This is a genomic window from Cryobacterium sp. TMT2-14, assembly GCF_004402465.1.
Lineage (GTDB): Bacteria > Actinomycetota > Actinomycetes > Actinomycetales > Microbacteriaceae > Cryobacterium > Cryobacterium sandaracinum.
Window position 1 is genome coordinate 1 of record NZ_SOFV01000022.1, and the last position, 56919, is coordinate 56919.

Here is a 56919-nt window from a genome sequence, read left to right on the forward strand (position 1 = left end):
CCGCGCCGGCGGCGGCCCCGGCCGCGGTGCGCGCGGCATTGCCGGCGGCGGTGCCGGCCTTGCGTGCGCTGCGGGCATCCCCCGCCTGGCGCTTGGCGGAGGCCAGGTCGAGGCGCAGACTGCGCATCGCCTCGCTGACTCCCGACCGCACGTCGTCGGCCAGTCGCCTCACGGAGTCGGCGACCTCGGTCTCGAGGTCGTGCAGGTCACCCTGGCGGGCCTGGAGTTCGGCGCGGCCGGCGTCGGTGATCTCGTAGACGGTCTTGCGGCCATCCGTCGATTTGGTCACGAGTCCTTCCTCTTCAAGCTTGGCCAGGCGCGGGTAGATCGTGCCGGCGCTCGGGATGTACGTTCCGCCGAAGCGGTCGCTGAGCGCCTGGATCAGTTCGTAACCGTGCCGCGGCTGCTCGGCGAGCAGGCTGAGCAGGTAGAGGCGGAGGCTGCCGTGGGCGAAGACGGGGGTCATTCTCAGACCTCCCCGTTGGCGCGGGCGTCGCCCGGTTCGGTGTTTGTTCGTTCGCCGGCCGGGCCCGCGGACGCAGGCTCGGTGCTGCGACGCACCACCGTGATGTCGCCCGACACCGAGTTGGCCTGCAGCTCGAGCCAGCTGCCCTCGAGTGTGCCGGTGCTGGACTCGAAGCCCTTTCCGAAGGTGCCGCGAATCGTCTGGTCGTCCAGCTGCAGCGTGCCCGAGACGGTGTTCAGCCGGTAGCGCGTCGCCACATCGGCGCCGAGGCGCACGGTGAGGCTGCCGCTGATCGTGTTCGTGTTGATGGAATCGGGCGTGCCCTCGATGTCGAGGAAAACCTCACTGTTAACCCCGTCGAGACTGAAGCGACGGATGGCCCCGCTCGCCGTGCAATCGCCGGAGACCGTGTGGGCGATGATACTGCCCTCGAGGCCGCGCACCGACAGCTCGCCGTTCACGGCGTTGAGCTCCAGGTCCCCGGTGACGCCGTCAACCACGATGTCGCCCGACACAGTGCTCAGCCGGGCGCCGTTCGTGAGGCCCGAGATCAGGGCCTCGGCCGAGATCACGCCGAGCTTCAGGGCCACGCCGCGGGGGACCAGGATGCTGACGTCTGCCTTCGCGGTGCCGCGGAACGATGCGAAGACCTCGATGAAGTTGTCCCAGCGCAGCTGCGGGTGGTCGATCTCGAGCGTGTCGCCGTCGACCGAGATCTTGAGGTCCTTGCCGGTCACGCTGTGCACCTCGATGCGAGTGCCCGGCTCGTCGTGGCCGATCACGTCGATCTTTCCGCCGATCATGCCCACCTTGAGCGCCCGAACGACCTCGATGTCGATCACCGTGGTCTGCCCGGGGCTGACCAGCCATTTTTCCAAAGCCATGGAATTCTCCTTTTCGGGGGCGGCGTCCGCGCAACGGATGCTCACCACCTGTTCACGATATATCGCGTCTTGTTGAAATTCACGATATATCGCGAGTGGCGAGCGAACAAGCGCCGACGGGAACTCTCAGCCGGGGTTCAGCTCTCGGTTCAGCTTTCGGTTCAGGCTTCGATTCAGGCTTCCGTACGGCGGTCAACTCTCCGGCTCGATGGGCAGGCCGAGGCGGGCGGCGCGCTCGGCCGATTCGATCGATTCGACCGGGGCGGCTCGCACGGTCAGCAGCGGGATCGGGGCTTTGTTGGCGATCTCCCGCGCCACGCTGCCAAGGAAACGCGAGCGGCGCTGCCGGTGGGAGCCGAGCGCGAAGAGGTCGTAGGCGCCGGAGCCCGTCCGGCGCAGGATCTGCTCGGCGGCGCTCCCGGTGGCCCGGGTGCTGAACGGGTGCACCGCAAGGTCGGCCAGCTGACCGACGGCGGCGGACTGGATGCCGGCGGCGATGCGGTCGAGCCTGTCGGGGGAAACGTCGCGCGCGACGTCGTAGTCGAGCACCGTCAGCAGCGTCACGGTCTGCAGCCTCGCCCCAAGGAGCAGCACCACCGTGACGGCGGCGTGGTCCGCGGCCTCGGAGCCGTCGATGCAGACGAGCACCCGCACGTCTCCCTCGAGGGATTCCCCGGGAATCACGGCCGCCTCGGCCAATTCCTCCCGCTCGAGGTAGACGGCCAGGCCGGCCAGCGCGATGGCGAAGGGGCCGGCAGCCAGACCGAGAACCACCCAGAGCAGGGCGTCGTGGCCGCGGCGGATCATCACGAACGCCGACGCAAGTCCCACCAGGACCCAGCCGACCGCCACCAGAAGCGGTGTCACCCAGACGCCTTCTGCCCACATGCCCTCAGCATTGGCGGCCCGCGCCGAACTTGCAAGGGGGCGAGGTCCGGCGGCCGGGGCATCCGTCGACCGGCTCGCCGCCTGAGCGCCGCCTGAGCTTCAGTACAGGAAGATCGGCAGCCAGTCGCGGGTGTGGGCGTGCACGATCACGAGGAAGACGACCGCGTCGAAGAGCAGGTGCACGATCACCACGTAGGTCAGTGATTTGGTGAGCGCGAAGGTGTAGCCCTGCAACAGCGCGAAGGGGAACGTCATCAGCGGCCCCCAGCTCTGGTAGCCCAGTTCCCACAGGAACGAGGTGAAGATCACGGCCTGCAGGAGATTGGCCTGCCAGTCGGGGAAATGACGCCTGAGCAGGGCGAACGCCGTGCAGATAAAGAAGAGTTCGTCCCAGATGCCGACGAAGCCGACGCCCACGAACAGGCGGGCGATCTCGTCGGGGGCGGTCACGGCCGGCCAGTTCTGGTAGGCGCCGGAACGGATGAAATAGGTCGGCAGAATCAGATAGCCCAGCAGCAGCACGAGCGGCAGGTACCAGCGTTCCAGGGAGGTCCAGCGCTGGCCGGTGCGGATCGGGAACCGGATCGCGTGGTCGCCGAACGCGTAGCGGGAGAGCAGGTAGGGCACGAGCACGGCGACGGTCAGCACGGTCCCCATCAGCGCCATATTCGGGTAGCTGATGTCGGCCTCGACCGAGATGGTGCTGATGATCAGCAGCCCGATCGCGATCAGGAGCAGATCCTTGAACAGGGCCCGGTCGATGGCGAAGGCGAGCCCGATGGCCGCGGCGAGTAGCGCGTAGCCGGGCAGCGGCTCGCGCGCCCCGAACAGCAGCACGGCGGAGGCGGAGAGCAGCGCGGCGGGGACGAGTCCCCAGGAGGCGCGCGGGCGCATCCGTTCGCTCGACGTTGCCGGTTTGGCGCCGCTGCCGGCGCTCGTGCCGCTCGTGAGTGGGCTGCCCGTGCTCCCACTCGTGCCCGCTGCCCGTTTCGCTGACCCTGCCGCGCCATCGCCCATGAGATATGGTACCCAACCCGGGCGGGGAACGGCCGGTGCGTCTCGCCTCGCGATCGGGCATCGAGGCCCGGCGATGAACCAATTCGACGGAGATTTTGGGAGCAAGGAAGGTTTTCCAGGGTTTAAGGACCGATTCGGACGAAATCTCCGTCGAATTCGTTCGGGGGGTGCGGGCGGAACGTGTCGCCGGCTGCCCGGCCGGCTACCTCGCCGGCTACCTCGCCGGCTACCCGGTCGCGAGATCGGGTGAATCGTCGCCGTGCAGCCCTGAAACCGACGTTTCACCCGCTTTCGCGGTCTGCGGCGCCGCTAGGTTGAGGGTGTGCATTCAGAGAGCGAACCGGTGGGCGTGGTGCGGAGGCTCATCGGCATCGATTCCGTCAACTCCGACCTGGTGCCGGAGGCTGCAGGCGAACGGATGATCGCAGCTTGGTGCGCAGACTGGCTCACCGCGCGGGGGTTCGAGGTGCACCGCCTCGAGGAGCATCCCGGGCGGCCTACGATCGTCGGCATCCGGCGCGGCACCGGGGGAGGGCGCTCCCTGATGCTCAACGGGCACCTCGACACCGTCGGCGTCGGCGGTTACGCCGGGGATCCGTTCGCGGGCGAGCTCCGGGACGGTCGCGTCATCGGCCGGGGAGCCTTCGATATGAAGGGCGGCGTCGCGGCGATCCTGGTCGCGGCGGCGCGGGCGACGGGAGTCGGGGGAACCGGGGCCCACGCGGCCGGGCCGGCCGGGGCATCCGTTCTCGCCGGAGACGTCATCGTCACCCTCGTGGCGGACGAGGAGTTCGGCAGCCTCGGCACCATGGAGGTGCTGCGCAGCTTCCGCGCCGACGCGGCGATCGTCGCCGAGCCGAGCGGGCTGTGCCTCACGCTCGCCCATCGCGGTTTCGCCTGGTTCGAGGTGGAGCTCACCGGGCTCGCCGCCCACGGATCCCAGCCGGAGCGCGGCATCGACGCCATCGTGCACGCCGGGCTGGTGCTGCGCGCCCTCGATGAGCTCCGGGCCGACATCGAGGCGGCGCCGGCGCATCCGCTGCTCGGCCACGGGACCGTGCGCGTGTCGACCATCGCCGGGGGTTCGGATGCCGCCACCGTCGCCGCCGCCTGCACGCTCACGATCGAGCGGCGCATGTTGCCCGGCCAGAGCCCCGACCGGGTCGAGGCCGAGCTCCGGGCGCTGCTGGAGCGGCTCGCCGACGTCGTCGCCGGGTTCCGCTTCCGGCTGACGCGGCTCGTGGCGCGTGCGGCGTTCGAGGCCGATCCGGAGTGGCCGATCGTGCGTCTGGTGACCGAACGGGCGACGGAGGTGCTCGGACGCCGGCCGGATGTCCGCGGCGAGCCGTTCTGGACCGACGCCGGGCTGCTGCACGAGGCCGGCATCCCCTGCCTCGTCGTGGGCGTGGACGGTGGCGGAGCGCACGCCGACGCGGAGTGGGCGGACGCGGCATCCGTCGACGCGCTCACCGAGATTCTGACCCGCACGATCGCCGATTTCTGCGGGTAGTCCGCGCGCCCGGCGATCCCGCCCGAACCCTGCCTCGGCCCCATCGCCGTCCCTGCCCCGCTGCACCCCGCCGGCCGGGGGAGTCCATGTGGGCCTCATGGTTGTGCTGATTGTTGAACAATATGTAGGCTGGCTCGACATCAGTGACCGCCGGTGCTGACCTTCCGAGAAGTGAGCGCCCCATGGTTTTCAACGTCGTCCGCGCCAGGATTCGAGCGAAAACCGCAGGCGTGAAGAAGAAGCTGCGCGGCCCGCGCCGGGCGCAGCGTAGCGCGCTCCTCGGAGCCATGTTCCTGATGGCGACCAGCGCCGTCGGACCCGGCTTCATCGTGCAGACCACAAGCTTCACGGTGCAGCTCGGCGCAGCCTTCGCCTTCGCCATCCTGGTCTCGATCCTGGTCGACATCGCGGTGCAGCTGAACGTCTGGCGGGTAATCGGCGTCAGCGGTAAGCGAGCGCAGGAACTGGCCAACACCGTGCTGCCCGGCGCCGGCTGGTTCCTGGCCGCGCTGATCTGCCTCGGCGGGCTCGTGTTCAACATCGGCAACATCGCCGGTTCCGGCCTGGGTGTCAACGTGCTCTTCGGCCTGGACGCCAAGCTCGGCGGCATCCTCTCGGCGGCCGTCGCGATCGCGATCTTCCTCAGCAAACGGGCCGGGCTCGCGCTGGACAAGGTCGTCGTCGTACTCGGGGCCGTGATGATCGTGCTGATCGCCTACGTGGCGATCGTGTCGAATCCGCCCCTCGGCCTCGCGGTCAAGAACGCGGTGCTGCCCGACGACATCGACGTCCTCATCATCACCACCCTGATCGGCGGCACGATCGGCGGCTACATCACCTACGCCGGCGCGCACCGGATGATTGACGCCGGCGTGACCGGACGGGCCCAGATCACCGAGATCACCCGCAGTTCGGTGCTGGGCATCATCATCACCGGCGTGATCCGGGTGCTCCTGTTCCTCGCCATCCTCGGCGTGGTCGCCGGGGGCGTGGACCTGACCAGCGACAATCAACCCGCGGAGGCCTTCCAGGCCGCAGCCGGCGAGATCGGGTTCAAACTTTTCGGCATCGTGCTCTGGGCCGCGGCCATCACCTCGGTGATCGGGGCGGCGTACACCTCGATCTCGTTCGTGACCACTTCACAGACCTCGCCCCGCACCCGCAGCATCGCCACCGTCGTCTTCATCGCCGTGTCAACGTTGGTCTACACGCTGCTCGGCCAGGCCCCGGCCACGCTTCTGATCATGGCCGGCGCGGTCAACGGGCTGATCCTCCCGTTCGGCTTCGCTGTCATCCTCTGGGTGGCCTGGCGCCGCCGCGACCTGCTCGGCGGCTACGTCTACCCGAAGTGGCTGCTGGGCATCGGCGTGCTGGCCTGGCTGCTGACGCTGTTCCTCGGCTATCAGTCCCTCGGCGGACTCGCGACGCTTTGGGGCTGACGGATGTCCCCGACCCCCACCCTGCACGGCCCGCCGCGCGCCGCCGCTCCGACGGCCCCCGAAGACCCCCGAAGGCCTCCCGAAGGCCCCTTGAGACTCCCGAAGACCCCTTGAGACTCCCGACGGCCCCCGAAGGCCTCCATTTCTCGCTGCTGTCCGCCGACCCGGTGCCCCCTTTCTCCGTCGCCGACATCCACCCCGCTGCCTGCTTGATCGCCCGCCTCTGTGGCTAACTCAGGAGTTTTGTTTGCGTGGTCACCGGCTGGTGCTGGCCGCCGCACTGGTCCGCGGCTGCGGTGCGCGGCCCGGTGGGATCTCCTGAGTTAGCCACAAACCAGCGCAGCGCGGAGGAACAGCGCGGAGGCGCAGCGGAGGAACAGCGGAGGTGCAGCGGAGGAACAGCGCGGACGCGCAGCACAGCCGCATGCAGGCAGCTGAGGGGAGCGGGGCCGGGCAGCCGTGCCGGATACCGCCGGCTAGCGGACGGACTCGGCCACGATCGACAGCAGCTGGGCCTCGGCGCGCTGCAGGTAGCCGGTGAGCAGGGCCGCGGCATCCGTCGACCGGCCGGCCGCCAGCAGCTCGACGATGCGGGCGTTGTCGTCGACGTAGGGCGCGTGGAAGGTGGCCTCCTCGCCCATCGAATGGAAGACCAGGCGCATCTCGGCGAGCACCTGCGCCATCAGCAAATTGAGGCGGTCGCTGCCGGCCAGGGCCACGACACCGGCGTGGAACTCCTGGTTGGCACCGGCCATGCCCGGGACCGATCCGGCCTCGCGGGCCTTCCGCGCGCTCGCGACGGCCTGGCGCAGTCCGTCCAGCCTCGCCGGGGTGAGCTCCTCGGCCGGTGTGAATGCCAGGGCACCCGGCTCGAGGTAGCGCCGCACCCGGTAGATCTCCCGAATGTCGTCTGCGGTGGGCCGGGCGACGAAGACGCCCTTGTTCGGGATGCGGGTGACCACCCGTTCGGCGCTGAGCGTCGCGAAGGCCTCGCGGAGGGTGTTGCGCGAGACGCCGAGCGCGTCGCAGAGCGGCTCCTCGGGGAGCTTCGTGCCGGGCGGCAGGTGGCCGGCCGCGATCCGCTCGCGAAGCACCCCCGACACCCACTGGCCGGTCTCGGCATGACGCGCCGACGCGGTGCGGTGACGCAGGTCGGCGAGGGTCTCGGCGAGGGTCATGGTGCCCACGATACCGCCCGGTCGGAGCGGCGGCCCGAGGACGGGCGGGGTGTTCCGGCGGTTCCGGCGGGCAGCCGGAACCGGGCGACGGATACGCTCAGTCCCCGATCGAGGCGACCGCGCTGTCCACCGCCACCGTGTCGCCGGGCTGAACCAGCTGCTCCCGCAGGATTCCGCTGCGGTGCGCCACCACGATCGACTCCATCTTCATGGCCTCGAGTACGAGCACCGGGTCGCCTGCGGCCACGAGCGCACCGGATGGGGCCATCCACTTCACGACCGAGCCGCCCATGCTGGCCCGGAGGGTGGCCGGGTCTGCGGCGGGGGCCGAGTGGACCCCGGTGGGAAGGCCGTCGGCAGCGGTGACAGCGGCCGCACCGGCCGCGCCGCCCAGCCCGCGAAGGAGACTGTCGAGGAGGGCGGCAGGCAGGCCGAGCGCCATCCGTCGCCCGTCGACCTCGATGGTGATGGTGTGGCGGGCGGCCTCCGGCGGCACGGGATTGAACTGGGGGTCGCTGGGCAGTTCTTCGGAGAAGTCGGCCTGGATCCAGCCGGTGTGCACGTCGAGGTGGTCGGGCGCGGTGAATGCCGTCGAAGTGACCACGGCACGGTGGAACGGCAGCACGGTGGGCAGGCCGGTGATCTCGAACTCGGCAAGGGCTCGGCGGGCGCGGGCCAGGGCCTGCTGCCGGTCGGCGCCGGTGACGATCAGCTTGGCGAGCAGGGAGTCAAACCGGTCCGGCACGATGCCGCCTGCCCTGACCCCGGAATCGACCCGGATGCCCGGCCCGGTCGGCACGGTAAAGGTCGCCACGGTCCCGGGGCACGGCAGGAACCCGCGCCCCACGTCTTCGGCGTTGATTCGGAACTCGAACGAGTGCCCCCGCGGTTCGGGGTCGGTGAAGATGGGAACGGGCCCGCCGGCTGCGATCTGCAGCTGCGCCAGTACCAGGTCGATGCCGCTGGTCTCCTCGGTGATCGGATGCTCGACCTGCAGCCGGGTGTTCACCTCGAGGAACGAGATGGTGCCGTCCTGCGCGAGCAGGTACTCCACGGTGCCCGCGCCGGTGTAGCCGGCGGCCCGGCAGATGGCCTTGGCCGAGGAATAGATCTGGTTTTTCTGCGCAGGGGTGAGGAACGGCGCGGGCGCCTCTTCGACGAGCTTCTGGTTGCGGCGCTGCAGCGAGCAGTCGCGGGTGCCCACGACGATCACGTTGCCGTGGGTGTCGGCGAGGATCTGCGCCTCCACGTGGCGGGGTTTGTGCAGGAACCTCTCGACGAAGCACTCGCCGCGGCCGAAGGCGGCCGTCGACTCGCGCACGGCCGAATCAAAGGACTCCTCGATCGCATCCATGTCCCAGACGACCTTGAGGCCGCGGCCGCCGCCGCCGAACGCCGCCTTGATGGCCACCGGCAGGCCGTGCTCCATGGCGAAGGCGCGCACCTCGGCGGCGGTCTCCACGGTGCCCTCGGACCCGGCGACCAGGGGAGCTCCCACCCGGATGGCGATCTCACGGGCGGAGACTTTGTTGCCCAGCACCCGGATCGCGGCGGGCGTCGGACCGATCCAGAGGAGTCCCGCGTCAATCACGGCCTGAGCAAAATCGGCGTTCTCCGAGAGGAAGCCGTAGCCCGGGTGCACGGCGTCGGCGCCGGAATTCTGGGCGATGCGCAGCAGCTTGGCCACGTTGAGGTAGCTGTCGGTCGGGCTGTCGCCGCCAAGTGCCCAGGCCTCCGTGGCGGCCGAGACGTGCAGGCCGTCGGCGTCGACGTCCGCGTAGACGGCCACGGAGTCAAGGCCCGCGTCGTCGCAGGCGCGAGCGATGCGCACGGCGATCTCGCCGCGGTTGGCGATCAGAACTTTCTGCATGGTTCAGCTCTCATTCGGGGCGTGTGTTCGGGGGGTGTTTGGGGCACGCGCGGGGGCTGCGCCGCTCCGCGCGTGGCGTGCCGGCAGCGCAGCGGCGCAGCAACCGCGTAGCGCGTGAGGGCGGGTATCAGGGGGAGGCGGGGACGGGCTCGGCTGGAAGGGGCTCGGCAGGCACGGGCGTGAAACGGATGCGCGCACCCGTCGGCAACTGTGCCGCGAGGTCGAGGTCCTCGGTGAGCACGACGCCGATCACGGGGTAGCCGCCGGTGACCGGGTGGTCCGCGAGGAACAAAACCGGCAAGCCCGACGGCGGCACCTGGATGGCCCCGCGGGCCGTACCCTCGCTGGCCAGCTCGCCCGGCCGCGACCGGGCGAGCGGCTCACCGGCCAGCCGCAGGCCGATCCGGTTCGACTGATGGGTGACGGTCCACTCCGCGTCGCCGAACCGGTCGACGGATGCCGGCTCGAACCAGTCCGCGCGGGGTCCCGGCACGAAGCGCAGCACGGTGACCTCGGCCGGGGCCGGCGGCGGGGTCTCGGGGTGGTGCACGGCGCTGCCGGGGGCGGGCGGCAGCATCCGGAGCACGGTGCCCGAGGTCAGCGGGGCCGGACCGATGCCGCTGAGGGTGTCGGTGGACCGGCTGCCGAGCACCGGGTCCACGTCGATGCCGCCGCGAAAGGCCAGGTAGCTGCGCACGCCCGAGCGGGGGGCTCCGAGCGACAGGGTCTGCCCGGCGAAAAGGGAGACGGCGGAATCCATCGGCAGCTCGCGGTGGCGGCCGACGGCATCCGTCACCGTGAGCGGCAGAACGGCACCGGTGACGGCGAGCACCTGGTCTGCCAGCGCGGTCAGGGACAGGCCGCCGAGGGCGTTCTCGAGCACGGCGGCCGTGGCGGGATTTCCAACGACCCGGTTGGCGCGCCGCAGGGCGCCACGGTCGAGTGCGCCGGACGCGGTCACGCCCTGGTCGGCGTAGCCGGGGCGGCCGAGGTCCTGCACGGTCGTCTGCGCGCCGGGGGAGAGCACGCGGATGCCGGTGGCGGGGGTGGGGGCCGCGGTTGCCGCGACATCGGGAGTGGCCGCCGCTGCCGGAGTCCCAACCGCGACTGCGGTCTCCGGGACGAGGACCCCCGCGGCGGCGACCTGCTCGCGCACCGCGCGGAACCGCACCCGGTCACCCGGGCGGATCAGGGCCGGCTGCGAACGCTTCAGGTCCCAGAGCAGGGCGTCCGTGCGGCCGAGCAGCTGCCAGCCGCCGGGGGAGGCGCGGGGGTAGACGGCGGAGTAGTCGCCGGCCACGGCCACGGAGCCGGTGGGCACCGAGCTGCGCGGCGAGCTGCGCCGGGGCACGGTCAGCACGGCGCTCGCGCCGGTGAGGTAGAGGAAGCCGGGGGCGAAGCCGCCGAACGCGGCGGTCCAGTCCTGGCCGGTGTGCGCGGCGATGACGCCCTCGCTGCTGAGGCCGGTGTGCGCGGCGACGTCGGCGAGGTCTTCCCCGTCGTAGACGGTGTCGATCCGCACGAGCGCGGCGTTTGCGGGGGCGGCCGGCAGCACCTGCAGCTGCCGCAGGGCGTCGGCGAATCCCCGTGCGGCGGAGGCGGAGACGCCGGTGATCAGCACGGTTTCCGCGGCGGCGAGCACGTCGAGCTGCCCGGCCAACGGATGCCGCTGCAGGTGTGCCTGCAGGTCGAGCACGTCGGCCAGGCTGGGCAGTCCGACCAGCACGGCGCGGTCGCCGACGGCTCGGATGATGCGAACGGGATCGGACACGGGGCTAGACGAAGCTTCGAATGCGGATTCCGGCATCCTGCAGCGCGGAGCGCACCGCACCGACCAGCGCGACCGCGCCGGGGGTGTCGCCGTGCAGGCAGATGCTTTCGGCCGTCACCGTGAGGAGGCTGCCGTCGACCGTGCGCACCTGGCGGTCACCGGCCAGGCGGAGCGCCTGCTCGGTGACAGCGTCGGGGTGCAGCAGCACGGCGCCGGGCCGGGACCGCGAGACCAAAGAGCCGTCGGAGTTGTAGGCGCGGTCGGCGAAAGCCTCCACGACCGTGCGGAGCCCCGCCGCGTCGGCGAGGCGCTGGATCTCGGAATCGGGCAGCACCATCACGGGCAGGCTCGGGTCGACGGCGCGGATCGCGTCGACGACGGCCTGCGCCTGCACCTCGTCGTGCGCGATGGTGTTGTAGAGGGCGCCGTGCGGTTTGACGTAGCTGACCCGGGTTCCGGCGACCGCGGCCAGGGCCTGCAGCGCGCCGATCTGGTAGATCACCTCGTCGGTGAGGTGACCGGGCTCCATGTCGATGAACCGGCGGCCGAAGCCGGCCAGGTCCCGGTAGCCCGGGTGCGCGCCGACCGTCACGCCGGCTGCGGCGGCGGCGGTGCAGGTGGCGCGGATCGTGCTCGGATCCCCGGCGTGGAAGGCGCAGGCCACGTTCACGCTGGAGACGGAGGAGATGATCGCTGCGTCGTCGCCGAAGGACCAGTTGCCGAAGGATTCCCCGACATCACTGTTTAGATCGATGCTGTCTGAATCGATGCTGGACATCCGGGTCTCCGTCCGTGGAAGTTTGGTTAAGGATGCACCACTTCCACAGATTGTTCAACAATGTATTGGCGGGTGAAAGCCCGATTCGGCGCCGGAGTCAGTTCGCGGGGCTGTCGATCGAGGGCTCGGAGGGCGGCACGGAACCCTCGAGGGTCTCCTCGAGCCGGGCGTCGTCGTTCTGGGGCAGGGTGATCGCGAAGAACGGGATCGTCCAGTGGCAGAGCGGGCCGACGAGCACGGCGAAGAGCACCGTGCCGATGCCCACGTTGCCGCCGAGCGCCCAGCCGATGCTGAGCACGGTCACCTCGATGCCCGTGCGCACGATCCAGATGCGCCAGCCGGTGCGCTGGTGCAGGCCCGTCATCAGCCCGTCGCGCGGGCCGGGGCCGAAATGCGCGCCGATATAGAGGCCGGTAGCGATCGCCAGCACCAGAAGCCCGGCAGCGAACAGCAGGATGCGCACCCACAAATCCTGCCCCGTCGGGATCAGCCAGAGGCCGACATCCGCCGCCGGCCCGACGAGCAGGGCGTTCAGCACGGTGCCCACGCCCGGCTTCTGGCGCAGCGGGATCCAGAGCAGCAGCACGACGCCGCTGATCAGGATGGTGACCAACCCAAAACCGAGGCCGGTGCGGCCGGATATGCCCTGGGTGAGGACGTCCCACGGGGCCACGCCGATCTCGCCGCGCACAATCAGCGCGATCCCCAAGCCGTAGAGGAAGAGGCCGATGAGGAGCTGGACGAGGCGACGGGTCATGGAAGTCCATCCAATTGCACTATCGGCCCGTTATCAAGTTGCCAGGCCGACCCGGCCCGGCGTCGCGGATGCCGCCTTCCGCGCCGCCGGCGACCTGTCGGGCCGGCCGCTCGTGCGCAGACCGTGCCTAGTCGTCGAGAACGAAGGTGACTTCGATCACGACGTCGTACGAGGTAATCTCACCGTCTGTCACCTCCACCTTCTGTTCCTTGACCCAGGCGCCGGAGACCCCGCGCAGGGTCTTGCTCGCCCGGGCGATGCCGACGGCGACGGCATCCTCGAAGGATCTGTCGGACCGGATGCTGAGTGTTGTCACGCGTGCCACAGACATAATTGCTCCTTGTCGTTCGGGTTGATGGTGCGTCTTGCGGCCGAGGGTACGCCCCTCCGCCTGCCTCGGCCCGACGGATGCCCCGGGCAGGGAAGTCTGCACACCCTGCAATGAGATACTGAACGGGTGCATTTTCTCGCTGTCTTGAGCATGAAGAACCGTGCGCTGATCGCGCTGATCACCATCGTCGTCGCCGTTTTCGGCAGCCTCGCCCTGACCAGCCTCAAGCAGGAGCTGATCCCTTCCCTGCAGCTGCCGCAACTGGTGGTCTCGACGAGCTACCCGGGCGCCTCGCCCGAGGTCGTCAACGACGACGTGTCGACGCCGATCGAGACGGCGATCCAGGGCATCCCCGGGCTCGAATCCACCTCGACGACCAGCAGCACCAACGCGTCGCTGGTCAGCGCCACGTTCACCTACGGCACCGACCTGGTCAAGGCCGAATCGCGCATCAGCCAGGCCATCAACCGCATCAAGTCGACCATGCCTGAGAACCTCGACCCGCAGGTGCTCTCCGGCAGCATCGACGACTTCCCGGTGCTCTCCCTCGCCGTGTCCGGCGGCGACCGCGACACCCTCGCCGACGACCTCACGCGCAGCGTACTGGGCGACATCCGTGATGTGCAGGGCGTGCGCGAGGCAGCCCTGGTCGGCGACGTCGGCCGCCGCGTGACCATCACGCCGGATGCCGCGAAGCTGGCCGAACGCGGCCTGACCAGCCAGGGCATCCGCAGTGCGCTGGAACAGAACGGGTCGCTGATCCCGGCCGGTTCGCTGACCGAAGACGACACCACCCTCTCGGTGCAGACCGGCTCGAAGCTCGGCGAGGCCGAGGACATCGCGGCGCTTCCGATCCTCGCCCCGGTGCCCGGCGCGGGTCTGACCACCATCGGCGACGTCGCCAACGTCGCCCTCGGCGAGAACCCGGTCGCGAGCATCTCCCGTGTCGACGGGCAGCCGGCCCTGACCATCGCGGTCACCAAGGTGCCCGCAGCGAACACGGTCGACGTGTCCGAGGCCGTGCGCGCGATCCTGCCCCAGCTGGAGGCGGCGGTCCCCGGCGCGACCTTCACGGTCGTCTTCGACCAGGCTCCGTTCATCCAGGAATCGATCGACGCGCTCACCGAAGAGGGCCTGCTCGGACTGATCTTCGCCGTTCTCGTGATCCTCGTGTTCCTGCTCTCGGTGCGGGCGACCCTGGTCACGGCGATCTCGATCCCGACCTCGGTGCTGATCACCTTCATCGGCCTGCAGGGCGTGGGCTATTCGCTGAACATCCTCACCCTCGGTGCCCTCACCATCGCGATCGGGCGCGTCGTAGACGACTCCATCGTGGTGATCGAGAACATCACCCGCAACCTGGTCGAGGGCGCCGACCGCGCCGCGACCATCGTGCGCGCGGTGCGCGAGGTGGCCGGGGCGATCACGGCATCCACCATCACCACCGTCACCGTGTTCCTGCCGATCGCGTTCGTCGGCGGCTCGACCGGGGAACTGTTCCGGCCGTTCGCGCTAACCGTCTCGATCGCCCTGCTCGCGTCGCTGCTGGTGTCTCTGACCATCGTGCCCGTGCTCGCATACTGGTTCCTGCGGCCGGCCAGGGCGGTCGCGCCCGCCCCGGTGGTTGAGCTCGTCGAAACCCCCCTGGCCCTTACTGCGGAGGTTTCGACAGGCTCGCCCATCGTCAGCGTCGAGCCCACGACTTCGCGCCGCACCCGCCACAACGGCAGCGCGGACGCCCCGCCCGAGGAGCGCCCGAGCCGCCTTCAGACCGGCTACCTCCCGGTCATCCGCTGGACCCTGAACCACGCCGTCGCGACACTCCTGGTCGCGGTGCTCGTTCTGGGCGGCACGGTGGCCCTGGTTCCCTATATGAAGATCAACTTCCTCGGCTCGACCGGGCAGACCACCTTCCAAGTCACCCAGACACTGCCGGTGGGCACCAGCCTCGCAGCTCAGGACGACGCCTCCACTGCCGCCGAGAAGTCCCTTCGCGGCACCGACGGCGTCGAAATCGTGCAGGTCTCCATTGGTGGCGGCAACGCCCTGGCCGCATTCGGCGGCGGCGTGTCGTCAAACACCGTGACCTACTCGATCACCACCGACGGGGAGGCCAACCCCGACGAGGTTCAGGATGTCGTGCGAGACCAGCTCACGGCCCTGAACGGAAGCGGAGAATTCTCGATCTCGTCCGGCGGAGGGTTCGGCGGGACATCCGATATCGCCGTGGATGTGACCGCGGCCACGAACGCCGACCTGCAGAGGGCCACCGACGCGGTGCTCGCCTCCGTGGAGGACCTTGACGCGATCAAGGAGAGCTCAAGCAATCTGGCGGCCTCACGCCCCTACATCGCGGTGACCGTCGACCGGGATGCCGCGGGTGCCGTGGGCCTGAGCGAGCTCGCCCTGGGCGCACTGGTGTCGCAGGCCATGCAGCCGAGCGTGATCGGATCCATCGTGATCGACGAGACGACCCTGTCGGTCTACCTGCAGTCCGAGGCTCCGCCGACGACGACGGCCGAGCTCGCGGCCCTGAGTATCCCGACCCTGGCCGGACCGGTTGCCCTGGACACCCTGGCCACGGTCGAGCAGGTCGAGGGTCCGTCCACCCTCACCACGACGAAGGGGCTGCGCACGGCGACCGTGTCCGCCACCCCCAGCATCGACGACCTGGGTGCGGCCAACGCGCAGATGACGGCAGCCCTGGCCGACACCGCTTTGCCGGAGGGCGCGACGGCGACCCTCGGCGGGGTCACCGCCGACCAGACCGAGGCGTTCGCGCAGCTCGGGCTCGCGCTGCTGATCGCCATCCTGATCGTCTACATCGTGATGGTGGCGACCTTCCGGTCGCTGCTGCAGCCACTGCTGCTGCTGGTGTCGGTGCCGTTCGCGGCGACCGGCGCGATCGCCCTGCAGGTGATCACCGGCATCCCGCTGGGTGTGCCCTCGCTGATCGGCGTGCTGATGCTGATCGGCATCGTCGTGACCAACGCCATCGTGCTGATCGACCTGGTCAACCAGTACCGGCGTCGCGGGCAGTCGGTGCGGGAGGCGCTGGTCAACGGTGCGTCCCGTCGTCTGCGCCCGATCCTGATGACCGCGCTCGCCACGATATTCGCGCTGCTGCCGATGGCGGTCGGCCTCACCGGAACGGGTGGTTTCATCTCGCAGCCGCTGGCCCTCGTTGTCATCGGCGGGCTGGTCTCCTCGACCGTGCTGACCCTGGTGGTGCTGCCCGTGCTGTACTTCCTGGTCGAGGGCGGCCGGGAGCGCCGGGCCGAGCGGCGCGAGCTGCGCGCATCCGCCGGCGCCATCTCCGACGTGTCCCGTGCCTGACTTCTGCACAGTGTGAGCCGCGCGGCGAACGGCCGTATGTTTCCGCGCATCCGCCGGGCCGAGCGGCGCGCATTCGCCGGGGTTGTGCACGCAACGCTGCGGCTAACTCAGGAAAACCGGTGTCGGCTGCAGCCCCTGCCCCCGGAATCAGGCAACGGATGCCGCGGCCTGCCCCGGATCTCCTGAGTTGGCCACCGTGCGGCCGAAGCCGGCCCGGCTCTAGAAGCTGACCGGGGCCGGGGCCAGCGGGCCGGTGCGCACGAGCACGGTGCTGTCGTCGTCACAGCCCTCGATCGGGTTCGGAGTGGCCACCCGGCTCGCGGTGTCCCAGCCGGGCAGCGTCACGTCGAGGGCGCCGACCGGCACGAGGGGACAGCCGTACGCGCTGGCTTGGCCGAGGTGCAGCAGGCTGTACGCGGATGTCCCGGGCGCCAACGCGAGGACCGCCACCGGGTACCAGCGTCCCGGCTCGGTGTCGGAAGCGGACCCGACCGGCACATTCGGGGCCGCGCCGACCAGAGTCGTCACCGGGTAGCCCTCGACCGTGCACGCCGCCGGGCCGGTGTTCGTGAGGCGCAGGTCCCAGTAGAAGTTGCCCATGCCGCTGTCCTGAGGCCTCGACTGCAGCGACAGCGCCAGTTGGTTCGAACCGCAGGTGCCGGCGGAGGCCGAATCGGCGGGAGCGGGTGTCGAGGACTGCGTGGCTGGGGAGGTCGGGGTCGAAGCTGCCGTCGGGGTCGAACCGGGCGGCGAGACATCGCCGGTCGGGGGTGAACCCGGCCCCGCGCATCCGGCCAGCACCAACGCCGCCGCGCACCCCAGTCCGACTGCCATTGACCGCCCTAGACCCCGCATCACCGTCATAGCCCCAGTTTCGCACTGCCTGGGCGTTGTCGCCCAGGGACACGGGCGCGGGCCAAAGATATGTAACATCCCCCGCGAAGCTGACCTAGACTCATTTCCAAAGGGGGGGTCTGATGACCACGCAATTTCCGAAGTTCCTGGACGCACGCTACCGGGTTAAGGACCTGATCGGCCGCGGCGGAATGGCCTCGGTCTACCGGGCCACCGACGAGCGTCTGGGTCGGGACGTGGCGATCAAGATCTTCGAACTTCGCGCCACCGACGTGCCCAATATTCAGCGCCAGCAAGCCGAGATCAACGTGCTGGCAAGCCTGAACCACCACAGCATTGTCACCCTGTTCGACGTCGGTGTGGACCGGACCGAGGCGGACCACCCGCAGATCTTCCTCGTGATGGAGCTCGTGGACGGCGTCAACCTGCGTCAGCGACTCGACCGGGATCCGATGTCGACGCGGCACATCGCCCAGATCGGTTACGACCTGGCGGAGGGGCTCGACTACATCCACGGGCGCGGCGTCATCCACCGTGATATCAAACCGGCGAACATCCTCCTTGCGGAATACAGCTCGGATTCCCGAGCGCGCGCGCGGCTGACCGATTTCGGCATCGCCCTGTTCCCGGACAGCGCGCGGGTGACCACCCAGGGGATGACGACGGGCACGGCCGCCTATCTCAGTCCGGAGCAGGCCCGGGGAGAGAACCTCGGCCCGGCGAGCGACATCTATGCGTTGGGGCTCGTGCTCCTGGAATGCTTCACCGGTGAGACGGCGTTCCCCGGGGAGCCGATCCCGTCGGCCCTGGCCAGACTCCAGCGCGACCCTGCCATCCCGCAGGAACTCGCCCCGGAGTGGCGGCACCTTCTGTCGACCATGCTGGCCCGCAAGCCGGAGCAGCGCCCGCCGACCGCGGAGGTGGTGCTCGCTCTGCACCAGGCTGTTATCGCGGAAACCGGCCGCCATCGTAGTGCCGTGGATCACCTCGTCAGCGACGAACCCGCACGGCTGCACGAGGTCGCGCGCCTCGACATTCTCGACACTCCCGCCGACGGCGCCTTCGACCGGATTGCCGCGCTCGCCGCCCGGTTGTGCGATGTGCCGATCGCGATCGTCAGTATCGTCGACACCGACCGTATCTGGTTCAAATCGCATCACGGCCTCGACCTCGAGGAGATCCCCCGCGATCCGGGCCTCTGTGCCTCGGCCATCATGTCCGAGGGACCCTGGGTGGTAGAGGATGCCCGCACCGACCCGCGCGCGCTCGCAAACCCACTCGTGGCCGAGGAATTCAGCCTGCAGTTTTATGCCGGAGTACCCCTGACGACCCGGAACGGTTACAACCTCGGCACCCTGTGCGTTATCGACTTCCGACCGCGCGCCATCACCGCGCCCGAGCTCCGCACCCTCACCGACCTTGCCGCTCTGGTGATGAGCGAACTCGAACTGCGGCTGGAAAGCCGGCGCGCCGCTCTTTCCTGAAGGGAAGCGGCCCCATGAGCGGTCAGGCGGTGTGGCCAGGCGCAGTGGTCACGCGGAGTCCTCGCTCAGCCGGCACCGACCTCGATGACGCTGACGCGCAGCCCGTCGAGAGCGGCGACCCGCAACTGGTAGTCCCCGGCCGAGACGGTGTCGCCCACCTGGGGCATGCGTCCGAGCCGGTAGGTCACGAAGCCGGCCGCGGTCTCATAGGGGCCGTCCTCGAGTTCGACTCCTGTGGCATCCGTGAAGTCTTCGATATTCAGGCCGCCATCCGCCAGCCGGGCCTGGCCGTTCTCGTCGGAGTGTCCCTCGGGCACAGGCAGGTCGTATTCGTCGTGGATCTCACCCACGAGCTCCTCAACGAGATCCTCGAGAGTCACGATACCGTCGGTGCCGCCGTATTCGTCGACGACGATCGCGATGTGCACGCCGGCACGGCGCAGCTGGGTCATGGCCGGCAGGATGCGATTGGTGCCGGGAAGGAAGACGATGGCCCGCACCACCTCGGCTACGGTCGTCGCGCCGGGGTGGGCGTCGGGGTCCAGGAGATCGCGCACGTGTACGAAGCCCAGCACCTCGTCGATTGAGCGGCCGATCACCGGGTAGCGCGAGTGCGGCAGCGACCGGATCTCCTCCAGGGCGGCGGGAATCGTCTGCGTGCCGACCAGGAAGTCGACGTCTCCGCGATGGCGCATCACCTCCTTGACCAGCCGGTTGGTGGCGTCGAGCACTTCACTCAGGATGTGCCGTTCCTCGACCTCGAGGCCCTCGTGTGCGTCGACGAGGTCGCGCAACTCCTCATCAGACACGAGCTCGCTCCGGGCGTGCGGGTCTCCGCCCAGGAGCCGCACAACGGCGTTCGTCGAGACGGACAGCAGCCAGATCACGGGGCGCATCAGGGTCGCGAAGACCTGGAGCGGTGGCGCGAGCGCGAGCGCGAAGCTGCTGGCCTTCTGCAGCGCGAATCGCTTCGGCACGAGTTCCCCCAACACCAGGGAGAGGTAGGCGACGAGGAGCGTCAGACCGACCAGGGCAAGCGTGTCCGCGGCGCCTTTCGACAGCCCGAGTACCACCAGCAGTGGAGCGAGGTCGGGCGCCAGCGTGGAGGCACCGTAGGCGGCGGACAGGAATCCGGCGACGGTGACGCCGATCTGCACGGCCGCCAGAAACCGGTTCGGGTCCCGGGCCAGGTGGGCGACCGTTTTGCCACGGGTGCTTTCGCGTTCCAGCGCGCGCAGCTGGCTCTCGCGCAGGGACACCAACGCCAACTCGGTCGCTGCGAACACGCCGCCGATGAGCACGAACAGCAGCACGAGCGCCAGGTTGAGCCAGGTATAAACGTCCATGCCGGTCATTCTAAAGCCGTTCGAGGACTCCACCCGGGCCGCGCCGCTGCGTCGGCTCCTCCGGCGTGTGGCTAACTCAGGAGATCCGGCGAGTCGGCTGCTCATCGGGTCGCGGTGCCGCGGAATTGCAAGGGGCGTGGTGACGAAGCCAGCCATTCTCCTGAGTTGGCCACGGGCGGGTGGGCTCCTGGCCGGCCGGCGAGCTGCCTGGACGTCGGCTGGCTGGCTGTCCGGCGACGGAGTGTCCTGGCCCGGGAGGTGGTCTTCGATGCCTCGCGTGCATAACTCCTGCGATTTCTCGGGACCGGCGCCGGACATCCGCGGAATTCCGGGGGTGCCCGATGAGTGATTGAGCAATGTGCAGGAGTCATGCACGACGGGGTGGGTTGGAGGATGACGGCGAGGGAGAGGGGACAGTGAGGGCGCGAGGCGGGAATCCCTCGGTCAGGCCGGGAGCGGTGATGGGCCGCGGCGGCCGGCCCGCACACCCTGCCGCCAGACCGCCCAGGTCAGCGGCACGCCGGGGCGGTAGGCGAGATGAGCGACGGATGGCGCGTCAAGCACCTGCAGGTCGGCCCGCCCGCCCACGCGCAGGGCTCCGACCGCGTCCGTTCCCGTGTCGCGGCCGAGAGCCCGGGCTCCGCCGCGGGTCGCCGCCCACACCGCCTCCTCGATCGTCAGACCCATTTGCAGCACCGCGGTGGCCACGCAGAACGCCATCGACGTCGTGTAGGAGCTGCCCGGATTGCAGTTGGTGGCCAGGGCGATGCTCGCGCCGGCGTCGAGCAGCCGCCGGGCCGGCGGGAACGGCTGCCGCGTGGAGAGGTCGCAGGCGGGCAGGAGGGTGGCCACGGTGGCTGAGGCGGCGAGGGCGTCGAGGTCCGCCGGCTCGAGGTGGTTGCAGTGGTCGACGCTCGCCGCGCCGAGCTCCACCGCGAGGCGCACCCCGCCGCTGAATCCCAGCTGGTTGCCGTGTAGGCGCAGGCCGAGGCCGGCGGCGCGGCCGGCCAGCAGCACCTCCCGGCTCTCCGCCACATCGAACGCCCCGACCTCGCAGAACACGTCGACGAACTGTGCGTGCGGAGCCACCAGGGCGAGCATCGGCCCGGTGACCAGGTCCAGGTAGTCGCGCCGGTCGATGCCCGGCGGCACGATATGCGCGCCGAGGAATGTGACGACATCGGCGACGGATGCCGCCACCCGAGCCGACCGCGCCTCGCTCGCCAGGTCGAGGCCGTAGCCGGTCTTGCTCTCGAGGAACGTGGTGCCCTGCGCCTCCGCCTCTCGCCGCAGCCGGGCCGCCGTGGCCGTGAGCTGCGCCTCGGTTGCGGCGCGAGTGGCAGCCACGGTGGTCAGGATTCCCCCCGCCGCGTAGGGCTGCCCGCCCATCCGGGCCTCGAATTCCGCGGCCCGGTCGCCCGCGAACACCAGGTGGGTGTGGCTGTCGACCCAGCCGGGCAGAGCGGCCCGGCCGCCGGCATCCGTGCGGACATCGGCCGCCGGTGCCGCGGACGCCGGTCCGATCCACGCGATGCGGCCGCCCTCGATCACGAGGGCGGCGTCGGCGAGGCGCGGGGCGCCGTCCGCCTGCGTGGTCAGTTCCCGGATACCGGTGATCAGCTCGGTCGGTTCGGGGGTCATGATCGTTCTCCTGACGCGAGCGCGGCGGTGCCGTCGAGCGCGGCGAGGGCGTCGCGCAGCAGGAGCTCGGGTCGCAGCTCGGGTTGCAGCTCGGGTTGCAGCGTGCTCGACGGGCGCCCGCCAGGCCCGCCCGCGCCACCCACCAGCACCCCGGAGTCGGCGACGACGCGTCCGCCCACGATCACCCGGCGCACGTCGGCGGCCGTTGCGGTCAGCGGCAGCTGCTCCGGCAACGATCCGGCTGTGCGGATGCTGTCGCTCGCCACCTCCACGAGGTCGCACAGGTCACCGGGGATGAGGCGCTGCCGGCCGAGTCCGAGCACGGCATAGCCGTGGTCCGAAGCGGCCACGAGCAGTTCGGCGGGCGTGAACCGGCCGCGCCGGCCCGATGCCAGGCGCTCGCCGGCCTCCAGGCCGCGCATCTCGAGCAGCGGGTCGATGACGGCGTTCTGGTCCGAGCCGAGGGCTATCCGCGCGCCGGCCCGCTGCAACGCCAGGGCCGGCCCGATCCCGTCGCCGAGGTCGGCTTCCGTGGTCGGGCAGATCACAACCGAGGCCCCGGATGTCCCGATCAGCGCTACATCCTCGTCGGTGAGATGCGTGGCGTGCACGACGCTCAGCCGCGGAGCGAGCGCCCCGATCCAGGCCAGCACCTCGGTTGGGGTCCGGCCGTAGGCGGCCCGGCAGTCCGCGTTCTCCTGAGGCTGCTCCGACAGGTGGATGTGCAGTGGAACGGCATCGGGCAGCCCGGCGAGCGCCTCCCGGATCGCGGTCGGGGACACCGCCCGCACCGAATGGATCGCCGCGCCCAGGGTGACGCGGGCATCCGTGCCGGCCTGGATGTCGGCCTGGCTGTCAGCAGGGGAGCCGTCGCCGTCATCGGCCGTGGCAGCACGGCCGAGCGCCGCGCGCAGCGAGTGCCACCGGGCCAGCCAGGCGGCCGCCGATCCGTCGCCGAAGGCGCGCTGCGCGGGGGTGAGGGGCATCCCGATCCCGCCGTCGAGGTAGAGCGTGTCGAGCAGCACCAGACGGATGCCCACCTCCCGTGCCGCGGCCGCCAACGCCAGTTCCATGGCGTGTTCGGCGGGGTAGCGGGAGCCGCCCGGCCGGTGATGCAGATAGTGGAACTCGCCGACTGCCGTGAAACCGGAGGCCAGCATCTCGGCGAACACCGCCCGTGCCAGCAGGAAGTACCGCTTGGGGTCGAGGCCGGCGGCCACCTGGTACATGGCCTCCCGCCACTGCCAGAAGTCGCCGCCGGCGTCGTGGGTGCGGCCCCGCAATGCCCGGTGGAAGGCGTGCGAGTGCGCGTTGGCCAGCCCCGGCAGCACGGTGCCGAGCCGCACGTCGCCGGGCCGCGGCTCGGAGCGCGGTGTGACAGCCTGAAGGCGCCCGTCCGTGCCCACCTCCAGCCGCACGCCGGGCAGGGCAGCCCCGTCGACCAGCGCCAGCTCGCACCAGTAGGCGGCCACCGGTGTCCCCGACTGTCCAGCCCCAGCCTCGACCCCGCGCGCGCTCACAGCAGGCTCCGCAGCAGGGTCTCCAGGGCGTCGATCCCGGCGACGCAGTCGCCCACCTCGGCGAATTCCTCGGGGGAGTGCGAGACGCCGGTGGGATTGCGCACGAAGAGCATGGCGCTCGGCACGCTCGCTGCGAGCACGCCTGCATCGTGCCCGGCACCCGTCGGCAGGGCCGGAACGAGGGCGTCACCGCCGAGCACCGACCGGAATCGTCCCACGAGCTCGGGGTCGAACGTCACCGTTCCGGTCCAGGACTCCTCGGTGACGGCCACGGAGCATCCGTTCACCAGGGCGGCCTCGCCGACGGCCGCCTCGATTGCGGCGACCAGGTCGCGGGTCTCGGCGTCGGTGGGCGCGCGGGCGTCGAGCCAGGCGTGCACGGATGACGCGATCACGTTGGTCCCGCCCGGCACCACCTCCAAACGGCCGACCGTGGCGCGCGCGCCGGGGTGGTTCCCGGCGGCATCCTGCACGGCGACGATCGCGCGGGCGGCGGCCACGAGCGGGTCGCGGCGGTCTTCCATCGGGGTGGCGCCGGCGTGGTTGCCCTGGCCGGTCACGGTGAGGCGCCAGCGCCCGTGCGCGAGGATCGACGACGCCACCGCCACGGGCCGGCCGAGGTCGACCAGGCCGCGGCCCTGCTCCACGTGCAGCTCGATGAAGAGGCCGATTCGGGCCAGGGCGTCCCGGTCGGCGCCGAGGTGCGCAGGGTCGAGCCCGGCGCGGCGGGCAGCCTGGGCCAGGGTGATCCCGTCGGCGTCGATGAGTGCGCGGGCCCGGTCGGCGTCGATGCCGCCGGTCAGCAGCCGGGAGCCCAGGCAGGCGATCCCGAATCGGGAGCCCTCCTCCTCGGCGCAGACGAGCACAGCGCAGGGGCGGGACGGCGTGAACCCGGATGCCCGCAGCCGCGCCACGGCCTCGAGCGCACTGACCACGCCGAGGGGGCCGTCGTAGGCGCCGCCGCCGGGAACGGAATCCAGGTGGCTGCCCGTGACCACGGCATCCGGCCCCGGCTCTCCCCACCAGGCCCAGAGGTTGCCGTTACGGTCGGTCTCGACGTTGAGCCCGAGGCGCTCGGCGCGCAGGGCGAACCAGGTCCGCAGCTCGAGGTCGGCACCCTGCCAGAGGTGCCGGGAGTAGCCGCCGCGGCGGGAGTCCCGCCCGGTGTCGGCGATCTCGGCGAGTCCGGCGAGCATTCCGTGGGCGAGCTCGCTCATGCGCACACCCCACTCACTCCGACTCCCACATCGGCACGCGCAGGCCGCGCTCCCGGGCCACCTCCTCGGCCCGCTGATACCCGGCGTCGACGTGCCGCATCACGCCGGTGCCGGGGTCGTTGGTGAGCACCCGGGCGATCTTCTCGGCGGCCAGGGGGGTGCCGTCGGCCACGATCACCTGGCCGGCGTGGATGCTGCGGCCGATCCCGACGCCGCCGCCATGGTGGATCGACACCCAGGTGGCGCCCGACGCCGTGTTCAGCAGCGCGTTCAGCAGCGGCCAGTCGGCGATCGCATCCGACCCGTCCAGCATGGCCTCGGTCTCCCGGTAGGGCGAGGCGACCGAGCCGGAGTCGAGGTGGTCGCGGCCGATCACGATCGGCGCGCTCAGCTCGCCCGACGCCACCATCTCGTTGAACTTCAGACCGGCCCGGTGCCGTTCCTGGTAGCCGAGCCAGCAGATCCGTGCGGGCAGGCCCTCGAAGTGCACGGTGTTCTGCGCCTTCGTGATCCAGCGGCGCAGGTGCTCGTCCTCGGGGAACAGCTCCACGATGGCCCGGTCGGTCGCCGCGATGTCGGCCGGGTCGCCCGAGAGCGCCACCCAGCGGAACGGGCCTTTGCCCTCGGCGAACAGCGGGCGGATGTATGCGGGCACGAACCCGGGAAAATCGAACGCCCGCGCGCAGCCGCCGAGCTCCGCCTCCGCCCGGATCGAGTTGCCGTAGTCGAAGACCTCGGCACCGGCATCCTGGAAGCCCACCATCGCGGTGACCTGTTTGGCCATGGATGCCCGGGCGCGCTCGGTGAACTCCTCGGGCTTCGCGGCCGCGTAGTCGTGCCACTCCTCCGCAGTGACACCCTCCGGCAGGTAGGCCAGCGGGTCGTGCGCGCTGGTCTGGTCGGTGACGATGTCGATCGGCACCCGCCGCTCCAGCAGCTCGGCGAACACGGTCGCCGCGTTGCCGACCACGCCCACGGAGAGGGCGCGCTTCTCGTTCTTCGCCGCGAGTACCCGGGCGATGGCGTCGTCGAGGGTGGGTGCCAGTTCGTCGAGATAGCCATGCTCGACCCGGCGCAGTAGCCGGGACTCGTCCACGTCGACGATCAGCACGGCGCCGCCGTTCATGGTCACGGCCAGTGGTTGCGCGCCGCCCATGCCGCCGGCCCCACCGGTGAGGGTGAGCGTGCCGGCCAGGGTGCCGCCACTGTGTTTGTGAGGCCCGCCCTCACGGGCGGCGATCTTTGCGGCCACGGCGGCGAAGGTCTCATACGTGCCCTGCAGGATGCCCTGGGTGCCGATGTAGATCCACGAACCCGCCGTCATCTGGCCGTACATCGTCAGGCCGAGGGCCTCGAGGCGGCGGAACTCCGGCCAGGTCGCCCAATCGCCGACCAGGTTGGAGTTGGCGATCAGCACCCGCGGCGCCCACTCATGCGTGCGGAACACGCCGACCGGCTTGCCGGACTGCACCAGCAGCGTCTCGTCCTTTTCCAGCGTGGTGAGCGTGCGAACGATGGCGTCATAGGCCTCCCAGTTGCGGGCGGCCTTGCCCGTGCCGCCGTAGACCACCAGGTTCTCCGGGTGCTCGGCCACCTCGGGGTCGAGATTGTTCATCAGCATCCGCAGCGGGCCCTCGGTCTGCCAGCTCTTCGCGGTCAACTTGGTGCCGCGGGCGGCGCGCACGGGGCGGGATTCGGACATCACTGTCTCCTAGGGGGTTCGGGGGTTCGGGCGATTCGGGGTCGATCAGTCCGTAGGGAGGTTGGGGACGGCACGGCTGAGACCGGCGGACACGTGCCCGGCAGCCTGGGCCAGCAGCGGGCCGTAGCGACGGATGTCCGCGGTCTCCACCCGGTAGCTCGGGATGACCAGGCTCAGGGCGGCGATTGTTCTGGCCTCCGAACGGATCGGCGCGGCCAGGGCCGTGACATCCGTTTCGACGCCGCGTTCGACGACCACGTAGCCGGTCTCCGGGGTATGCCCGGTGAGCACCTGCCCGGCCGCGGAGCGTTCGAGCGGCACGGTGCGGCCGACCCAGCTCGTGTGCCGCACCGAGTGGGTGCCCTCGACGATGGCGATGTAGAGCCCGGTGGCGTTGTGGCCCACGACGCTGAGGTAGACGGACTCGCCGGTCTCGGCGACGAGCCGCTCCATGGCCGGGAGGGAGAGGGTGACCAGCGACTCGCTGCTGAGCGACTGCGCGCCGAGCTGGATGATGCGGCTGCCCGGCAGGTAGGCGCCGTCGTCGGTCTTGTGCACGAAGCCGCGGGTCTCGAGCGTGCGCAGCAGGCGCAGGGCGGTGCTCGGTGCGAGGGCGACGGCGCGTGAGCTCTCCGAGAGCGTGAGCCCGTCGGCGTCGCAGATCACGGCGAGCAGGTCGAGGGCTCGTTCCACGGTTCGGGTGGACGACTCGGCCATGGGTGCTCTCCCGGTTCTCGTGCGGATGCTGATGTCATTCAGTAAAACTCAAGTGCCACTCTATGGCAAGAGGCGGATGGGAGACCCGTTCCCATTCACCGGGTCCAGGGCTCGACCGCGGACACCGCCCTCGTCCTCGCCGACTCCTCCACCTCTCGCGACCTTGTCTACGCCGCGGCGGGGAGTCGACGAGGGATGCTGCTCAGCCGGTGGGATCAGTGACCTCCGCCGAGGTTGCCGGCGAGGCGGGCGTGGATATTGGTGCTGGCATCGTTCATACCGACGATCACGGCGCGTTTGCCGAGACGTTCATATTTGTTCGTGATGGAGTCGAGGGCTGCGACGGTGGAGGCGTCCCAGATGTGGGAGGCGGCCATGTCGATGACGATGCGGTCCGGGTCTTCTGCGTACTCGAACTGGGTGGTGAGGTCGTTGCTTGACGCGAAAAAGAGCGCGCCGGTCACGGTGTAGTACGCAGTCGGGACAGACTCATCATTGGACAAGCTGCGTTCAACGTCTACGAGGTGCGCCACCCGGCGGGCGAAGGCGACCATTGCCACGAGAACCCCGACGACTACGCCGATGGCGAGGTTGTGGGTAATTACGACCACGGCGACTGTGGCGACCATGACCGTAGTTTCGCTTTTTGGCATCCTCTGAAGTGTGGACAGACGGATGCTGTGCCAGTCGAAGGTCAGCACCGAGACGATGATCATCACGGCCACCAGGGCGGCCATGGGGATGATGGCGACGACATCGCCGAGAGCGACGACCAGGATCAGCAGGAATACGCCGGCAAGGAACGTGGAGATGCGGGTTCGGGCGCCGGAGGCCTTCACATTGATCATGGTCTGGCCGATCATGGCGCACCCGCCCATGCCGCCGAAGAAGCCGGAGAGCATGTTGGAGACGCCTTGACCCCAGGTTTCGCGGGTCTTGTGGGAGTGGGTGTCGGTGACCTCGTCGACGAGTTTGGCCGTCATTAGGGACTCGAGGATGCCGACCATGGCCATGGCCAGCGCGTAGGGGGCGATGATCGTGAGCGTCTCTGCGTTGAGGGGAACGTTTGGGATGAAGAGTTCGGGGAGGCTCTTGGGCAGTTCGCCCTGGTCGCCGACGGTGGGCACGTTGATTGCGATGGTGACGGTTGCGATGGTCAGCACCACGATGGCGACCAACGGGGCGGGGATAATCTTGGTGAACCGGGGCATGACGACCATGATGATGATCCCGATCGCCACCAGCGGGTACACCATGAACGGCACCCCGAGCAAATGCGGCAACTGTGCGATGAAGATGAGGATGGCCAAGGAGTTCACGAATCCGACCATGACGCTGCGCGGGATGAAACGCATGAGCTTGGCCACACCCAGCACGCCCAGGATCACCTGCAGGAGCCCGGCCAGGATGACCGTGGCGATGAAATAATCCATGCCGTACTCGCGTGCTACCGGGGCGATCACTAGGGCGATGGCTCCCGTTGCGGCGGTGATCATCGCGGGGCGGCCGCCGAGGAACGCAATGGATACGGCCATCACGAAGGACGAAAACAGTCCAACCCGTGGGTCGACGCCAGCGATGATGGAGAACGAGATCGCTTCCGGGATCAGCGCCATCGCGACGACGAGGCCGGCGAGAACTTCTCGGGTGAGGAGCCGCGGAGTTCGAAGTGCTGTCATCACCGATGGCTCGGCTTTGTAACGGTCGGGCGAGGGGGATTTTTGAGCGAGTGCCATGGGGCCTCCAGGGACGGGGCTCGCGGTGGCGGGCCAGAATAGGGGAAGGGGAAGGGGAAGGGGTGCGCCCGGTGCGCACAATCATCCGCCGATACGGCGAGGATGGATGGTGGGCTGTCACACATTGTCAGCCGACGATCACAACTCTACCCTAACGTTAGGGTTATGTTCGAGTCCACGCATGAGAGGTCCCGCCATGTCACCGACTGAGCCAACGGCAACTATGCATATCGGCGAACTGGCCGAACGCACCGGACTGTCATTGCGAACCATCCGCCACTACGACGAAATCGGTTTGCTCAGGGCCTCAGGCCGGACCGATGGCGGCTTCCGTCTCTACACGGACGAAGATCTGGCCCGGTTGATCCTGATCCGGCGCATGAAGCCGCTGGGCTTCTCGCTTGAAGAAATGATGTCGCTCCTCAAGACCATCGACACACTGGACGGCGCCATCAAGGGCGCCGACATTGCCGCCGTGAGGTCAGACCTGGAATCCTTCATCGCACAGGCCGAGGAGCGGCGCCAGGGGCTGCGTGATCAGCTCGCAATGGCCGACGAATTCCTTGCTCTCCTGCGCCAGCAGTGAGCGAGTGCCCTGCGGTGGACTCAGGTGGCTGAAGGTTTAGAACAGCTCACTTCCGCGAATTCATGGGACTCTGAGTAGTGTGACCCGCTGTCGCCCTGACGACCGCCGCTCGACCGAAAACGGCATCGCTGACGGTGACGACAGCTTTTTCGAAGAATGTCCTTGCCGTCGAATCCGCTGCAACATTTGAAGCCCGCGGACTCGGCAAGGCCGTGCTGTCCGTGAGCCTAAGCGTCTCTGACGACGAGCGGCTCAATGAAGCGCCGGGCGAGCGAGCCCCGCCGATCGAGATCGATGCCCCTCTGGCGCTGGAGCCGGGCACACTCACGATCCCGTTCGACACGGCGGACCTGGCCAGGCATTGTTCTGTCCGGGCGCGAGGTGGAAGCTGACACGTTGTCTTCATGGGTACGGGAACAGTTAGCCGCATTGGTCTGAACTCAGGTGGGACACCATGAGCGCCAGCCGCGTGCGCAGCGTCATCTACGGCGAAGCGTTGAACGCTTTCCTCTATCGGCGCGAGGTCCCAGTCAAGCAATTCTCCGAACTCGTGCGGACGGCTCTGGCTGTCTGAAGAATTCAGCTGCGCGAGTCCGAGCGTTCGATCAGTCGACGTTGCCTGAACGAGCAGCCACACCCACGCCGAAACCCACGGCCTTGACCCAGCCAGTGTGCTGCGGGACTCGTGGAACGAACGAGAACGCGGCACCGCCGACGACGTCGGCCCCGTCTTCTCCCACCGAATGGAACGACGTATCGAAACGGCCCCCGCCAACCAGGTGCCAGCAGTGGCCGGGCGTCCGCCGAAGTCGACGTGTTCCGCGACCGGTACAATATGGACCCGGCACAGACCGAGGCCATTCCCGCGGCGTGCCGTGAGCACGCGGTTGGTGCCGAACTCGCGGCGCGCGTAGCTACCCTGCAGAAGAAGCAGGCTCAGAGCACCCCGCCGAACGCTCGCGAAACCGGCCGGCATAGGCCGGACACCGCACTCGACGTGATGCGCGCCGCGAACCGGACCACGGCAGGTAAGCAGCGTGAAGCGCAATGCGCCGCCGGCCTCACCGTAATGCCGCGGCAGGCCACGCGCGGAGACCAGACGACACATTCCGACGACCAGCGTACCCGCGATGACGGCCGCGAACGGTAGAAAATCCGACGCCTCAATGCCGTCGAGCAAGGAAGTCCCGAGCCTCATTTGATCGATTTTCGAAACGACGCGAATTTGAAACTGCTGATCCTTGAGCACCCGGGCGATCGGGCAATCGCGCGACTTTCAGACCGCCCCGCGGTCCGTTCGGAGACATCCCGACCGAGAGCACCCGCCGACAGGAGTGGGTGCGCCTTGCCGCCGAAGTCGACGTGTTCCGTGACCGGTACAAGGTTGAACCGACCCAAACCCAGGCCATCCCTGAGGCGTACCATGAGCGCAGCGTTGGCGCGGAGCTCGCGGTACGAGTGGCGGACCTGCAAGAGAAGCAGGCTCAGAGCGCGCCGCCGAGCAAGTGCGGGGCCGGCCAGCAGATGCCGGCTACCGCGCTCGACGAGGTGCGCGATGCGCGCTGCCGGCCTGACCGTAAAGGCCCGCCCGGCTACCCGCGGCGACGAGTCGAAATCGACCGACGACCCTCGTACCCGTGCCGCCGGCCTCGAACGGTAAGACCGGCGAAACCTCCGCCAAGCTGAGGCGGGAGTCCCGTGTTCGCCCCGGAGCTACAGTCCTTGCGCCAGCCGGTAGTATGCCTGGTTCCATCGCACCTCACGGCCGAAGTCACGCAGTGTCGTGGACTGGTCGATCAGGAGGAGTTCGGTGTGAGCCATCTCGGCGTAGTCCTGGAAGACCTCGATGCCGACGGCAGTCGACATGACCGTGTGGTGGGCGGCGCCGGCGGTGAGCCAGGCGGCGGCGGAGGTGGCGAAGTCGGGCGCGGGGCGCCAGACGGCGCGGCCGACCGGGAGCTTCGGGAGTGCCTCGGTGGGCTCGACGACCTCGACCACGTTGGCGATGAGTCGGAACCGCTCGCGCATGTCACTCATCGCGACCACGACGGCGGGGCCGGGGGCGGCGTTGAAGACCAGGCGCACGGGGTCTTCGCGGTCGCCGATTCCGAGCGGGTGGATTTCGAGTGTGGGCTTCTCGGTTGAGAGCGCCGGGTTTACTTCGAGCATGTGGGCACCGAGGATCAGTTCGTCCCCGGGGGTGAGGTCATAGGTGTAGTCCTCCATCAGGCTCGCACCGCCGGGCAGGCCGGCGCCCATCACGTTGGCCACGCGCACGAGGATGGCCGTCTTCCAGTCGCCCTCCCCGGCGAAGCCGTAGCCCTGTTCCATCAGCCGCTGCACGGCGAGGCCCGGCAGCTGGCGGAGCGCGCCGAGGTCTTCGAAGCTAGTGGTAAAGGCGCTGAAGCCGCCGGCCTCGAGGAAGGACTTGAGTCCGATCTCGATCGCGGCACCGTATCGGAGCGACTCGTGGCGTTCGCCGCCCACGCGCAATTCGGGGGCCACGTCGTAGAGGTCTTCGTACTCCGCGACCAGAGCGGTGATCTCGGCATCCGTCGCCGCGTGCACGGCCTCGGCGAGTTCGTTGACCGGCCAGGTGTTCACCTGCACCCCGAAGCGCAGTTCGGCCTCGGTCTTGTCGCCCTCGGTGACGGCGACGTAGCGCATGTTGTCGCCGAAGCGGGCGAGCTTCATGCTGCGGGACGCGGCCCAACCGGCGGCCGCGCGGGTCCAGGTGCCGATCTGGTTTGTCACGGCCGGGTTGGAGACGTGGCCGACGACAGTCTTGCGGGACACGCCGAGACGGGTCTGGATGTAGCCGAACTCACGGTCGCCGTGCGCGGCCTGGTTGAGGTTCATGAAGTCGAAGTCGATCTCGCTCCAGGGCAGTTCGACGTTGGCTTGGGTGTGCAGGTGCAGCAGCGGCTTGGTCAGGGCGTCGAGCCCGGAGATCCACATCTTCGCGGGTGAGAAGGTGTGCATCCACGCGATCAGGCCGATCACCCGGTCATCCGAGTTCGCGTCGAGCGCCGCGCGGCGAATCGAGTCCGAGTCGGTGAGCACGGGCTTCCAGACGATTTTCACCGGGATGTCGCTGCTTGCGCCGAGCGCGTCGGCGATGGTCCTGGACTGCTCGGCGACCTGACGCAGGGTCTCCTGGCCGTAGAGGTTCTGGCTTCCGGTGAGGAACCAGACTTCGTAGTGATCGAGGGTGGTGGTGAGTGTTGGCATTAGCGCAGTGCTCCTTGCGGTGCTTGTCCGTAGACGTTCTGATAGCGGTTGAAGAGGGAGTCGATCGCGGCTTGCGGGATCGGGATGAGGTCTCCGCCCTGGCGGGCGAGGTGCACGGTGCGGGCGACGTCCTCGACCATCACGGCGGCCTTGACGGCGTCGCGGGCGTCCTTGCCGATCGTGAACGGGCCGTGGTTCTGCATCAGCACCGCGCGGGACCGGTGGCCGGTGAGGGCGTCGACGATGCCGCGGCCGATGGTGTCGTCGCCGATGATAGCGAACCGGCCGACGGGCACGGGGCCGCCGAATTCGTCGGCCATCGCCGTGATCACGCACGGGATCTCTTCCCCGCGGGCGGCCCATGCGGTGGCGTAAGTGGAGTGCGTGTGCACGACTCCGCCCACCTCCGGCATGTTGCGATAGACGTAGGCGTGCGCGGCGGTGTCGCTCGATGGCGACCGGTCGGAACCGGGGGAGCCGGGAATGACGGCGCCCGCGAGGTCACACAGGATCATGTTCTCGGGCGTGAGGTCGGCGTAGTCGACGCCGCTGGGCTTGATCACGAAGAGGTCGGCACCGGGCACCCGGCCGGAGACGTTGCCGCCGGTCCAGACCACGAGCCCGTAGCGGGCGAGCTCGCCGTGTAGGCGGGCGACGTCCTCACGGACACGAATGACAGCGGCGTCGACGGTGGGGCCGAAGCGGCTCATGCCGGCACCGCCGCCGAGTGCAGCGATGCACCCGCCTCACGCTTCAGCGCCTTCAGACGGTGCATCACGTCGTTCGCGCCCCGGCCGAAGTAGTCGTGCAGCAGCGTGTACTCGGCGAACAGTTTGTCGTAGGCCGTCGCCGACTCGTCGTTGGGTGTGTACACGTTCTTGTTGAGCTTTCCCATGGCCTGGCCGGCCGCGCGCACATCGGGGTACGCGCCGGCGGCGACCGCCGCGTGGATGGCCGAGCCGAGCGCGGGCCCCTGCTCGCTGTCGATCGTTGAGATCGGCATCCGCAGAATGTCGCTGTAGGTCTGCATCAGGAAGGCATTCTTGAGTAGCCCGCCGGCCACGATGAACTCGGTCACCGGAACCCCGCTCGCGTTGAAGGTCTCGACGATCGTGCGCGCGCCGAATGCGGTGGCCTCGAGCAGGGCCCGGTAGATTTCCTCCGGCCGGGTGGTGAGGGTCGTGCCCAGCACGAGGCCGGAGAGTTCATGGTCGACGAGCACTGAGCGGTTGCCGCTGTGCCAGTCGAGGGCGATCAGCCCGTGCCCGCCGACGGGCTGGTCCTTGATCAGCTCGGTGAGGTGCTGGTGCACGCTCAGGCCCGCCGCCTCCGCCGCGGCGAAGTAGCGGGCGGGGACCTGGTTGTTGACGTACCAGGCGAAGATGTCGCCCACGCCGGACTGCCCGGCCTCGTAGCCGTACAGTCCGGAGACGATGCCGCCGTCGACGACCCCGCACATGCCGGGAACCTCCGCGAGCCGGTCCGAGTTCATCACGTGGCAGGTCGAGGTGCCCATGATGGCCACCATCTGGCCCGGCAGCACGGCCTGGGCGGCCGGGCCGGTGACGTGAGCGTCGACGTTGCCGACCGCCACGGCGATGCCCTCCGGCAGTCCGGTCCAGGCGGCGGCCTCCGCGGAAAGAGTGCCGGCGGATGCGCCCAACTGCCCGATCTCATGAGCCACCTTGTCGACGGCGAACCGCGCGAAGCCGGGATTGAGAGCGGCAAGGAAATCCTCGCCGGGGTAAGCGCCGTCCTGCAGGATGCCCTTGTAGCCGGCGGTGCAGGCGTTGCGCACATAGTGGCCGGTCAACTGCCAGACGATCCAGTCTGCCGCCTCGACCCAATGGTCCATCCGGGCGTAAAGTTCCGGGTCTTCCTCCAGCAGCTGGAGGCCCTTCGCGAACTCCCATTCGCTGGAAATCAGGCCACCATAGCGTGGCAGCCAACTCTCGCCGCGCTCGGCCGCGAGCTGGTTGATCCGGTCGGCCTGGGGCTGTGCCGCGTGGTGTCTCCATAGCTTGACGTAGGCGTGCGGGTGCCCGGCGTACTCCGGCAGCTCGTTCAGCGGGGTGCCGTCGGCGACGACGGGAACCATGGTGCAGGCGGTGAAGTCGGTGCCGATGCCGATGACGCGGGCCGGGTCGATGCCCGCGTTGGCGATGGCGGCCGGCACGGCGCTCTTCAGCACGGCGACGTAGTCCTGCGGAACCTGCAACGCCCACTCCGGCGGCAGCGTCGCGCCCGTGGCAGCAAGAGTGGTGTCCATGACTGCGTGGGGATAGTCGAGCACGGCCGAGCCGAGTTCGGCGCCGTCCGAGACCCTCACGACGACCGCCCGGCCGGAAAGGGTGCCGTAGTCGACACCTATGACGTAGGACTCGGCGCCGGTTGGTGTCTGCGCATCTGGTTGTGCTGCGGTCTCACTCATGAATCGACTCCCTTGCCGGCACGCGGATACAGAACGTCAACTTCGTCTGAGATTCACCGTCGATAACTGTTGGCGTTAGTGAATGTTAGCGCACTATCAAGTGCTGTCAATCGATGATGGGCGCCCTGTCAGGTTGACAAGTCTGCCATTGACGGGGCTGATATCCGCTCCCTTCAGGCCTTTATGACACCAGGCATGGTGCGCTAACATGTCTGAATCGGGGATTTTCTTTTCGGGAGGGGGTGCGCATGGGCAGGGAACCTCGACCGGGCGGCCGCAGCGTGCGCATGATCGACGTGGCGAAACTCGCCGGAGTGTCGCAACAGACTGTGTCTCGCGTCGTCAATGAACACAACAATGTCAGTCCGGACGTGCGCGAACGGGTCGAACGGGCCATCACGCAGTTGCGCTACAACCGCAATTCCGCCGCACGCGCCCTCGCCACGAACCGGTCCATGAACCTGGGCGTGGTCTCCTACTCCCTCCCGGTGCACGGTTCAGCCCTGGTCCTCTTCGGGATTGCCGAGGAGGCGCGGCGCAACGGCTACGCCACGAGCCTGGTGAGCATTCCCCAGGTCGATTCGGCCGACATTCGTGCCGCGCTGGACACGCTCGTCGCGGACGCGGTGGATGGGATCATCGTGCTCGCCCCCATGACGGCAGCCGTCGAGGTGCTGCGGGCACTGGACCCCGACGTTGCGATCGTGCGGTTCGAACAGGGCTCACCGGCAAGCTCGACGGCCGTGTCGATGGACGATGTGCTCGGCGCGCGACTGGCAACCCGGCACCTGATCGGGCTGGGTCACGAAACCGTTTGGCACGTGGGAGGCCCACCCGGCTGGATGGCCTCGGAGGCGCGGCGTGCTGGGTGGCTGTCCGAACTCGCTGCGCACCACCGCACGGTCAATCCCGAGTTTCGTACCGACGACTGGACGGCCGATTCCGGCTACCGGGCAGGCTTGGAGATCGCCGATGATTCCTCTATCACCGCGGTTCTGGTGGCCAACGACTCGATGGCCCTCGGCGTGATCAAAGCGCTTTACGAGCGGGGCGTCCAGGTACCCGGCGATGTGAGCGTCGTCGGCTTCGACGACATGAGCGAGGCCCGCTACTTCCAGCCGAGCCTCACGACCGTCCGCCTCGACTTCAACGAGGTCGGCCGGCTGGCGGTTGAGCGGGTGCTTCGCCTGATGGGCGGCGAGCCCGCGGAGCTGATCCCCGTCATTCAACCCGAGCTGATGGTTCGGGGGAGTACTGCGACCCCGCACCCCTGACCTGACCGTGCGGGCGGTAGATGCAACGTTGTAAAATGTGATCGGATGTCGACGCATTCGTCAATCGCACATTTAAGGAGTCCTCATGGCGGCAACGCTGCACGACGTTGCGAGGATCGCCGGGGTCTCTATCAAGACGGTCTCCAATGTCATCAACGACTACCCACACATCCGGCCGTCGACCAAGCAGCGCGTCGTTGAGGCGATTGCGGAACTCGACTATCAGCCCAACCTGTCGGCCCGCAGTTTGCGCTCCGGGCGCACGGGTGTGATCGGGCTCGCCGTGCCGGAGCTGTCGCTCAGCTACTTCGCGGAACTCGCGGACGCCGTGATCCGCTCCGCCGAGCGCCACCACATGACCGTGCTGATCGAACAGACCGGTGGCGACCGCCGACGGGAGATCGAGCTGCTCTCCAGCCCGCGCCGACAGATGACCGACGGCCTGCTCTTCAGCGCCCTCGGCATGGACAGCGACGACTCCGAGTACCTGCGGGTGGGCTATCCGCTCGTGCTGCTGGGTGAGCGCATCTTCGGTGGCCCGACGGATCACGTCACGATGCGCAACGTGGACGCCGCGAGGGCCGCGACCGAACACCTGATCAGTCAGGGGCGCCGGCGCATCGCCATTATTGGCGCGCACGAGGGGGAAATCATCGGATCGGCCGGTCTGCGTCTTCGGGGCTACCGCGAGGCACTTGAGGCTGCCGGCATCCCGTTCGACCCTGCCCTGGTCGGAAATACGACGCTGTGGCACCGATCGAACGGCGCGTCCGCGATGCGCGACCTCCTCGCGTCGGGGGTGCGATTCGATGCCGTCTTCGGGCTCAACGACACCCTGACCCTCGGCGCCATGCGGGTGATGCAGGAGGCAGGTCTGCGCATCCCGGAGGATGTCTCGACGATTGGCTTCGACGACCTCGACGAGGCCCAGTACAGCCTGCCGACCCTCTCCACCGTCGATCCCGGCCGGGAGGAGATTGCCGAGACCGCCGTGCGAATCCTGCTCGAACGCATCGCGGAGACGAACCCGGCCGCCCCGCCCCGGGAGGTGCTGGCCGATTTCCGCGTGGTTGAACGTGAGTCCACGGTGTCCCTCACCGCTTGACCGCCTGTACTCGGAGAAATCTCGGCAATTCGCTTGACAGCAAGCCTCTGGACTCGCAATGATAAATTTACAACGTTTACCTACAACGTTGTAAATTTGCCAGCAACGGCCCGCGCCCCCCGCTGGTGTCTCGGATTGACCGCACCAACTCCTGCACCACTCAGCCGCCTCGCGCGCTGATCACAGTACGAACAACGGTGTTCCACCACCGTGAGAGGAAACCAAAAAACATGAAGGTCAAGTTCATGGCCGCGATCGGCGTCATCGCCGTCGCCGCCGCCGCACTCACCGGATGCTCCGCCGATGGCGCCGCATCGAAGTCGAAGCCGGAAGCCTCCTGCACGAACAAGATCGTGAATAAGGAAGCACCCCAGGTCACGGTCTGGGCCTGGTACCCCGCGTTCGAAGAGGTCGTAGACGTGTTCAACACCAGCCACGACGACGTGCAGGTCTGCTGGACGAACGCCGGCCAGGGCAACGATGAATACACCAAGTTCTCCACCTCGATCGAGTCGAAGTCCGGCGCCCCGGACGTCATCATGCTTGAGTCCGAGGTGCTCTCGAGTTTTACCATCCGCGATGCCCTCGTCGACCTCACGGAATACGGCGCCAACGACGTGAAGGACAAGTACACCGAGGGCTCCTGGAAGGACGCGTCGAGCGGCGACGCCGTCTATGCCATCCCGGTCGACGGCGGCCCGATGGGAATGCTCTACCGACAGGATCTTTTCGACCAGTACGGAATTCCCGTTCCCACCACCTGGGCCGAGTTCGCGACCGCGGCGCAGGCCCTCAAGACCGCCGGCTCCGATGGCGTGCTCGTCAACTTCCCCACCAACGGCCGGGCCTTCAACCAGGCTCTCTTCGCCCAGGCCGGATCTGTGCCGTTCACCTACGACTCGACTAGCCCGATCGACATTGGCATCGCCGTTGACGACCAGGGATCGAAGGACGTGCTGAACTACTGGAACGACCTCGTACAGAAGGGTCTTGTCACAACCGACGACGCCTTCACCGCCGACTACAACACCAGCCTGGTCGACGGCACCTACGCCGTCTACCTCGCCGCGGCGTGGGGACCCGGCTATCTGCAGGGGCTCTCCGACGCCGACACGGGGGCCGTCTGGCGCGTCGCCCCGCTGCCGCAGTGGGACACGGCCAACCCTGTGCAGGTCAACTGGGGTGGTTCGACCTTCGCCGTGACCAGCCAGGCCACGGACAAGGAGCTCGCCGCCCAGGTAGCCATCGAGATCTTCGGCACAGACGAGGCGTGGAAGATCGGCGTCGAAAAGGGCGCACTGTTCCCCTCCTACACGCCGATGCTCGACTCCGAATACTTCGTCAACCTTGAGTACCCGTTCTTCGGTGGACAGCAGATCAACAAGGAGGTCTTCCTGACTGCGGCTGCCGGCTACGGCGGCGCGACGTTCAGCCCGTTCCAGAATTACGCCTACGACCAGCTCACCGAGGAGCTTTACTCCATGGTGCAGGGCGAACAGGACGGTTCGCAGGCGCTCGACGACCTGCAGGCCACCCTCGTGAAGTACGCGGCCGAGCAGGGGTTCACGGTCGCCAAGTAAGGCGGCTCACACCGCACCCGCTGTCGGCCGGTCGCACTGGCTGGCCGACAGCATCCCTCAGCCCATCTGGGCTTCGCTTGGAAAAAGGATGAATTCATGGCACTCACGCCTGCGGCCACCAAGGCGGCCCCGCCGCTGCCGGTTCGGAAGCCGCGAAGAAACAGCATCGATCTGATGGACCGCAAGCGCCAACGCTGGGGCTGGCTGTTCGTAGCCCCGTTCGGTATCGTCTTCCTCACCTTCCTGGTGGCACCGCTCGCTTACGCGTTCTGGATGAGCCTGCACACGAGCACCCTAGCCACCGGCACGACCTTCACCTGGTTCGCGAACTACGTGAAAGCCTTCACCGACCCGATCTTCCTCGGCGGACTCGGACGGGTCGGCCAGTTCGCGCTGATTATGATCCCCGCCCAGATGATCGTCGCCCTCGTGGCTGCGCTCGTGCTCGACAACCTCTCCACCGCCCTGTCGAAGTTTTCCCGACTGATGATCTTCGTGCCCTACGCCATCCCCGTCGTGATCGGGGCGTTGATGTGGGGCTTCCTCTACAGCCCCCGTTTCGGACCGGCCACCGATATCTTCGGCCTCGTCGGCCTCGCCGCGCCCGACTTCCTGTCCCAGGGCAGCATCTTCGCGAGCCTCGTCAACATCGTCACCTGGCAGTGGGCCGGCTACTACATGATCATCATCTACGCAGCCCTCCGCGGTATCGACCCGGCGATCTACGAAGCCGCCCGGCTGGACGGCGCGAATGGCCGGCAGATCGCCCTCCGAGTCAAGGTGCCGATGATCTCCTCCTCGATGGTGATGGTGCTGATCTTCTCCCTGATCGGCACCCTCCAGTTCTTCACCGAACCGCAGGTGCTGCGCGCCGTCGCCCAGGGTGCCATTCCTGTCTCCTACACACCGAACATGTACGCGTACTCGCTTGCCTTCTCCTACAGCCAGTTCAACTACGCCGCGGCGATCTCGTTCGCGCTCGGCATCGTGGTCTTCATCGGTTCCTATCTCTTCCTCTTCCTCACCCGCAAGCAGAGCGGACTCAAATAATGGCGATTCTCACGCCCCGGAGGGATGCCGCCGTGCAGCCCAGCCAGGTCGACTCAGGCTCCCTCATACGCCGCCGTAACACCACGCGCGACGGTGGCAGACGGATTGGGTCGCACGTCCTGTTGCTCATCCTCGTGATCTACTTCATCACCCCGTTGTGGTGGCTCGCCGTGGCCGCGACCAAGGACACCGCTGGGCTCTTCAGTGGTACTGGTGGGCCGCTCTGGTTCGATCAGAACTTCAACCTGTGGAACAACATCGCGGGGCTGTTCGAACACCAGGGCGGCATCTACTGGCGCTGGTTGGGCAACTCATTCTTCTACGCGTTCACCGGCGGAATCGGCGCCACCATCCTCGCGGTGCTCGCCGGCTACGGCTTCGCGAAGTACCGGTTCCGCGGGCGCAACGCCTTCTTCTCGCTGCTGCTGGGCGCCGTGATGGTGCCCATGACGGCGCTTGTGATCCCGACCTTCGTGCTGCTGAGCAACTTCGGCCTGGTCAACACGATCTGGGCCGTCATCCTGCCCTCGCTGCTGAGTCCTTTCGGCGTCTACCTGATGAGGGTTTACACGCAGGATGCCATTCCGGATGAACTGCTCGACGCCGCCCGCGTTGACGGAGCCGGCGAACTGCGCACCTTCTTCCAGGTGGCGCTGCCGCTGCTGCGGCCCGCCATCGTCACGGTACTGCTGCTCTCGGTGGTCGGTACCTGGAATAACTTCTTCCTGCCGCTGGCCGTGCTCAGCGACCCAAACCTGTTGCCTGTGACTGTCGGACTCAACAACTGGCAGGCGCTGTCCAACGCCGGAGCCGGCGGCGAACAGGTCTGGAACCTGATCGTCACGGGGGCCTTCGTCTCGGTGCTCCCGCTCATCATCGCGTTCCTCTCCCTACAGAAGTACTGGCAGGGTGGCCTCTCGCTCGGCGCACTCAAGTAGGCGGCGGCCCGGGCCCCGGACATCCGTCATTCGCACTCTCCCACGTCTTGACCAGCACGAAGAAAGAAACACCATGTCTACCGCCAGCCTCACCCTCGACCCGCACTTCACGGTCGGAGCCATCAACCGCCGCCTGTTCGGATCGTTCGTCGAACACCTCGGCCGGTGCGTCTACGACGGCATCTATGAACCCGGGCACGCCTCGGCCGACGCGGAAGGATTCCGCGAAGACGTGATCGACCTCGTCAAGGAACTCGGCGTGTCGGCGATCCGCTACCCGGGCGGCAACTTCGTTTCCGGCTTCCGCTGGGAGGACAGCGTGGGCCCGCGGGCTGCGCGGCCGACCCGGCTCGACCTGGCCTGGCATTCCACCGAGACCAACCAGATCGGCCTGCATGAGTTCTCGTCGTGGCTGGAGAAGGTCGGCAGCGAGCTCATGCTCGCCGTCAACCTCGGTACCCGGGGTGTGGCGGAAGCGCTTGACCTGCTCGAATACGCCAACCTCGGCAACGGCACGGACCTCGCCGAACGTCGGATCGCCAACGGGAAGCGGGATGCTTTCGGCGTGAAGATGTGGTGCCTCGGTAACGAGATGGACGGCCCGTGGCAGCTCGGCCACCGCTCGGCCGACGACTACGGCAAGATCGCCTCCCGCGCCGCGAAGGGGATGCGCCAGCTCGACCCATCGGTCGAACTGGTGGTCTGCGGCTCCTCAAGCGCGCAGATGCCGACCTTCGGCGAGTGGGAACGCGTTGTGCTCGGCCACACCTATGACGACGTCGATTACATCTCTTGCCACGCCTACTACGAGGAGAAGAACGGCGACCTCGACTCCTTCCTGGCCTCCGGCGTCAACATGGACCGTTTCATCGAATCGGTCGTCGCGACCGCCGACCACGTGAAGGCCGTTCGGGGGAGCGACAAGACCATCAACATCTCCTTCGACGAGTGGAACGTCTGGTATATCGACCGGTTCGAGGGCGTCGACAAGATCACCGGAATCGACAATTGGCCGGTCGCGCCGCGCCTGCTAGAGGACTCCTACACGGTGGCGGATGCCGTGGTGTTCGGCAGCCTGCTGATCTCACTGCTCAAGCATGCCGACCGCGTGACGAGCGCGTCGCTCGCGCAGCTCGTCAACGTGATCGCTCCGATCATGACCGAGCCGAACGGGCCGGCCTGGCGGCAGACGACCTTCTTCCCGTTCGCGGTCACCTCGCGGCTCGCCACAGGGGTCGCCCTCGAGGTCAAGCTCGAGACAGAGCACTACGACACCGAGGTATACGGCACCGTGCCGCTCGTCGACGCGGTCGCGACCCACGACGCGGCGACCGGGGGGACATCCGTGTTCCTGGTGAACCGTTCGCAGATGGAGGACGCGACGATCACGATCGATGTCGCCGCGCTCGGGCCCGTGGGCATCGTCGAGGTGCAGACCCTAAGCGACACGGATGTCTACGCCGCGAACACGCTCGAGGCCCGCGACCGCGTCGGCCTGGCCACCAACGCGTCGGCGCTGTGCGCGAACGGAGTGGTCACGCTCACTCTTCCGCCGGTCTCCTGGACGGCCCTCGAACTGCGGGCGGAGTGACCGAGTCGTCATGAGCGAAGAGGGTGTGATGGCTGCGGCGCCTTCAGGGGCCCAGTACGAAATCACCGGCCACGGCTACCGTGCCGTCGTGACGGGGACCGGAGCCACCCTGCGAGTGCTGCAGTATGACTCACGGGATCTGATCGTCAGCTTTGCGGAGGATCAGCCGATGGTGAACTTCCGCGGGGTGCTCGCCGCGCCCTGGCCCAACCGGATCGCCGACGGGCGGTACCACCTCGACGGGGTGACCCAACAGCTGCCGATCAACGAGCCCTCGCGCGAGTGCGCCCTGCACGGGCTCGTCTACGACCGTGCCTGGCGACTAGTGCACCACAGTGACAGCGAGGTGGTGCTGGGCCTCCGGCTACCCGTCGGCGACGGCTACCCGTTCCAGCTCGACCTCCTAGCCCGCTACTGGCTCTCACCGGTTGGGCTCACGACGTCAATCGAGGCCACGAACGCCGGCACCGGCACGGCTCCATACGGAGTCTGCCCGCACCCCTACCTGCGCGCAGGCGACTCGCCGCTGCACACCTGGCAGCTCAGCCTTCCAGCCGAGCGATACTTGCGGGTCACACCCGACCGGTTGTTGCCCGACGGCCTCGCCGACGTCGTCGACGGCCCGTTCGACTTCCGCCAGCCGTGCCCGATCGGCTCTGTGCAGATCGACCACGCCTTCACCGGGCTCGTGCGCGACTCCGACGGCGTTGCCACCGTCGAGCTGCGCGATACCGACGGCAGCGGCGTGGCCATGAGTTGGGGAACGGACTGCCCCTGGCTACAGATCCACACCGCGGACTTGCCGACGCCGGGGATGAACCGGCTCGGCCTGGCCGTCGAGCCGATGACCTGCGCGCCGGACGCCTTCAATTCCGGGACCGACCTCATCTGGCTGTCGCCGGGCGCGTCCCACCGGGCGAGCTGGGTCATCGCCGCCCTGGCGTAGCGGCGGTTGGCAGGGAGGATACCCAAGGACCGACGCTGAACACTGCTGCGGCACTGCGCGCCACCTTAACCGGTTTCACGTCCGGAGCACAATCTTGACGACAATCCCCGAGTCCAAGGAGTTATGACATGACAACTACCCCCGCACAGCAACTGTGCGACGCCGGCGTTTCCATCTGACTGGACGATCTCTCCCGCGGCCGCCTCCGGACCGGCAGCCTCCGGAAGCTGATTGAGCAGAAAACCGTTACCGGTGTCACCACCAACCCCAGCATCTTCCATGCCGCCATCACATCGGGTACGGAATATGACGCGGCTATCTCGCAGAAGGCAGCAACTGGCACCAGCGTCGAGGACACCGTCTTCGAGCTCAGCACGGAAGCCGTTGCCAACGCCTGCGACGTCTTCCCCACCATTTATGATTCGACGCATGGGGTCGACGGCCGGGTGTCCATAGAGGCCGAACCCGACCTCGCGAGCTGCAAATACGCGAGCCGGGGAGTCCGAACGAAAAAGCCCCGGCATGTATCGCCAAGGACAGACGAGCATGAGTACCGGGGCTAATCGTTGGAGTGGGAGGACTCCGAGCCATAACGGCACCCGCGTGTCGCCCGTTGATCATTCCGCCGCGCCTAGTGACGGTAAGTTCGTGGCTTGGTCGTGGGTTTCGCACCGGTCAGCTCCGGCGGACCCACTGTTGTTGTGATGGGTCCCAGGCCCCGTCCTCGATTTCGGCGCTCAGGGCTGGCAGCAGCATCGCGTCGACCAGGGAGAGCGCATCTTCATGGTCGAGGAAGTCGCTCTGGCCCTGACCCCGTCGAGTGGACACCTCACAAGAGAGAATGTTCACTTTGGCAAGATCACGTCGGGACTTCACCCCTGAGTACAAAGACGAGGCCGTGAAGCTGGTTTTAACCACCGGCAGGGCTGTCGCAACTGTCGCCCGCGAGCTCGGAGTCAACGAGGCCACTCTGGGCCGCTGGGTGAGCGCGTTCAAGGCTCGGAACGAGACTGGGCAGACCGAGGTGACGGGGTTTGAACGAGCCGAGTTGCTGCGGCTACGCAAGGAAAACGCGGACCTGAAGATGGACAGGGCGTTCTTGAAAAAAGCGTCCATCTTCTTCGCCCAGGAAGCATCGGATACGAGCGTCTTGCGTTCGAACTGATGCTGGCGGAGAAGACCAACTTCACCATCACCCGCATGGTCCGCCTCCTCGAGATCTCCCGCTGGGGCTACTACGCCTGGATCGGCGGAGCGCCGTCGCCGGCGTCGATTCGCCGGGTGCACATCGAGCAGAAAGTCTCCTTCTTCCACGGCGATTCCGACGAGGTCTACGGCGCCCCCGGGATCCTGGCCGATCTACGTGCGGACGGGGAGATCATCTCCCGCAAAACCGTCGCCGCGACCATGCGCCGCCTGGGATTGGCGGGCATCTGTCCGAAGAAGTGGAAGACGACCACCATCATCGACCACACTGACGCGTACCCGTTCGACGCCGTGAAACGCCAGTGGGACACCGGGGCGCTGAACCAGGTCTGGGCGGGCGATATCACCTACCTGAGGACGTGGGAGGGATGGGTGTATTTGGCGACCGTCATCGACGCTCACAGCCGCCGCGTCATCGGGTGGGCCATCGCGGACCACATGCACACCGACCTCATCCAGGATGCCTCACGATGGCCATGGTTCCGTGCGGGGACCGCCCGGCGACGGTGATCGTCCACTCGGACCGTGGCACCCAGGGCGTCGGAACAGATCACTCTCTTCGCGGCCAAGAATGGCATCACCCGGTCGATGGGATACACCGGGATCTGCTGCGACAACGCCATGGCCGAGAGCTTCTTCGCGACCCTGAAAACCGAGTTCTACTACCGCCGGGTTTGGCCCACCCGAGCCCGCGCGATCCGCGGCGACGCGGACTGGATCGAGGACCGCTACCGCCGGCACTCCTCGATCGGGCACGTCACGCCAATGGACTTCGAAATGCAATACTCGTCACAGGCCGCAGAGATCCAACTCGCCGCTCAACCCGTGTCCACTCTCCGGGGTCAAGGCCATGTGTGGCTCGACCCTACTTCGTGAAAGTTGAGATCACACGCAAAGCCTGAACGACCCTTGTTGCCGCGCATCATCACCGCAATGATGGATTTATGGCAGATAAGCAGAACGATGTCGATGAGATCTGGGATGACTGGAAAGACGCGGTCACGATGACCGCCAGTGAGATCAAATCGTGGCTCGACACGGACGAATCCAAGGAGGTCGGACAAAAAATCGATGGCAGCGGAGAGTCCATCGGGCACAAGTCCGGTCGCAGGATCGTGACAATTCTTGGAACGAAGAAAGCCGATCTGACTGCGTCCGATGTCGAACACATGCATAAGGTGGTCAGCTACGTGAAGCGGCACAGGGCACAGGGACCGGATTCTGATATCGAGCACTCACGATGGCGATACTCGCTGATGAACTGGGGAAATGATCCACTGAAGAAGGTATGACGTAATAGAAAGGTGCGGAGTTCACCAAGCGCGCCGCTGCAGGAGCGCCTGTTTCATCATGGGGCGGGTTCGGGAGGTGCGACGATTTCGGTGAATCCGGCTCGGTGGAACATGAAAACGGGGTTCCGACAAATCTCACAAGCAGCGTTTTGGCGCACCTGTATATAGGCGTGTTCAGCGCCGACGCAGCGTGGTTCGTCCTGTGCGTCGTGGCGTTTGGGACTGCCCCGCCGACGCAACGATCGCTGAAAAGGGTCTCGCACGAGCACCACCGCACCGATCCCCCGGAAGCTGGTCAACGTCCCCGCCTGGATCTCCTCCTCCCCGCGGCGCACTACGCTGCACCTGCCCGAGCACTGGCACTGTGAGAAACCCTGGACGGCCCTGTTCGACCAGAACTTCCGCCCACGACAACCCGCCTAATCGGACCAACCAACCAACCAGCCAGCATCGGCATCAACTGGAGTGCCAGGTATCACCCCGGGCCGCGAGACCCAGACCTCACCCGCACTTGAATCTCCCCAAGCCCGCCAAACCGAAATCAGGACTCGCTCAGGGGCACACCGGTGGATTGAGGCTAGGAGTCAGCGGCCCCCACGCCCGATAGACCTCAGAGCCGCGTTCACGCCGAGGGCTGTCCGGGCGCGGGCGCGGGGTGCAGGTGCTGCGTGTTCACAGGCTTCAAGTTCGACCACGTCTGCCTTCTATCGCATTTGCGCGGCGCAGATCCAACTTGTCACGCTTGCGGAGCTCCTGATCACAACGGCGCACGACGTAGAAAACCAAGCTGACGACCATCAAAACAACAACGATCACGGCGACGATCCACAACACATCGGCGGTATCCATTCGTGTTCCGCCCCTGGTAACGCAGGCGTTGGCGGTCTAGATGGCTTTCCTGAAAATGCGCTTCGCATGCTAGCCCCCCGGGTGCACTCCCCGCAGGTGTGTACATACGAGTTGATGCATATGATCATTGCGGAAACGAAAGGAATGAAAACTTGAGCGGCACTGACAAATTCAAGAATGACGGAGAAAAAGTCATCGGTATGGCTAAAGAAGCGGCGGGTGATGCCACGGACAACGACAAACTCCAAGCCGAAGGCAGGGCCGATCAAACAAAAGCCGACCTGAAGCAGGCCGGCGAAGACATCAAAGACGCCTTTCGAGGTTGATCATCATCGCGTCCGAACGGCAGCGCCAGGACCGAGAGACTCCTCGGAGGATCGCGCGGCGCGCCGTCACGCTTATCGTTCGCCGCTACCGACAAAACTCGGAGATTAGAGGATCAGCATGAATGGCAATGGCAGCACCCAGAATGAACCGATTGAGGCCCAGCACTCTCAATCGGATGACTACAAGGTCGCGGGGATTCTCGCACAGGAGGAGGCAGACCTCGCTGGCCACAGCAAGCCCCAAGTTCTCGACGCGTTGCGTGAACGATTCGCAAATACTGGTACACCCTGAGCGAGGCAGCTCTCCAGGACCATGCACGTCGTATTGCCGGACTGCACCCAAATGATTTCTCAAGCAAGTGACCGTGACTAAGTAGCGGCACGCGGCGGCAAATTTTTTTGGATGCCAATAGGAGCCAGCGAAACCAGGCGGCGATGCAAATGTCTCGTTAACTCAGGACGCGGCCAGTATTTGACTTGAGCGACACTCCGAAGTGCGCTTCGACGCTGCCCGTATTCCCCGGGTGAGCCCACCTTCGTTTCTCTGCCCCGTCGCAGCTATGGCCTGGAGAATCTTGGCCCGGCGTCATCTTGAACTTGAAATGGTACCCACCGGACCTGCCTCTCGCTCGCGCCACTGCGAGCCCGGTAACGGTGTGCTCCGAAATGAGTGGTCGCTCCGATTCGGCCAGGCCGCGAAGATCCCGAATACGATCTTTCCGGGGTGACGTCCGTCTGATCTGACCGGTGTGTACCCGGCGCCTACGACTCGGTCAATGGCAGTGACGGGGACGAAATTATCGAACTTACATGCGACGTTGTCCTCATCACTGATGTGCTGTTGAGCCATCCGGGGACCGGGACTCATCCGAGCAGAGTGGTATCCGTTTCTCGGGCCAGGCACTCGGTCTGAGCGTGAAACTCGGCGTGGTGTTCCGCTGTCCTAATAATGATGGACCAAGGCGACCCGTCCAGTCCCGACAACTTCGTCGCATTTTGCCAGACGTACAGCCACAGGCCGAGCATGGCCTCGTCGACCGCGGCCGGGGTCTTTAGATGGTGGTTGCAGATCGCAAACGTCGTGACGCTCAAGTGGTCGTAGATCAGGCCGAACGCGGCCTGATTACCGGAAGCCATGCTGAGCATCAGCGTCTGCTGATCAGATGCCTCAGACTTCGGCGTCACTGCACTGGTCCGCTTCGATAGCCCGCGTCCGTTGACATTGTTCTGCACATAGGATCTCCACTGCTGAAATGCCGAGGCTCGTGACATGTGGTGAAACTTGATTATGACCAAGTGATCTACGTGCGATACAGGTTGAGGTCATCGCGACACTAGCACTCGCTGCCGGTCTGGGGCTGTCTCCTGAACGGTTGAGTCGTGATTCGAGAAGATATCAGTGCCGGACACCGACGCCTCACCGGAATTTACAACGCCGGTGGAAGCGAACACGGACTTTCCACATTTCTGCTGACTACCGCAGAAGTCGCAGGCCATATTGGCCAACTCCTCTCGGCCGACGACGACTGGCCGATCAGTGGCCTCACCCAGCCTCACCCAAGAGGAAGTGGTCCTCCTCCTCGGCGAAATCAGCGGTTAGGGAGCCTACGATGCACGGCTATTGGTCATGCCACCGGACGCCTCGGTTCCGAACACCGTAAGGGGTTCGGCTACCGTATCTCTGCCAGCGCGGGGCTGCGAAGGGGGTTCAACCGACTTACGGTCCAGATGACGGCGGCGAAAATGACGGTGGCAACAGCGATAGCAAGGGCATAGAGCGCGACGATGCCGTATCCCTGTGCCGGGTTCAAGAAGGGGTAAGGCACCCATCCGTCGGTTGCCCCGCGGAGGAGCACGACCATGATCCACACGATGGGGTAGATGAGGGCAATCCATAGTTCGTTCCATCGGAGTGGGCTGCGGTCGTTGAAGATCAGCCAATCGAGGGCTGCGTAGAGGGGCAGGACGACGTGCAGCACGGTGTTGGCCCAGGCCAGAGAGACGCCTCCTTCGAGCCCGGCGAGCAGCAAGTTGTAAACGAATCCGGTGATAACTATGTAGGTTGTGGCACACCCGCGCGCTAATACCAAACGTAGGGATTGGTGTCTCCCGGAGAAGGAAACGAAGGCGGAGACTGCCAGCACAATGACCACAATGATGTTGCTCTGCATCGTGAAAAACCCAAAAAAGTTGAAGGGGTTGATCGTGGCGTGGGTGGCTGTGTCGAAGAATGTCGACACGATCGCCGCTATGCCGAGGAGCACGATGGTCAGGCGAAGTGAAGGAGCAAGGAGTTTCATATTTCGTCTCTGATCGGTGGTGCGGGTGCTGTGCACCTCTGTGTCAAGAATCCTAAGGGCTGCGACTTACACGGCAGATGCCAGTGCTGGGGAACTGATGCCCCTGAATTTGATTTCACGGCCCGGGGTGCATGCGCGAAGGATCGATGGGGCCATTAGCTCCCAGGCCTTTCGGTCGCTGGCGCACGAGCCACGACCGCGGTTCCCTGCGGGACCTGGACGGGTCGGCCAGGCATTCGCCCGGCTCGCGCGGCGTGACTATGTCAGTCGCGAAGCAGCGCATCGCAGCGAACGCATCCGAGAGCGCGCTGCTCCTTTTCCTGCCCAAGGGCGCAGTGGTGTTGACCATGACGCGGACAGCGTTTGAGAACTCCGCCCGTGCAGGCGAGTTCGGGCAGCACTGCTACGCGCCCGACTTCTATAGCTTCGAAAACACCCTCGTCGACAAATGATCGGGCACCTGACCCGGAATCTCAGGGGTGCAACAACCTAAGTATCGAGACTGTCGCTGCGGTGCGTCCCGCTAGAGTTCCACGCCGTTAGGCGGCATCAACGCGGGCACGATCCTGGCGGTTGTGCCCTTGCGGCGGTAGAGGTGTCCTTGCTCAGGGTCGCCGTCCATGACGCTGGCGTCGGCTTGAATGATGGCGTGCCAGAGGGCCTTGAACCGGGCGACTTCTCCCGGGTGGAGCCACCAATGGGCGCACCACGGTATGGTTTAGTTCCGACGACCTCGACAGTGGCGAGGTGGCTGGTGAGCCAGTCGAGGAACATTTGGCGGACGTCGACCATGGCCTCGTCAATGCTCGGTCGAGTCGCAGTCGTCGTGCTCCGCCATGTGCTGCCAAGTTGATCATGTAGTGGTTTGGGTCGGCGTTTATCTGCACGGCACGCGCGGCCGCGTCGGGCGTAAACGACCCCAGTTTGGCGCGCTCACGAGGCACTCAGCCGAACTGCACGCCGCGCTGCACCAGGAACGGCTGCGGGTCGACGGCGGTGCCGTCCGTTCGCACCTCGAAGTGCAGGTGGCAGCCGGTGGAGGCCCCGGTGCTGCCGACGCTCGCGATGACCTGCCCGGCGATGACCGTCTCGCCGACGCTCACGAGGGTCTGGCCTTCGGCAAGATGCGCGTAGCCGGTGGCGATACCGTTGCTGTGGTTGATCAGGATCCAGTTGCCGTAGGTACCCAGAGGTGCTGCCGTGGCCACGACCCCCGCGCTCGCCGCATAGACGGCCGCCCCGCACGCCGTGCCGATGTCGGTGCCGCCGTGGAAGTCGTTCACCTCAGGCAGCGGTTTATCGTGCCGGGGACCGAAGGCATCCGTCAGGGAGCCGACCGCCGGCGCGGCCCAGCCCGCACTGCTCGGCTGGCCTCGGAGCCGGCCGCCGAAGTCGTCGGTGCCGGCCGCGGGAACCAGGTTGGGCAGCGGTGTCAGAACCAGGGCGACCGGCGTGCTCGCCGCGAGATCGGCCACCTTAGCGGAGGCCGCATCGAGCTCCTGCTGGGCGCCCTCCATAGCGAGGCGGGTGTCGGCGAGCGGGATGGCCTCGATCGCTGCCCGAAGTGCGGCGTCCTGGTCCTGCAGCGCATTCTCACGTTTCGTGTCGGCGTCGACCTGGGCCTGCACCTCTTCGAGGCTGTTCGTGAGCCGGTCCAGGCTTTCGAGCGTGGCGAGCCGGGTGAGCAAATCATTACCGTCGCTGCTGCCCGCGAGCAGCACGTCCACGGCCTCGGGCCCCGATCGCTGCAGGGTGGCGCGAACGAGCGTCGCCAGCGCCCGCCGGGATGCCTCGGCCCTGGCGGCGGCGTCGGCGCCGTGGTCGCGCACCAGATCGGCCTGAACGACAGTGGCGTCATAGTCGGCCTTTGCCCCGGCGTAGGCCAGTTTCGCTGCGTCGTAGGCGGCCTGAGTGGCGGCGGCGGCCGTTCGGGCGTCTGCTGCTGCTGCCCGGGCGGCGGATGCCTGGGCCTCGGCCGTGCGGGCGGCCGCGGCCGCTTGCTGGGCTGAGAAGGCGGCGGCCTGCGCTACTTCTACTGCTGCTGCAGCTCGATCGGCTGAGGCGGATCCGGCATCCGCGGTCAGCTCTGCCGGTGCCGGTACCTGTGCAGTCGGCTCGGCGGACGGTTCAGGCTCCGTGGGTGCGGACGGCTCTTCGCCCGACGCTGGGGGAGTGGTGGGTGTTGGTGTCGGGGTCGGCTCACCCGTCGGCTCCGTGGTGGGGGCTGGAGCCGGTGCCGGTTCGAGCGTGGGGGTAGGGGTGATTGTTGGTTTGGGCTTGGGCTTGGGCTCGGGCTCGGGCTCGGGCTCGGGCTCGGGGACGGGTGTCGGGGTGAGCGTCGGCACCGAGGAAGAAGTCGGCGCATTGATGGGGCAGGGCGCGGCGACCGAGTCGACCGGATCCGCGGCCGGCGGGGCATTCGTCGAGAGGAGCGTGGGACATGTCTCAGGGACAGCGGGCACCGCGGCAGCCGGATCCTCCGTTGCAGCAATAGGGGCGTCGTCGGCGAGGGACCGTGTGGGTGTCCCGAAAATCGCGAGGGCGACGATGACGGCGGCGGCGAGCGGCGTCGCCAGGTACCGCGGCGGGACCGGGGGCAGGGAAAGGCGGAGACGAGATCGGGGGGAGAGGTTCATGAGTCTCCGCAGTTCACTGTTTCAGGGCATCGATTCAGGGTATCGACGGGCAATCCCGGGGCGGTTGCAACGGGTTAGCGGGTCACATCATGACATGGGCCCGAGGGGCCGACAAGCGATTGACGCAGCCCGGATGCCGTGCTGCCCTGCGACGCCTGCGGGGCCTCAGGCCAGCGGCCCGACCACGCCCGCCGCGGCATCCCGCACCGCGCCCGACGCCACGAGGCCCACGATCGCCTCGATCTCGGGGGAGAGAAACCGGTCGTGGCCGGGGCCGTCGGCCACCGTGCGTACGAGGGCCCGCACCGCGCCGGTGGCCGCGCCGGGAGTGAGCGGCGCGCGCAGGTCGAGCGACCGCGACGCCGTCATCACCTCGATCGCGAGCACCCGGCCGAGGCCGTCGATCGAGTGCCGCAGCTTGCGGGCGGCCGCCCAGCCCATCGACACATGGTCCTCCTGCATGGCCGACGACGGGATCGAGTCGACGGATGCCGGCACCGCCAGCCGCTTCAAAACCGACACGATCCCGGCGGCCGTGTACTGGGCGATCATCAGCCCCGAGTCGACTCCGACCTCGTGCGCCAGGAACGGCGGCAGTCCCTTGTTGCGGTTCGCGTCGAGGTGGCGGTCGGTGCGCCGCTCACTCATGCTCGCGACGTCCGCGGCGGCGATCGCGAGGAAGTCGAGCACGTAGCCCACCGGGGCGCCGTGGAAGTTGCCGTTGGACTGCACCCGGCCGTCAAGGGTGACCACGGGATTGTCAACCGCGCTGGCCAACTCGCGGCCGGCGATCAGGGCGGCGTGGTCCATCGTGTCCCGGGCGGCGCCGTGCACCTGCGGGGCGCAGCGGATGGAGTAGGCGTCCTGCACGGTGGGGTCGTCGGGACCGGAGTGGCTGGCGAGCAGCGGGGAACCGGCCAGCAGCGTGCGCAGATTGGCCGCGCTCGTGGCCTGGCCGAGCTGGGGGCGGAGGGCCTGCAGGTCGGCGGCGAAGGCGGCATCCGTGCCGAGGAGCGCCTCGACACTCATGGCCGCAGCGATGTCGGCGGTCGTGAGCAGGCGGGACAGGTCGGCGAGGGCGAGCACGAGCATCCCGAGCATGCCGTCGGTGCCGTTGATCAGGGCGAGCCCCTCCTTCTCGGCCAGCACGACCGGGGTGATGCCGGCCGCGGCCAGGGCCAGACCGCCGTCCATCAGGGTGCCGGACGCATCCCGCACCAGCCCCTCGCCCATCACCGCGAGCGCGCAGTGCGCGAGCGGTGCGAGGTCGCCCGAGCAGCCGAGCGAGCCGTATTCGTGTACGACGGGGGTGATCCCGGCGTTGAGCAGGGCCGCGTAGGTCTCGGCGACCACGGGCCGCACGCCGGTGCGCCCGGTCATCAGAGTCGACAGGCGTAGCAGCATCAGCGCGCGCACGACCTCGCGCTCGACTTCGGGACCGCTGCCCGCGGCGTGCGAGCGCACCAGGCTCGCCTGCAGCTGGGCGCGGCGGTCGCTCTCGATGAACGTCGTCGCAAGAGCCCCGAATCCGGTAGAAATCCCGTAGTGCGGGTGCACGTCCTGCGCGAGTCCCTCGATGATGCGGCGGGTCGAGGCGACGCCCTCACGCGCCGCCGCGGGCAGCAGGACGGGCGCATCGTGGCGGGCCACCGCGGTGACGTCGGCGAACGAGATCGGGCCGGTACCCACGGTGACGGATGCGCTAGCGAGGTTCATACTCCGATTCGACACCAGCCGGACCGCCTGCACGACGGGATTAGAGTGGATGCTGTCCGGGATACCGGACATTCAGCGGTGCCGTTCACGCACACCGTTCACGGGAGGCAGGCGCATGACCCCGTCGAAGGTTCCGGCGGCGCAAAGCACGCTGCGCATCCTCTCCCATCTGGCCACGCAGCGTGGCCCGGTGCCGGCGTCCCAGATCGCCACGGCCCTCGGCCTGCCCCGCTCGAGCGTTTACGACCTGCTCGCGGTGCTCGCCGATCAGGGCTTCGTGGTGCACCTGCCCGAGGAACAGCGATACGGCCTCGGCCTGGCCGCCTTCGAGCTGAGCTCGGGCTTCTCCCGGCAGCAGCCCCTCTCACACCTTGGCCGTCCGCTCGTCGCTGCGCTGGTCGACCGGCTCGGTGAGAGCGCCCACCTCGTCGTGCTGCACGGGCGCGACGTGATCTACCTCGTCGAGGAGCGCGCCCCCCGTCGCCCGTCGCTGGTGACGGATGTCGGCGTGCGCCTCCCGAGCCACCTCACCGCGAGCGGGCGTGCGCTCCTCGCCGCGCTGCCGGCAGCCCAGCTGCGGGCGCTGTACCCCAACGCCGCCGCCTTCGCCACGCGCCACGGCCGGGGACCACGCACCACGGCGGAGCTGCGCACCCTGCTTGAACAGGTGCGCCGGGACGGGTATGCCCTGGAGGACGGGGAGATCACGGAGGGGATGGCATCCGTCGCCGTGGCCGTGCGCGACCACGCGGGCTGGCCCGCCGCGGGCATCGCCGTCACCTTCCCACGCGAGCGCATCGCCGAGGTGGACTGGCCGGCGCTCGCCGCGCAGCTCGGCGGCACCGCCGCGCAGCTCTCCCGGCGCATCCGCGGCACGTAGCCCTGCGGCACATGTGTTGCCTGCCCTCGGCTCCCGGCTCCGCGCTGCCTGCCGTGGCTCGCGGCCTCCACAACGCTCGTGGCGCACCCTGTGGAGGCGGGCGCTTGTGAGAACATGTGCCCGCTTCCCTACCCTGCGCCGCGAGGACGCGCCGCATCGCCGGCCCGCCGCCGCCAGACGGCCTCGCGGCTACTCACCGAGCGTCGTGTGCAGGAAGGCAGCCACCTTCTCGCGCATGGTTGCGTCGAGGATGCCGATCGAGTGCAGCGTTCCCGGCACCGTCACGAGCTCGTGGGCGACGCCCGAGCGTTCGAGTGCCGCCGCATACCCGGTGGCCTGCGACAGCGGAATGTACTCGTCGGTCGACGAGCCGAGGAATACGGGCGGATCGCTGCGGTCAAGGGTGCTCGCCGGCGACGCGGCTGTGGCATTGGCGCAGTCGCGCAGGGTTTCGCAGCCGACGTAGTCGCGCACAATGTTCTGCAGCCCCGCGGGGGCCCGGCCCGTGACGAGCGCCTTGTGGCTGAGGTCGAGCGGCGCGGAGAGTTCGGCGACCGCGGCGACCCGGGCCCCCGTGGTCAGCGACCCGGAACCGCGGGTGCCGAGCAGTGCGGCGAGGTTGCCGCCGGCCGAGCCGCCGAACACGCCGATCCGGTCGGGGTCGATGCCGTGGGTCTGCGCATTGACGGGGTCGCGGACCCACTCCACGGCCAGGGCGACGTCGTCGAGCGCGGCGGGGAACACAGCATCCGGTACCATCCGGTAGTTCACCGAGTAGGCGACGAATCCCTCGGAGGCGAGCCAGGCGCAGACTGCGCGCCAGTCGCTGTTGCCCTTGTCGCCTCGAGCCCAACTGCCGCCGTGGATGGAGATGACGGCCGGACGCAGCGCGGCCGCCGCGTCCTCCGAGGACAGCACGACCGGCGGCGCCGCCTCGAGGGTCGTTTCCGCAGCGGGGGTGATCGCCGGCGAGCACACGTCGAGAGTGAGCACGGCACCGTCCGCCTGGGTGCCGTACTCAACATTTTCGTCGACCGTGATGCCACCTGGCCGCTCGAATGTTCGGATGCCGACGATCTGGGTCGTGACGAGCTCGCTGCGCTGGTCGCCGGGTTCGTCGGGCGTCACGGAATACAGCTGGGGGCGGAAGCCGCCGAGGAGGGCCGTCGCAGCCACGGCGATGCTCACCGCGCCGGCAATCGTCAGAAAACGGATGCGATGCGAGCCGAATCGGGGATGGCGTGGGCCGGTGTTCACGTGTGCTCCGAGCTGCGGGGTAGTGCAACGAGACTAATTCGTTTCTCGCGCCGCACCGAATCCCGTCCGGGAACGGGGCGGGGCGTCCTCGCCTGGATTAGCGCGTCGGCGTCAGGTCCGGGGCGGCGTTTGCCTCGTCGGCCTGGTCGCCCTCGTCGGCCTCCGGCAGGATATGCGGCCGAAGGGCGGTGAGAATGCGGGTGACGTCCATCGCGACCGTCGCCGCGACCCCCAGCGACATCACCGGGGCAGAGTTTCGCCGCTCGTCCAGCTCGGTCATCAGGTCCGTCAGAGCGGCACCCGCCTCGGCGAATGCCGCCTGCTCGTCATCATCCGTGTCCCAGTCCCGCAGCACGGCGGCCGCGGCGTGTAAGGTCCGGCCGAGCGCCGGCCGCAACTCGGGGTGCAACTCGAGCTGGACCGGCTGCCCCCAGACCGCCGCGGCCAGCACCTCCGTCAAGTCGCGCACGTGGAAGGTCACGTCCTCAAGGGCCGACAGCTCGTCGTAGTCCGAGCGAAGATCCCGCTGATGCACGCGGGCGCGCGGGTTGCCCTTGCGACTGTCATCGGCGTGACTGACCGCCACGCGCACCGCGCGGCCGACCGCCACGAGTTCCTGACTGCGGAAGGCCCAACCGTCCCGTTCAGGCGGCCAGCTGTCGGCCAGGGCGTCGGCCACCTCCGAGAGCTGATCGGCCAGCGTGCGGCGAAAGCGGATCAGCTGCTGGCCGACGGCTTCGAAGGCCAACGGCGGAAAGAAGAGGAGGTTCACGGCGAGGCCGATCGCGATTCCCAGCGTCATCTGCACCAGATACCCGATGGAATAACCGTCGGCATTCGGCCCGCCGACGATCAGCACGAACAGCGCCGTCACCGGAATGTACTCCCGGCTGGCGCCGAACCAGCCGGTGGCCGAGATCGCGGCGCCGACGCCGACCGCGAGCGAGATTGTGAGAACGTTCGGCTCGCTCAAAACGATGACCGCCCCCGCGAGCAGGATTCCGACGGTGAGGCCGCCCAGGGTCTGCAGGGCGTTCCGCACCGAACTCATCAGCGTCGGGTACATGCTCACTAGCGCGCCCAGCGGGGCGTAGTAGGGGTAGTCATCCGCCACACCAGGCAGCAACGGCGCGATCGACCAGGCGATGGCGACGGCGATGGCGGCCTTGACCGCCTGCACGATTCTCGGGCTGGTCGCGGCCACTCCCAGCCAGGACACCGTCCTCCGTGCGCGATGCACACTCACCTGCGCCAAAGTGCCGGCGGCTGCCCGATCCCGGGT

At 67.8% G+C, this 56919-nt stretch carries 51 protein-coding genes and 2 pseudogenes (1 of these 53 only partly in view); 22 read left to right on the plus strand and 31 right to left on the minus strand.

What is annotated here, in order from left to right:
* The 4 genes from E3O28_RS08100 to E3O28_RS08115 all read right to left on the minus strand — a co-directional run.
* Window positions 1-466 (minus strand): PadR family transcriptional regulator (locus E3O28_RS08100; protein WP_134415583.1); only part of this gene is annotated, 466 nt, incomplete at its 3' end.
* A 2-nt stretch (window positions 467-468) separates the two neighbouring features.
* On the minus strand, window positions 469-1350 hold the full coding sequence (locus E3O28_RS08105; protein ID WP_158250184.1) for a DUF4097 family beta strand repeat-containing protein: 882 nt from the start codon (window positions 1348-1350) through the stop codon (window positions 469-471).
* Between the two features lie 192 nt (window positions 1351-1542).
* Window positions 1543-2217 carry a universal stress protein gene (locus E3O28_RS08110; RefSeq protein WP_166784769.1) on the minus strand — a complete coding sequence of 225 codons (675 nt, stop codon included), beginning with the start codon at window positions 2215-2217 and terminating at the stop codon, window positions 1543-1545.
* A gap of 120 nt (window positions 2218-2337) precedes the next feature.
* A complete protein-coding gene (locus tag E3O28_RS08115; RefSeq protein WP_104169461.1) occupies window positions 2338-3132 on the minus strand; it encodes a CPBP family intramembrane glutamic endopeptidase in 795 nt (264 codons plus the stop codon).
* Between the two features lie 445 nt (window positions 3133-3577).
* On the opposite strand from E3O28_RS08115, the gene E3O28_RS08120 reads away from it, so the two are divergent.
* Together E3O28_RS08120 and E3O28_RS08125 are read left to right on the plus strand one after the other, a co-directional pair.
* Window positions 3578-4765: a M20/M25/M40 family metallo-hydrolase gene (locus E3O28_RS08120; RefSeq protein ID WP_241973057.1), complete on the plus strand. Its 1188-nt coding sequence runs from the start codon at window positions 3578-3580 to the stop codon at window positions 4763-4765.
* Between the two features lie 287 nt (window positions 4766-5052).
* Window positions 5053-6204 carry an NRAMP family divalent metal transporter gene (locus E3O28_RS08125; RefSeq protein WP_134343425.1) on the plus strand — a complete coding sequence of 384 codons (1152 nt, stop codon included), beginning with the start codon at window positions 5053-5055 and terminating at the stop codon, window positions 6202-6204.
* Window positions 6205-6680: 476 nt separating this feature from the next.
* On the opposite strand, the gene E3O28_RS08130 is transcribed toward E3O28_RS08125, so the two are convergent.
* The 6 genes from E3O28_RS08130 to E3O28_RS08155 form a co-directional block, all read right to left on the minus strand.
* Window positions 6681-7382: a GntR family transcriptional regulator gene (locus E3O28_RS08130; protein WP_134401834.1), complete on the minus strand. Its 702-nt coding sequence runs from the start codon at window positions 7380-7382 to the stop codon at window positions 6681-6683.
* 97 nt (window positions 7383-7479) lie between these two features.
* Complete coding sequence (locus E3O28_RS08135; RefSeq protein ID WP_134401833.1) at window positions 7480-9252, minus strand: biotin carboxylase N-terminal domain-containing protein; 1773 nt, start codon at window positions 9250-9252, stop codon at window positions 7480-7482.
* Window positions 9253-9379: 127 nt separating this feature from the next.
* Entirely contained in the window at window positions 9380-11023 is a 1644-nt protein-coding gene (locus tag E3O28_RS08140) for a 5-oxoprolinase/urea amidolyase family protein (RefSeq protein ID WP_347232372.1), read from the minus strand.
* A gap of 4 nt (window positions 11024-11027) precedes the next feature.
* Window positions 11028-11801, minus strand: coding sequence for a 5-oxoprolinase subunit PxpA (locus E3O28_RS08145; protein WP_134343411.1), 774 nt, complete (start codon window positions 11799-11801; stop codon window positions 11028-11030).
* A gap of 97 nt (window positions 11802-11898) precedes the next feature.
* Entirely contained in the window at window positions 11899-12558 is a 660-nt protein-coding gene (locus tag E3O28_RS08150) for a hypothetical protein (protein ID WP_166784770.1), read from the minus strand.
* Between the two features lie 127 nt (window positions 12559-12685).
* Complete coding sequence (locus E3O28_RS08155; RefSeq protein WP_104102676.1) at window positions 12686-12889, minus strand: dodecin family protein; 204 nt, start codon at window positions 12887-12889, stop codon at window positions 12686-12688.
* Between the two features lie 126 nt (window positions 12890-13015).
* Here E3O28_RS08155 and E3O28_RS08160 point away from each other — a divergent pair, with 126 nt between their 5' ends.
* Window positions 13016-16225 carry an efflux RND transporter permease subunit gene (locus E3O28_RS08160; protein ID WP_134415585.1) on the plus strand — a complete coding sequence of 1070 codons (3210 nt, stop codon included), beginning with the start codon at window positions 13016-13018 and terminating at the stop codon, window positions 16223-16225.
* A gap of 219 nt (window positions 16226-16444) precedes the next feature.
* Here the strand turns inward: E3O28_RS08160 and E3O28_RS08165 are convergent, their stop codons facing one another.
* Window positions 16445-17059, minus strand: coding sequence for a DUF4232 domain-containing protein (locus E3O28_RS08165; protein WP_166784771.1), 615 nt, complete (start codon window positions 17057-17059; stop codon window positions 16445-16447).
* A gap of 143 nt (window positions 17060-17202) precedes the next feature.
* On the opposite strand from E3O28_RS08165, the gene E3O28_RS08170 reads away from it, so the two are divergent.
* Window positions 17203-18564, plus strand: coding sequence for a protein kinase (locus E3O28_RS08170; protein WP_134415587.1), 1362 nt, complete (start codon window positions 17203-17205; stop codon window positions 18562-18564).
* Window positions 18565-18629: 65 nt separating this feature from the next.
* On the opposite strand, the gene E3O28_RS08175 is transcribed toward E3O28_RS08170, so the two are convergent.
* From E3O28_RS08175 to E3O28_RS08205, 7 genes are all read right to left on the minus strand, one after another.
* The gene (locus E3O28_RS08175; protein WP_104102664.1) at window positions 18630-19910 is read right to left on the minus strand and encodes a hemolysin family protein; all 1281 of its coding nucleotides are present in this window, start codon (window positions 19908-19910) and stop codon (window positions 18630-18632) included.
* A 444-nt stretch (window positions 19911-20354) separates the two neighbouring features.
* Entirely contained in the window at window positions 20355-21551 is a 1197-nt protein-coding gene (gene hutI, locus E3O28_RS08180) for an imidazolonepropionase (RefSeq protein ID WP_134373520.1), read from the minus strand.
* Entirely contained in the window at window positions 21548-23071 is a 1524-nt protein-coding gene (locus E3O28_RS08185; protein ID WP_241973058.1) for a formimidoylglutamate deiminase, read from the minus strand. Before E3O28_RS08185 ends, hutI begins: the two co-directional genes overlap by 4 nt.
* Window positions 23068-24288 (minus strand): allantoate amidohydrolase, encoded by a 1221-nt coding sequence (locus E3O28_RS08190; protein WP_198411554.1) that lies wholly within the window; start codon window positions 24286-24288, stop codon window positions 23068-23070. Before E3O28_RS08190 ends, E3O28_RS08185 begins: the two co-directional genes overlap by 4 nt.
* A gap of 13 nt (window positions 24289-24301) precedes the next feature.
* Complete coding sequence (hutU, locus tag E3O28_RS08195) at window positions 24302-25990, minus strand: urocanate hydratase (RefSeq protein ID WP_134373518.1); 1689 nt, start codon at window positions 25988-25990, stop codon at window positions 24302-24304.
* 45 nt (window positions 25991-26035) lie between these two features.
* Window positions 26036-26707 (minus strand): IclR family transcriptional regulator C-terminal domain-containing protein, encoded by a 672-nt coding sequence (locus tag E3O28_RS08200; protein ID WP_134415588.1) that lies wholly within the window; start codon window positions 26705-26707, stop codon window positions 26036-26038.
* A gap of 215 nt (window positions 26708-26922) precedes the next feature.
* On the minus strand, window positions 26923-28386 hold the full coding sequence (locus E3O28_RS08205; protein WP_347232373.1) for a SulP family inorganic anion transporter: 1464 nt from the start codon (window positions 28384-28386) through the stop codon (window positions 26923-26925).
* 280 nt (window positions 28387-28666) lie between these two features.
* On the opposite strand from E3O28_RS08205, the gene E3O28_RS08210 reads away from it, so the two are divergent.
* The 3 genes from E3O28_RS08210 (at window position 28667) to E3O28_RS08220 (ending at window position 30179) form a co-directional block, all read left to right on the plus strand.
* Complete coding sequence (locus tag E3O28_RS08210) at window positions 28667-29029, plus strand: MerR family transcriptional regulator (RefSeq protein WP_241973059.1); 363 nt, start codon at window positions 28667-28669, stop codon at window positions 29027-29029.
* A gap of 134 nt (window positions 29030-29163) precedes the next feature.
* The gene (locus tag E3O28_RS08215; protein ID WP_134415591.1) at window positions 29164-29421 is read left to right on the plus strand and encodes a hypothetical protein; all 258 of its coding nucleotides are present in this window, start codon (window positions 29164-29166) and stop codon (window positions 29419-29421) included.
* A 443-nt stretch (window positions 29422-29864) separates the two neighbouring features.
* A complete protein-coding gene (locus tag E3O28_RS08220) occupies window positions 29865-30179 on the plus strand; it encodes a hypothetical protein (protein ID WP_134415592.1) in 315 nt (104 codons plus the stop codon).
* A 563-nt stretch (window positions 30180-30742) separates the two neighbouring features.
* Here the strand turns inward: E3O28_RS08220 and araA are convergent.
* The 3 genes from araA to araB are packed head-to-tail and all read right to left on the minus strand — an operon-like array spanning window position 30743 to window position 34691.
* A complete protein-coding gene (gene araA / locus E3O28_RS08225) occupies window positions 30743-32260 on the minus strand; it encodes an L-arabinose isomerase (RefSeq protein ID WP_104102641.1) in 1518 nt (505 codons plus the stop codon).
* Window positions 32260-32970, minus strand: a complete 711-nt coding sequence (locus E3O28_RS08230; protein ID WP_134401825.1) for an L-ribulose-5-phosphate 4-epimerase — start codon at window positions 32968-32970, stop codon at window positions 32260-32262. The genes araA and E3O28_RS08230 overlap by 1 nt, the downstream gene beginning before the upstream one ends.
* Complete coding sequence (gene araB / locus E3O28_RS08235; protein ID WP_134415593.1) at window positions 32967-34691, minus strand: ribulokinase; 1725 nt, start codon at window positions 34689-34691, stop codon at window positions 32967-32969. The genes E3O28_RS08230 and araB overlap by 4 nt, the downstream gene beginning before the upstream one ends.
* 248 nt (window positions 34692-34939) lie before the next feature.
* On the opposite strand from araB, the gene E3O28_RS08240 reads away from it, so the two are divergent.
* The 8 genes and pseudogenes from E3O28_RS08240 to E3O28_RS08275 all read left to right on the plus strand — a co-directional run.
* Window positions 34940-35965, plus strand: a complete 1026-nt coding sequence (locus tag E3O28_RS08240; protein WP_233191504.1) for a substrate-binding domain-containing protein — start codon at window positions 34940-34942, stop codon at window positions 35963-35965.
* Between the two features lie 85 nt (window positions 35966-36050).
* Window positions 36051-37070 carry a LacI family DNA-binding transcriptional regulator gene (locus E3O28_RS08245; protein ID WP_134415594.1) on the plus strand — a complete coding sequence of 340 codons (1020 nt, stop codon included), beginning with the start codon at window positions 36051-36053 and terminating at the stop codon, window positions 37068-37070.
* Between the two features lie 230 nt (window positions 37071-37300).
* Window positions 37301-38650: an extracellular solute-binding protein gene (locus E3O28_RS08250; RefSeq protein ID WP_104102630.1), complete on the plus strand. Its 1350-nt coding sequence runs from the start codon at window positions 37301-37303 to the stop codon at window positions 38648-38650.
* 96 nt (window positions 38651-38746) lie between these two features.
* Window positions 38747-39700 carry a sugar ABC transporter permease gene (locus tag E3O28_RS08255; protein ID WP_233191503.1) on the plus strand — a complete coding sequence of 318 codons (954 nt, stop codon included), beginning with the start codon at window positions 38747-38749 and terminating at the stop codon, window positions 39698-39700.
* Window positions 39700-40638, plus strand: a complete 939-nt coding sequence (locus E3O28_RS08260; RefSeq protein ID WP_104102628.1) for a carbohydrate ABC transporter permease — start codon at window positions 39700-39702, stop codon at window positions 40636-40638. Before E3O28_RS08255 ends, E3O28_RS08260 begins: the two co-directional genes overlap by 1 nt.
* Window positions 40639-40711: 73 nt before the next feature.
* The gene (locus tag E3O28_RS08265) at window positions 40712-42229 is read left to right on the plus strand and encodes an alpha-N-arabinofuranosidase (protein ID WP_134401822.1); all 1518 of its coding nucleotides are present in this window, start codon (window positions 40712-40714) and stop codon (window positions 42227-42229) included.
* 10 nt (window positions 42230-42239) lie between these two features.
* Window positions 42240-43175, plus strand: coding sequence for an aldose 1-epimerase family protein (locus E3O28_RS08270; RefSeq protein WP_233191502.1), 936 nt, complete (start codon window positions 42240-42242; stop codon window positions 43173-43175).
* A 179-nt stretch (window positions 43176-43354) separates the two neighbouring features.
* Window positions 43355-43648, plus strand: a pseudogene (locus E3O28_RS08275) (transaldolase family protein); the annotation flags it as partial.
* 202 nt (window positions 43649-43850) lie between these two features.
* On the opposite strand, the gene E3O28_RS16295 reads toward E3O28_RS08275, so the two are convergent.
* Window positions 43851-44003, minus strand: coding sequence for a hypothetical protein (locus E3O28_RS16295; RefSeq protein WP_158250304.1), 153 nt, complete (start codon window positions 44001-44003; stop codon window positions 43851-43853).
* Window positions 44004-44016: 13 nt separating this feature from the next.
* Between E3O28_RS16295 and E3O28_RS08280 the strand changes: the two genes are divergently transcribed.
* The 4 genes from E3O28_RS08280 to E3O28_RS08295 all read left to right on the plus strand — a co-directional run bounded on the left by E3O28_RS08280 (window position 44017) and on the right by E3O28_RS08295 (window position 45673).
* Entirely contained in the window at window positions 44017-44340 is a 324-nt protein-coding gene (locus tag E3O28_RS08280) for a transposase (RefSeq protein WP_134401821.1), read from the plus strand.
* Window positions 44340-44891, plus strand: coding sequence for a DDE-type integrase/transposase/recombinase (locus E3O28_RS08285; RefSeq protein WP_134415595.1), 552 nt, complete (start codon window positions 44340-44342; stop codon window positions 44889-44891). Before E3O28_RS08280 ends, E3O28_RS08285 begins: the two co-directional genes overlap by 1 nt.
* Before the next feature lie 15 nt (window positions 44892-44906).
* Window positions 44907-45257 (plus strand): integrase core domain-containing protein, encoded by a 351-nt coding sequence (locus E3O28_RS08290; RefSeq protein WP_134415596.1) that lies wholly within the window; start codon window positions 44907-44909, stop codon window positions 45255-45257.
* 68 nt (window positions 45258-45325) lie between these two features.
* Window positions 45326-45673, plus strand: a complete 348-nt coding sequence (locus E3O28_RS08295; protein ID WP_104102610.1) for a DUF3140 domain-containing protein — start codon at window positions 45326-45328, stop codon at window positions 45671-45673.
* A gap of 681 nt (window positions 45674-46354) precedes the next feature.
* Here E3O28_RS08295 and E3O28_RS16300 read toward each other — a convergent pair.
* Window positions 46355-46522: a hypothetical protein gene (locus E3O28_RS16300; protein WP_158250303.1), complete on the minus strand. Its 168-nt coding sequence runs from the start codon at window positions 46520-46522 to the stop codon at window positions 46355-46357.
* 152 nt (window positions 46523-46674) lie between these two features.
* Between E3O28_RS16300 and E3O28_RS08300 the strand changes: the two genes are divergently transcribed.
* The gene (locus E3O28_RS08300) at window positions 46675-46848 is read left to right on the plus strand and encodes a CsbD family protein (RefSeq protein WP_134415597.1); all 174 of its coding nucleotides are present in this window, start codon (window positions 46675-46677) and stop codon (window positions 46846-46848) included.
* A 608-nt stretch (window positions 46849-47456) separates the two neighbouring features.
* On the opposite strand, the pseudogene E3O28_RS16940 reads toward E3O28_RS08300, so the two are convergent.
* From E3O28_RS16940 to E3O28_RS08315, 3 genes and pseudogenes are all read right to left on the minus strand, one after another.
* Window positions 47457-47569, minus strand: a pseudogene (locus tag E3O28_RS16940) (recombinase family protein); the annotation flags it as partial.
* 143 nt (window positions 47570-47712) lie between these two features.
* Window positions 47713-48033, minus strand: a complete 321-nt coding sequence (locus E3O28_RS08310; RefSeq protein ID WP_104102601.1) for a hypothetical protein — start codon at window positions 48031-48033, stop codon at window positions 47713-47715.
* A 485-nt stretch (window positions 48034-48518) separates the two neighbouring features.
* The gene (locus E3O28_RS08315) at window positions 48519-49148 is read right to left on the minus strand and encodes a Pr6Pr family membrane protein (protein WP_104102598.1); all 630 of its coding nucleotides are present in this window, start codon (window positions 49146-49148) and stop codon (window positions 48519-48521) included.
* A 260-nt stretch (window positions 49149-49408) separates the two neighbouring features.
* Here E3O28_RS08315 and E3O28_RS08320 point away from each other — a divergent pair, with 260 nt between their 5' ends.
* Window positions 49409-49600 carry a hypothetical protein gene (locus tag E3O28_RS08320; protein ID WP_134415598.1) on the plus strand — a complete coding sequence of 64 codons (192 nt, stop codon included), beginning with the start codon at window positions 49409-49411 and terminating at the stop codon, window positions 49598-49600.
* A gap of 492 nt (window positions 49601-50092) precedes the next feature.
* Here E3O28_RS08320 and E3O28_RS08330 read toward each other — a convergent pair whose 3' ends face one another.
* Both E3O28_RS08330 and hutH read right to left on the minus strand, forming a co-directional pair.
* Window positions 50093-51784 carry a M23 family metallopeptidase gene (locus tag E3O28_RS08330; protein WP_134415599.1) on the minus strand — a complete coding sequence of 564 codons (1692 nt, stop codon included), beginning with the start codon at window positions 51782-51784 and terminating at the stop codon, window positions 50093-50095.
* A gap of 165 nt (window positions 51785-51949) precedes the next feature.
* Entirely contained in the window at window positions 51950-53500 is a 1551-nt protein-coding gene (gene hutH, locus E3O28_RS08335) for a histidine ammonia-lyase (protein WP_134415600.1), read from the minus strand.
* Between the two features lie 115 nt (window positions 53501-53615).
* On the opposite strand from hutH, the gene E3O28_RS08340 reads away from it, so the two are divergent.
* Window positions 53616-54380 (plus strand): IclR family transcriptional regulator, encoded by a 765-nt coding sequence (locus E3O28_RS08340; protein ID WP_104102587.1) that lies wholly within the window; start codon window positions 53616-53618, stop codon window positions 54378-54380.
* Between the two features lie 189 nt (window positions 54381-54569).
* Here E3O28_RS08340 and E3O28_RS08345 read toward each other — a convergent pair whose 3' ends face one another.
* The 3 genes from E3O28_RS08345 to E3O28_RS08355 all read right to left on the minus strand — a co-directional run.
* On the minus strand, window positions 54570-55637 hold the full coding sequence (locus E3O28_RS08345; RefSeq protein ID WP_104102583.1) for an alpha/beta hydrolase: 1068 nt from the start codon (window positions 55635-55637) through the stop codon (window positions 54570-54572).
* Window positions 55638-55734: 97 nt separating this feature from the next.
* Window positions 55735-56856 (minus strand): FUSC family protein, encoded by a 1122-nt coding sequence (locus E3O28_RS08350; RefSeq protein WP_134415601.1) that lies wholly within the window; start codon window positions 56854-56856, stop codon window positions 55735-55737.
* 62 nt (window positions 56857-56918) lie between these two features.
* Window position 56919, minus strand: partial view of a GNAT family N-acetyltransferase gene (locus tag E3O28_RS08355; protein ID WP_104102733.1) — a 1-nt sliver only. 479 nt of this gene lie beyond the right edge of the window; just 1 of its 480 coding nucleotides falls inside the window; its start codon lies beyond the right edge, outside the window; only part of the stop codon is in view: it crosses the right edge, with 1 base visible at window position 56919.

Excerpts from the sequence above, each read along its gene's own strand:
- E3O28_RS08105 (WP_158250184.1), bottom strand. The coding sequence starts at position 1,350 with ATGGCTTTGGAAAAATGGCTGGTCAGCCCCGGGCAGACCACGGTGATC.
- E3O28_RS08115 (WP_104169461.1), bottom strand. The coding sequence starts at position 3,132 with ATGCGCCCGCGCGCCTCCTGGGGACTCGTCCCCGCCGCGCTGCTCTCC.
- E3O28_RS08125 (WP_134343425.1), top strand. The coding sequence starts at position 5,053 with ATGTTCCTGATGGCGACCAGCGCCGTCGGACCCGGCTTCATCGTGCAG.
- E3O28_RS08130 (WP_134401834.1), bottom strand. The coding sequence starts at position 7,382 with ATGACCCTCGCCGAGACCCTCGCCGACCTGCGTCACCGCACCGCGTCG.
- E3O28_RS08135 (WP_134401833.1), bottom strand. The coding sequence starts at position 9,252 with ATGCAGAAAGTTCTGATCGCCAACCGCGGCGAGATCGCCGTGCGCATC.
- E3O28_RS08145 (WP_134343411.1), bottom strand. The coding sequence starts at position 11,801 with ATGTCCAGCATCGATTCAGACAGCATCGATCTAAACAGTGATGTCGGG.
- E3O28_RS08150 (WP_166784770.1), bottom strand. The coding sequence starts at position 12,558 with ATGACCCGTCGCCTCGTCCAGCTCCTCATCGGCCTCTTCCTCTACGGC.
- E3O28_RS08155 (WP_104102676.1), bottom strand. The coding sequence starts at position 12,889 with ATGTCTGTGGCACGCGTGACAACACTCAGCATCCGGTCCGACAGATCC.
- E3O28_RS08165 (WP_166784771.1), bottom strand. The coding sequence starts at position 17,059 with ATGGCAGTCGGACTGGGGTGCGCGGCGGCGTTGGTGCTGGCCGGATGC.
- E3O28_RS08170 (WP_134415587.1), top strand. The coding sequence starts at position 17,203 with ATGACCACGCAATTTCCGAAGTTCCTGGACGCACGCTACCGGGTTAAG.
- E3O28_RS08175 (WP_104102664.1), bottom strand. The coding sequence starts at position 19,910 with ATGGACGTTTATACCTGGCTCAACCTGGCGCTCGTGCTGCTGTTCGTG.
- hutI (WP_134373520.1), bottom strand. The coding sequence starts at position 21,551 with ATGACCCCCGAACCGACCGAGCTGATCACCGGTATCCGGGAACTGACC.
- E3O28_RS08190 (WP_198411554.1), bottom strand. The coding sequence starts at position 24,288 with ATGAGCGAGCTCGCCCACGGAATGCTCGCCGGACTCGCCGAGATCGCC.
- hutU (WP_134373518.1), bottom strand. The coding sequence starts at position 25,990 with ATGTCCGAATCCCGCCCCGTGCGCGCCGCCCGCGGCACCAAGTTGACC.
- E3O28_RS08200 (WP_134415588.1), bottom strand. The coding sequence starts at position 26,707 with ATGGCCGAGTCGTCCACCCGAACCGTGGAACGAGCCCTCGACCTGCTC.
- E3O28_RS08205 (WP_347232373.1), bottom strand. The coding sequence starts at position 28,386 with ATGACAGCACTTCGAACTCCGCGGCTCCTCACCCGAGAAGTTCTCGCC.
- E3O28_RS08210 (WP_241973059.1), top strand. The coding sequence starts at position 28,667 with ATGCATATCGGCGAACTGGCCGAACGCACCGGACTGTCATTGCGAACC.
- E3O28_RS08220 (WP_134415592.1), top strand. The coding sequence starts at position 29,865 with ATGGACCCGGCACAGACCGAGGCCATTCCCGCGGCGTGCCGTGAGCAC.
- araA (WP_104102641.1), bottom strand. The coding sequence starts at position 32,260 with ATGCCAACACTCACCACCACCCTCGATCACTACGAAGTCTGGTTCCTC.
- E3O28_RS08230 (WP_134401825.1), bottom strand. The coding sequence starts at position 32,970 with ATGAGCCGCTTCGGCCCCACCGTCGACGCCGCTGTCATTCGTGTCCGT.
- araB (WP_134415593.1), bottom strand. The coding sequence starts at position 34,691 with ATGAGTGAGACCGCAGCACAACCAGATGCGCAGACACCAACCGGCGCC.
- E3O28_RS08240 (WP_233191504.1), top strand. The coding sequence starts at position 34,940 with ATGGGCAGGGAACCTCGACCGGGCGGCCGCAGCGTGCGCATGATCGAC.
- E3O28_RS08245 (WP_134415594.1), top strand. The coding sequence starts at position 36,051 with ATGGCGGCAACGCTGCACGACGTTGCGAGGATCGCCGGGGTCTCTATC.
- E3O28_RS08250 (WP_104102630.1), top strand. The coding sequence starts at position 37,301 with ATGAAGGTCAAGTTCATGGCCGCGATCGGCGTCATCGCCGTCGCCGCC.
- E3O28_RS08255 (WP_233191503.1), top strand. The coding sequence starts at position 38,747 with ATGGCACTCACGCCTGCGGCCACCAAGGCGGCCCCGCCGCTGCCGGTT.
- E3O28_RS08260 (WP_104102628.1), top strand. The coding sequence starts at position 39,700 with ATGGCGATTCTCACGCCCCGGAGGGATGCCGCCGTGCAGCCCAGCCAG.
- E3O28_RS08265 (WP_134401822.1), top strand. The coding sequence starts at position 40,712 with ATGTCTACCGCCAGCCTCACCCTCGACCCGCACTTCACGGTCGGAGCC.
- E3O28_RS08270 (WP_233191502.1), top strand. The coding sequence starts at position 42,240 with ATGAGCGAAGAGGGTGTGATGGCTGCGGCGCCTTCAGGGGCCCAGTAC.
- E3O28_RS08280 (WP_134401821.1), top strand. The coding sequence starts at position 44,017 with ATGTTCACTTTGGCAAGATCACGTCGGGACTTCACCCCTGAGTACAAA.
- E3O28_RS08285 (WP_134415595.1), top strand. The coding sequence starts at position 44,340 with ATGCTGGCGGAGAAGACCAACTTCACCATCACCCGCATGGTCCGCCTC.
- E3O28_RS08295 (WP_104102610.1), top strand. The coding sequence starts at position 45,326 with ATGGCAGATAAGCAGAACGATGTCGATGAGATCTGGGATGACTGGAAA.
- E3O28_RS16300 (WP_158250303.1), bottom strand. The coding sequence starts at position 46,522 with ATGGATACCGCCGATGTGTTGTGGATCGTCGCCGTGATCGTTGTTGTT.
- E3O28_RS08315 (WP_104102598.1), bottom strand. The coding sequence starts at position 49,148 with ATGAAACTCCTTGCTCCTTCACTTCGCCTGACCATCGTGCTCCTCGGC.
- E3O28_RS08320 (WP_134415598.1), top strand. The coding sequence starts at position 49,409 with ATGTCAGTCGCGAAGCAGCGCATCGCAGCGAACGCATCCGAGAGCGCG.
- E3O28_RS08330 (WP_134415599.1), bottom strand. The coding sequence starts at position 51,784 with ATGAACCTCTCCCCCCGATCTCGTCTCCGCCTTTCCCTGCCCCCGGTC.
- hutH (WP_134415600.1), bottom strand. The coding sequence starts at position 53,500 with ATGAACCTCGCTAGCGCATCCGTCACCGTGGGTACCGGCCCGATCTCG.
- E3O28_RS08340 (WP_104102587.1), top strand. The coding sequence starts at position 53,616 with ATGACCCCGTCGAAGGTTCCGGCGGCGCAAAGCACGCTGCGCATCCTC.